Below are 55,281 nucleotides of genomic sequence, written 5' to 3' on the forward strand. Positions count from 1 at the left end.
AGCGGCCACCGGCCGACAGGCTGAGCTGATCGGTCAGGTCGAAGCTCATGTCGCCGAACACGGCATAGGTTTCGGTGTCGACATTGGCCTGGGTGAAGGCGGTCAGCCCGGCCACAGTGGTGAAGATACGGGTATCGAACTGGGTGTCGGCGCTGGCATCGAGATAATAGAAGCCGACCATGCCGTGCAGCCGGCCCTTGTCATAGAGAAGTTGGAATTCCTGGCTGAGCTGTTCGTTCTTGTAATAGGCCGGCACATCGACATCGACGGCGGGCAGCGCGTCGAAGTCGATCGGCGAGGCGCTGTCATCCTTGCGCCAGGCGCTGATCGAGCGCAGCGTCACCGCGTCGCTCAGCTCCGCCGTCAGGTTCATCGACAGGCCGTAGGACTTCACATATTGCTTGGGATCGACCAGGCCGCCACGGGTGTCGAACACATCGTCCAGCACCGGCGCGCCCGAGGCCTGCCCCGGAATCAGGCGATGGCCGCCACGCGGGTTGCTGTTGTCCTTGGTATAGTCGCCGGTGATACGCATCAGCACCGGGGCGCCATAGCCGCCCATTTCGAAGGTGGCGCGGCCGGCCCAGATATCCTTGTTATAATTATCCTGCCCGGTGGTGAGATTCTTGCCGAAGCCGCCGCGCGACAGGCGGGCAAAGGCACCACCGACGCGCATCAGGTCGCCGATCGGCGCCGACACGCTGATGATGCCATCGGCCTGATCATAGCTGCCATAGCTGCCCTTGAGCTTGAGCGAGAAGTCCTGCGGCAGCATCTTCGTGACATATTTGACCGCGCCGCCGATCGTGTTGCGGCCATAGAGCGTGCCCTGCGGCCCGCGCAGCACCTCGATCCGTTCGACGTCATAGATGTCGAGCAGCGCACCCTGCGGCCGGTTGAGATAGACATCGTCGAGATAGATGCCGACGCCCTGTTCGAAGCCGGAAACCGGATCCTGCTGGCCGACGCCGCGGATGAAGGCGGTCAGCGTCGAATTGGTGCCGCGCGACGCCTCCAGCGTGGTGTTGGGGGTGACATTGGCGAGGTCGCTGATGTCGATCGCCCCGCCCCGTTCCAGATCGGCGCCAGAGAAGGCGCTGACCGCGATCGGCACCGACACCAGCGTTTCCTCACGCCGGCGGGCGGTGACGATGATGCCGGCCTCCTCGGCATCGGCGGCGGGCACCGACGCGTCCTGCGCGAAGGCGGGGAATGCCATCGCGCCGGTCCAGGCGGCGGATGCGAGGGCAAGGGCACGAATGCTGTGATGGGCCTTCATCGGCATTTCCTCTCCTGAAGCGGCCCCCGGTCATCCGGGTAGCCAATCTGCTTGCCCTTTGAATAATGAAAGTTGAACCAGCTTTCAACTTCAAATATGAGGGACGGTGAACAAGGCCACCAGACGTCCTCAAATGATTGAAAAGGCACGTATTGGCAGGCAGAGGGAGAGAGCATGACCGATCCGGCTTCCCCACGGGATGAGAGACGCGATGACAAGGCGCCGCGCACCGCGCGGGGCGAACGCACGCTTCGCGCGCTGCTGTCGGCGGCGGCCGAGGAGTTTGGCGAGAAGGGATTTCACGACGGGTCGATCAGCGGCATCACCCGCCGGGCGGGCTGTGCGCTGGGCAGTTTCTACACCTATTTCGACAGCAAGGACGACATTTTCCGCGCGCTGGTCAACGACATGTCGGGCCAGGTGCGCGACTATGTCTCGCCCCGCATCGCCGATGCCCGTAACGGGATCGAGGCGGAGCGGATCGGCCTGCTGAGCTTTCTGGAGTTCGCCCGCGCTCACAAGGAAATCTACCGCATCATCGACGAGGCCGAGTTCGTCGACCAGGCCGCCTATCGCGCCCATTATGAGAATACCGCCACCCGCATGGCCGCGCGCCTGAAGAAAGCCGCGCAGCAGGGCGACGTGCGCGCGGACGTGGAAGAGGTCCACGCCTGGGCGATCATGGGGATGAACGTGTTCCTGGGCCTGCGCTATGGCGTGTGGGACGACAGCCGCCCCGCGCAAGAGATTGCCGACATCGCCAACGCGTTGATCGAGAAGGGGATCGGCAAGCGCGCTTGAGGGTTGGACCGCTGCCGCCTATCGGGACAAGCACCGATGGTCGCGCCCTGCCCCTGCTGATAGGGCCGGGCGTCAGGCCCCAAAGCAAAAGGCGGACAGGCGATGCGCACACTCCATAAACAGACATTCCTTCTGGCATCGATCCTGCTGGTCAGCGGCTGTGCAACCACCGCCACGTCGCCGTCGGCCAGCGCCCCGGTGCCGCCGACCACGATCGAGGCGGTCGGACAGCTGACCAAGGCCATCCCCTTCCCGCGCGGCTATCTCGACCCCGCCGCGCTGCCCAACAGCCTGACCCTGCTGCCGCCCCCGCCCGCCCCCGGCACCGCCGCCAAGGCGGCCGACGAGGAAGCCTATCGCGCCGCGCTCGCCGCGCCGGCCGATCGCCAGGCGCTGGCCGCGTCGGATGCGGACCTGGGCTGGCCGCACATGGTCCAGTCGTTCGAGCCGATCGCCGGCCTGTCGCTGTCGGACGGCACCCACCCGCACCTGACCATGTTGCTGCGCCGCGCGGCGGCCGACGCCGCTTTCTCCACCTCGCGCGCCAAGGGCCATTATCAGCGGGTGCGCCCGTTCGTGGAGCATGACGGCAATACCTGCCGCCCGCAGGACGAGCCCATGCTGCGCAAGGACGGCTCCTATCCATCAGGCCATACCGCGATCGGCTGGATGCTGGCGCTGGTCCTGACCGATGTCATGCCCGACAAGCAGGATGCCCTGCTCAAGCGCGGTTATGAATTTGGCGAGAGCCGGGTCATCTGTCGCGCCCATTGGCTGAGCGACACGCTGGCCGGCCGGGTCGTGGCATCGGCCACCTATGCGCGGTTGCAGTCCGATCCGGTGTTCCGCGCCCAGCGCGAACTGGCTCGGCAGGAATTGGCTGCGCCGCGCTGATCCAGCCGCTTTGCCTTTGGCGCGGAAGCCGCTAAAGCCGCGCTCCATGAGCGACGCTGCAGCAAAACCCGCCCCCAAGGACTGGATTCTCGGCATTCATGCCTATGTGCCGGGCAAGTCCGCCGCCGATGACGGTCGACCGCTGATCAAGCTGTCCGCCAACGAGAACCCGCTCGGCACCGGTGCGGCCGCCCGCGCGGCGCTGGTGGCGGCGACGGCGGACCTGGCCACCTATCCCGATCCCGGCGCGACCAAGCTGCGCGAGGCGATCGGCGCGGTCCATGGCCTCGATCCGGCGCGCATCATCTATGGCACCGGGTCGGACGAATTGCTGCATATCGCCGCCAGCGCCTATGCCGGGCCGGGCGATGAGGTTCTGTACGTCCGCTATGGCTTTTCGGTCTATGACATTGCCGCCCGCCGCGTCGGGGCGACGCCGATCGAGGCGCCCGACGCCGATTACGCGACCGATGTCGACGCCCTGCTGGCGGCGGTGACGGAGAAGACCAAGGTCGTCTTCCTCGCCAATCCCAACAACCCGACCGGCACCATGACCAGCCGGGAGGAGATTGCGCGGCTGCACGCCGGGCTGCGTCCCGATATCCTGTTCGTGCTCGACCAGGCCTATGCCGAATATCTGGACGCGGACGAGGATGATGCGGGGCTGGAACTGGCGAAGACCGCCAGCAACGTGTTCGTCACCCGCACCTTCTCGAAAATCTATGGCCTAGCGGCCGAGCGGATCGGCTGGGGCTATGCCAGTCAGGATGTGATCGACATCCTCCACCGCATCCGCGCGCCGTTCAACGTGACCACCGCCGGCCAGGCCGCCGCCGTCGCCGCGATCCACGACCATGAATGGGTCGAGGCGAGCCGCGCCCATAATGCGCAATGGCGCGAATGGCTGGCGGGCGAGATCGCGTCCCTCTCCAACCATGGCCTGCGCGCGGTGCCGAGCCGCACCAATTTCCTGCTGATCCTGTTCGACGGCAAGCTGACCGCCGAGGCAGCGATGAAGGGGCTGTGGGACGAGGGCTATGCCACCCGCTGGCTGCCCGGCCAGGGCCTGCCCAACGGGTTGCGCATCACCATCGGCACCGAGGAACAGACCCGCGCGGTCGCTGCCAAGCTGCGCGCCATGGCGGAGGCGGCCTGACGCGATGCTGCCCTTTTCCCGTGTCACCATCATCGGCCTTGGCCTGATCGGATCCTCGCTGGCGCGGGCGATCCGCGAATATATGCCGACCGTGCGGGTCACCGGCCATGATGCCGCCCCCGCCGTGCGCGAAACCGCGCGGCGCATCGACCTGTGCGACGACATCACCGATACCGCCGGCGCATCCGTCACCGACGCCGAACTGGTGATATTGTGCGTGCCGGTCCGCGCGATGGGCGCAGCGGCGGCAGAGATTGCCGACGAACTGCCGGCCGACGCGATCATCAGCGATGTCGGATCGTGCAAGGCCGACGTGCTGGCGCAGCTGAACGCCGCTTTGCCCGGCCGCATCATCATTCCGGCGCACCCGGTGGCCGGCACCGAAAATAGCGGGCCGGAAGCGGGCTTTGCCACCCTGTTCAAGGGACGCTGGTCGATCGTCACCCCGCCCGCCGATGCCGATCCGGCGGCGGTCGAGCGGGTGTCGGAACTGTGGCGCCGGGTCGGCGCCGATGTCGAGACGATGGACCCGGCGCATCATGACCTGGTGCTGGCGGTGACCAGCCATTTGCCGCACCTGATCGCCTATACGATCGTCGGCACGGCCAGTGATCTGGAGAATGTCACCCAGAGCGAGGTGATCAAATATTCGGCCGGCGGCTTCCGCGACTTCACCCGCATCGCCGCGTCGGACCCGACCATGTGGCGCGACGTGTTCCTGGCCAACAAGGAGGCGGTGCTGGAGATGCTGCAGCGTTTCTCGGAGGATCTGTCGACGCTGCAGCGGGCGATCCGCTGGAATGACGGCGACACGCTGTTCAACCTGTTCACCCGCACCCGCGCCATCCGCCGGTCGATCATCGAACAGGGCCAGGACGACGCCAAGCCCGACTTCGGCCGGTCGCATTGATAGCAAGCTGCCATGATGCTCACGCATCGGCAGCTTGAAACGCTCAGGCGCCGCGCGGGCTTCGCAAAGCGCCAAGGGCGCTTTGCGAAGCTGTTCAATTGAGCGCGTTGATCGCGGCGTGGACGCGGATCTCGGCCTCCTTGCGGTCGAGGCCGGTGGGGACGATTTCGCCCACCTTGTAGGTGATGGTGCCGGGGCGCTTGAGGAACTTGCCGCGCGGCGAGACGACGCCACTGTCGATCGCGATCGGCACCACCGGCAGGCCGAGCAGGCTGTAGAGGCCGGCAAAGCCCGACTTGAGCGGTGGCGCTTCACCGTGCGGCACGCGCGTGCCTTCGGGGAACAGGCAGACCGCCCGCCCCTGCGCCACGGCGTCCTTGGCGGAGGCACGCAAGGTTCGCAGCGCACTGGCGCCGGCAGTCCGCTCGATCGGGATCAGGCCATAGCGCCGGGCAATGCCGCCCCAGAAGGGAATGTCGAGCAGTTCGCGCTTCGCGCCGATCACCGGCCGATCGAACAGGCAGAGCAGGTCGATCGTCTCGAACATCGATTCATGCTTGATGATGTAGAGATAGGGACCGATGGGCAGGTCGCCATCGACCACGATCCGCTGCCCCAAAATCCAGCGCACGCAGAGACGATGAAAGCGGCTCCAGCCGGTCGCAGCCGACTGGACATGCGCGGGCTTGAACATGCCGCCGATGACGGCCGCCAGCACGAAAAAGGCGGTGCCGACATAAAAGGCCAGCATGAAGACGAGCGAGCGAAAGGCAGTGAACAGGATCATGGATCAGATACCAAAGAGCGCGGCCACGCGGCGCGCGAGATATTTATTATATTCCCGCACCAATATGGTGAGGCTGGGACGGCTGGGCACAGCGTCATAGACGAGGTTGATGCGGCCCGGAAGCGCCTGACGCAGTTCGAGCGCGGAACGGCGCATATGCCAGTCGGTGGTGATGAGGCGGACGCTTTTATAATCGCGCCGCTCCAGCCAGCGCGCCGTCTCGATCGCGTTGGAGCGGGTGTCGATCGCCTCGCGCCCTAGGGTGATGCAGCAGGTGAAGAGCGACAGGCGGGTCTTATATTCGGCCGCCAGTTCGACCGGGCGGACCGACCGATCGACCCCCGAAATCAGCATGCGCTTGGCCGCGCCTTCCTCCAGCAGGGCCAGCCCCCGGTCGATCCGACCGGCGCCGCCGGTCAGCACGACGATCGCGTCGGTCTGTCGCCCGTCGAGCGGCTGGGGCAGGAACATCGCGAACCAGGCAAAGCCCAGCATCCAGCCGAGCAGCGTAACGGCGATCAGGCGGACGATCATAGCGAGCGCCCGAGTGCGCGCAGCACGGTCCAGCGGCCGGTGAGCGTCGACAGGAGAATGCCGGCAATCGGCAGCGCCGCAAGCAGCGCCCAACTGGTCCAGGGCAAGGCGACCGCACCCATCAGCTGCGATCCGGTGGCCGACAGGCGTGCGCCGATCAGCAGGATCACCAGCACGGCGAAGGAAAAGCCCAATGCGCCGCCCATGGTGGCGTCGAGCGCGATCCGGCGCTGGAACAGGCGGGCGATCTGTACATCGGTCGCGCCCATCAGGTGCAGCACCTCGATCGTGGTGCGATGGCTGTCATGGGCGCCGCGCGACGCGAGCACGACGACGGCGCCGGTGGCGAGCCCCATCAGCAGCACCAGCCCGCCCGACAGCCAGCCCAGCGCGGTGAGCAGGCCGGCGAGCGGGGCGAGGAAGGCGGCATGGGGTTCGACCCGCAGGCTGGGCGACAGGGTGGCCAGCGACCGGCGCAACCGGTCGACCTTGGCCGTCGCATCGCCCGGCGTCAGGCTGACGTCGATCAGCGCCGGGATGGGCAGGTCGCCGCTGGTCACATCGGCGCCGAGCCAGGGACGCAGTTGCTGCGCCAGCGTCGCGGCCGGGACCGGCGCGACCTGGCGCACATCGCGATTGCCGCGCAGCGCCTGTTGCACGCGGGCGGAGAGACGGTCGCGCTGCTGTGCATCGGCCTCCACCACCTGAACCGTGGCGCGGCCGGCCAGATCGGCGCTCATCGCGCGAACGGCAGTGCCAAGGCCCAGGCCCGCCGCAGCGGCCAGCACGGTCAGGAACATCATGATCGCGATGATCCAGGGCATCGGCCCCGCCACCCGACCGGCGGGCAGCAGGCGATGGCGCGCGGCGGCCGCGCTGCGACGATTGCCCCCGGCCATCAGACGCCACCCTGCGGTCGGGGCGGATAGCGCAACGCACCGGTGGGATCGGCCAGCCGGCCCTTGTCCAGCCGCATCATCTGCGCACTCGCCACCTGCGCCATCAGCGGCAGGTCATGGGTGGCGACGACGATCGTGGTGCCGAGGCGATTGAGCGCTTCGAACAGGGTCATCAGGCGGCGGGCCATGTCCGCGTCGACGTTACCGGTCGGTTCGTCGGCGACCAGAATCTCCGGCCGGCCGATCACCGCGCGGGCGATGGCGACGCGCTGCTGCTCCCCGCCCGACAGGGTGGCGGGCCGCGCCTGACCGCGATCGCCCAGCCCGACCCAGTTCAGCATTTCGCTGACCGGCGCGTCGATCTCGCTTTCCTCCATGCCCGCGACCCGCAGCGGCAAGGCGATATTGTCATAGGCGGACAGATGCGGGACCAGCCGGAAATCCTGGAACACGACGCCGATGCGGCGGCGAAAGCCGGGCAGGCGCTTGCGGGGGAGCGTCACCACATCCTCGCCGAACAGGCGGATCACGCCGCGACTGGGCCGCTGGGCGAGATAAAGGAGCTTCAGCAGGGATGTCTTGCCCGCGCCCGAGCTGCCGGTGAGGAAATAAAAATCGCCGCTATTGAGCGAGAAGCTGACGTCGGACAGGGTCTCGCTGTCCAGACCATAGCGCAGGCCGACATTTTCGAACTGGACGATGGCCGACATAAGTGACGTGTGGCGCCGATGCGCTCCCTGCTTCCCCGAAGCCCTGCCATGGCACAGGCGGCGGGGACGCGTAAAGGGCAGGCCGACAAACTATCCCGCGCAATGCCGCGAGTCGCGCCATGAGCGGGTCTGTGTTTCAGACTCTTGCCCTAGAGTCCCTGCCATGCCTATGAAGCAGAATGATCCTGGTGTGCCCCAATTGCGCGACGCGCTACATCGTGCCCGACACCGCCGTCGGCCCGGACGGACGCCAGGTGCGGTGCGCCGCCTGCAAGCATAGCTGGTTCCAGGAAGGCCCCGCCCCCGCGCCGCGCGAAGAGGCGCCCGAACCGGCCGCTCCCGCGCCGGTTGCGCCGCCGCCCGCTCCGCCGCCACCGCCACCACCGCCCCCCGTGGAAGCCGCGCCCGCCGAAGCGCCGATGCGATTCACGCCGGCGCCCGAGCCGGAACCGGTCGCACCCGCGCAGCCGGAGGCCGCTGCCCCGCCGCCGATCGAACCTGCGGCCGAGCCGACGCCGGCGATCGCGCCCGATTACCGGTTCGACGACATTTATGCCGGCGTAGCGCAGCCGGCCGAAGAGGTGCCACCGCCGCCGTCGCTGCCGGCCAAGCGTCGGCGCAATGGCGCCAAGCTGCTGACCTGGGCTGCCGTCCTCTTCTTCCTGCTGGTCGCGGCCGCCGGCGCTGCGCTCCATTATTTCGGGCCGCCGGCCTGGGCCGTGAATATGGGCCTGGTCGCCGAAGAGGGCGATCCGGACCTGCTCTTCTATCTCTCCAAGCCTGCCGAGCGACGCAAGCTGCCGACCGGCGAGGAATATTTCGCCTTTGGCGCGCGGATCGTGAACAGCGGCAAGCAGGCGCTGCCGGTGCCGCCGGTGCTGGTGCAGTTGCGCGACCGGCAGAACCGACTGGTGTTCAGCTGGACCACCAAGGCGGACAAGGCCCGGCTGAAGCCCGGCGAGGAAGCGTCGATCAACGAAAGCCGGATCGACATACCCAAGAATGCCGAGAATCTGTCGCTGACCTTCGTCGAATAAGCCTGACCGTCAGGGGTAGCTGACGGTCTTGGGCCGGCCCTGCGGGATCGGGATAAATTCCTGATCGTCGCCCGGTATCAGCGGGAAGCGCATCGCTTCCCAATCCTCGCGCGCCTGCATCAGCCGGTCCTTGGTCGAGGAGACGAAATTCCACCAGACATGGCGCGGGGTCGCGAACGCCTCGCCGCCGCACAGGACCAGATTGGCGCCATGATCGCTGTGCAGGGTCGCGGGCACGCCGGGGCGCAGCACATAGAGGGTCTGGGGCGCCAGTTCGACGCCATCGAGCGTCGCCGATCCCTGCCAGAGATAGAGCGCCCGCTCCTCGGCGATGGCATCGACCGGGATGGCCCCGCCGGGACGCAGCTGGATGTCGGCATAGATGGTGTCGGCATAGGTCGAGACCTGTGCCGTCTCGCCCCAGAGCGTGCCCATGATGACCCGCGCCCAGGAGGCATGATCCTCCAGCACCGGCAGGCCGCCACCCTCGACATGCTCGAAAGCCGGGTCGCATTCCTCGTCGCGGTCCGGCAAGGCGAGCCAGGTCTGGATCGCCAGCAATTTTTTGTCATGGCCGCGATCGGCGGGCGGGGTGCGTTCCGAATGGACGATGCCCTTGCCCGCGGTCATCAGATTGACCGCGCCGGGGCCGATCAACTGCTGCGTGCCGAGCGAGTCGCGGTGGAGGAACGTCCCCTCCAGCATGTAGGTGACGGTGGCGAGGTTGATATGCGGATGGGGGCGGACGTCCACCCCCTGCCCCGTCGGCAACAGCGCCGGCCCTGCCTGGTCGAAGAAGATGAAGGGGCCGACCATGGTCCGCTCCTTCGCCGGGAGCGCGCGATGCACCTTGAAATCGCCCAGATCATGGGTCGTTGGCGTGATCGTCTGCAGCAGCAAATTGTCGCTCGACATGGGACGGCTCCTGTCGTTGGGGTCAGGCTTCTCCGGGTGCGCGGGCCTTGATCGCGAGGGCATGGACCTTGTCGCGCAGCAAGTCGGCGAGCGCGGCATTGACCAGGCGCTGGCGGGCGACGCGGCTCTGGCCGACGAACCGTTCAGCGACGATCTCCACGGTGAAATGGCTTTCGCCCGAGCCGTCATGGCCGGCATGGCCGCGATGCTTTTCGCTGTCGTCGATGACGGCGAGATGGGCAGGAGTCAGGGCGGCGCGCAGCCGCGCCTCGATTTCGGTGGCGACAGGGCCTTTGAGGTCGGTGGTCATGCGCCCTATATAGGCTGCTTTGCCAGCCATTCCATCAGGACAATCTTGAGCAGCGATCCCTTCTCGACCCGTCGTTTCAACCGTTTTCACGGCCGCGTGGAAAGCGACCGCCCCTGCGCCGTGCCCGGTTGCCCGGAACCGGGCGAATTTCGCGCGCCATTGCAGGATGGCCACCGGTCGCATCACGAGGGGCCGCAATGGCGCTGGCTGTGCCTGGACCATGTCCGCGCCTTCAACCAGGGCTATAATTTCTTCACCGGCATGAGCCCGGAGGAGATTGCCGCGGCCCAGCGCCCCTATGCCGGCTGGGAGCGGGAGACCCGTGCCTTTTCCAGCAATGCCGCCAGCCCGCCGCCCAAATGGTCGGACTTCCAGGACCCGCTCGACGCGATCGGCGCCAAGTTCAAGGAGCGCGTCGCCAAGGCGCGGGCCGATGCGCAGGTGCGGCAGGACGGCCAGTTCCTGTCAGCCGAGGACCGCAAGGCGCTGTCGGTGATGGGCCTGCCGATCGATGCCGACCGCAAGGCGCTGCGCACCCGCTATACCGAATTGCTGCGCCGCTATCATCCCGACCATAATGGCGGCGACCGCACCAAGGAGGGGCAGCTGCAGAATGTGATCGAGGCCTATGGCCATCTGCGCAAGGCGCCGGTGTTCGCTTAACTTCGCATATTTCCCGCTTATTTTGACATCAAGTTACAAGAGTTGGAAATCTTGCTGCGCGCGCCTGCCCAGCCTTATCCGGTCTAGCATCAGCCCCCGATGTAGGACAGGATGGCCTTGCCGGGTGGGAATGACGCTGCCATAGCGCCCGGCCCTCGATTTTCCCGGAGAGACCCCATGCAGGATCAGCCCCGCGCGCTGGGCCTTGATTTCGGCACGACCAACAGCGTCGCCGCCATCGCCGATGCCGGCCAGTCGGAGCTGGTCGAATTTGCCGGTGCGCAGGCGACCGGCGCGGTGTTCCGGTCTGCCCTGTGCTTCTGGCATGACAGCCATGTGAAGGGCGGCATGGCGCATGAGGCCGGCCCCTGGGCGATCAGTGAATATCTGGAATTTCCCGAGGACAGCCGGTTCCTGCAATCCTTCAAGTCGGTGGCGGCCAGCCCGATCTTCGAGAGCGCCAGCATCTTCGAGAAACGCTATCGCTTCGAGGAACTGGGGCAGATGTTCCTGGGGAAGATGATCGGCCATGCCGGCGGCACGCTGGACAAGCGCCCCGAGCGGATCGTCGTCGGCCGGCCGGTCGAATATGCCGGCGCGCGGCCCGACGAGGCGCTGGCGCGGCAGCGCTATGACGCGATGTTCGCCGGCTTCGGCAGCGAGATACATTATGTCTATGAGCCGCTGGGCGCGGCGTTCAGCTATGCCAGCCGGCTCGACAGCGCGGCGACCATCCTGGTCGCGGACTTCGGCGGCGGCACCAGCGATTTTTCACTGGTGCGGGTCGAGGCGCCGGGCGCGGCGCGGCGCTGCGTGCCGCTGGGATCGGCGGGCATTGGCCTAGCCGGTGACCGGTTCGACTATCGCATCATGGACCAACTGGTGCTGCCGATGCTGGGCAAGGGCGGCGCCTATACCTCCTTCGGCAAGGAACTGGAGATACCGCGCAGCTATTTCGCCGATTTCGCCGACTGGTCGCGCCTGGCGCTGATGCGCAACCGGCGGACGATGGACGAGCTGGCCAAATTGCAGAAGGCGGCGCGCGATCCCGCCGCGATCGGCCGGATGATCACCGTGATCGAGAAGGAACTGGGCTATCCGCTCTATAATGCGGTCGGCGCGCTGAAGCGGGCCCTGTCGGACGCGGACAGCGCCACCTTCCACTTCGAGGGCGGCGGGATCAGAATCGAGACAGAGGTCGCGCGCGGCGATTTCGAGCGCTGGATCGCGGCCGACATCGCCGCGATCGAGGCGACCGTCGACAAGGCGCTGGCCAAGGCCAATGTCGCCCCGGAAAGCATCGACCGGGTGTTCCTGACCGGCGGATCGTCGCTAATCCCGGCGATCCGCGACATTTTCTTCCGCCGTTTCGGCCATGACCGGATTGCCACCGGCGGCGAGTTGACATCGATCGCCCATGGGCTGGCACTGGTCGGACAGGAGGCCAATCTGACCGAATGGGCCGCTTGATCCCGCGCGATCCAGCCCCCACTGTCTCGACACACCCTTGCCCGATCGTTTAGGGCGAGAGTGACTCGCAGGAAGATGATGACGACATGACCGACATTTCCAACATCCAGCCCGATGCCCGTTCCGAGACGCTGATGGAGGCGCCCGACCGCGAAGTCGATGTGCGCGAGATGTTCGGCATCGACATCGACATGAAGGTCCCGGCCTTTTCCCAGGCCGATGAGCGCGTGCCCGACCTTGACCCCGCCTATGTGTTCGATCCGGACACCACGTTGGCGATCCTGGCCGGTTTCGCCTTCAACCGCCGCGTCATGGTGCAGGGCTATCATGGCACCGGCAAGTCGAGCCATATCGAGCAGATCGCCGCGCGCCTGAAATGGCCGTGCATCCGCATCAATCTGGACGCGCATATCAGCCGCATCGACCTGGTCGGGCGCGACGCGATCGTGCTGAAGGACGGCCAGCAGGTCACCGAATTCAAGGAAGGCCTGCTGCCCTGGTCGCTGCAGCGCCCGGTCGCCTTGGTGTTCGACGAATATGATGCCGGCCGCCCGGACGTGATGTTCGTGATCCAGCGCGTGCTGGAAACCGACGGCAAGATGACACTGCTCGACCAGAATCGCGTGATCCGGCCGAACCCGCATTTCCGCCTGTTCGCGACCGCCAACACGGTCGGCCTGGGCGATACGACCGGCCTCTATCATGGCACGCAGCAGATCAACCAGGGCCAGATGGACCGCTGGAATCTGGTGGTGGCATTGAATTACCTGCCCGCCGCGACCGAGGCGCAGGTGGTGCTGGCGAAGTCGGGCGAGTACGACCATGAGGGCGGCCGCAAGGAGGTCGAGAGCATGATCAAGGTGGCGGAACTGACCCGCCAGGGCTTCATCAACGGCGATATCTCGACCGTGATGTCGCCCCGCACCGTGATCAGCTGGGCGCAGAATGCGCTGATCTTCAAGGATGTCGGCTTCGCTTTCCGCCTCTCTTTCCTCAACAAGTGCGATGAGGCGGAACGGCCGCTGGTGGCGGAATATTATCAGCGCGTCTTTGGCAAGGACCTGCCCGAGAGCGTGGCGAGCCGCGCGAACTGAACCTTCGCACGGCCCCTTGAACGAAAGGGCAGACCCATGATCGTCGTCGAACGGATCGACCCCAATGGCGGCAGTGCGCACCGGATCAGCATCCGGGGCCATGAGATCGTCGCCGACATGTCGGCACCCGACGGCCATGACGCCGGGCCGGACCCGCATGACCTGTATGATTCGGCGCTGGGTGCGTGCAAGGCGATGACCATGCTGTGGTATGCGCAGCGCAACGGCATTCCGGTCGAGAATATCCATGTCGGCGTGGTGCGCGATGCAAGCCAGGAGCGGGCCGGCGTCTACAAGCTGACCACCCGCATCGCCGTGACCGGCCCGATGAGCGACGAGCAGCATGACAAGCTGATCGCGGTCGCGGCCAAATGCCCGGTCCACAAGCTGATGAGCGAGGTCGAGACGCAGATCGAGACCGTCGCCGTGCCGCGCGTGCGCGATCCGGAGGGCCGGTGACCGAACGTTCCCCCCTCGACGCCTTCAAGGATGTGCTGGCCGGTACTGCGCGGGCGATGACGCGCGACATGGAGGTGGAGGTGAGCTTCACCGCCGACACACCGCATATGGTGGGCAAGGCGATCAAGGTGCCGACGCCCAGCCGCGCTTTGCCTGCCGATCAGGTGGCGCTGGCGCGCGGCTTTGCCGACGCCAATGCGCTGAAGCTGCGCCACCATAATGCCAAGCTGCACAATGCGATGGCGCCGGGCGAAGCGGTGGCGCGCGCGGTGTTCGACGCGGTCGAGCAGGCGCGGGTCGAGGCGATCGGATCGCGGGCGCTGGATGGCGTGCGCGCGAACCTCAATGAGGCGCTGGCGATGCGCCTGAAGTCCGACCCGATCCGCCGGGCGCGGGCGGCGGACGAGGTGCCGCTGTCGACCGCGCTGGCGCTCAAGGTGCGCGAGCGGCTGACCGGCCAGGCGGTGCCCGAGGAATTGCAGCCGGCGATGAAGCTGGTCGACCAGTGGATCGAGGACAAGGCGGGCACCGATCTCGACGCGCTGGGGCTGGCGATCGACGATCAGCGCGCCTTCCAGAAGCTGACCCAGGCGATGCTGGAGCATCTGCAGCTGGTCGATGCTGACGTGCCGCCCGAGACCGACGACCCCGAGCCCGAGGATGAGGGCGAGGACAAGGAGGAAGAGCAGGAAGAAGGCGATTCCGGCCAGGAGGAATCGGGCGACAGCGACATGAACGCCGAAGCCCGGTCCGAGGATCAGGGCGGCGAGACCGAAGAGGGCGATACCGACTATAGCGAGGAGTTCGACGCCGACGCGGAAGACGGCGCCGACGACATGGGCGAGGAAGGCATGATGCCGGTGCGGCCCAATCGGCCGACGTCCGACCTGCCCCCCGGCTTCGACTATAAATCCTACACCCAGAAGCATGACGAGGTCGTCACCGCCGACGACCTGTGCGACGAGGATGAGCTGAATCGTCTGCGCGGTTTCCTCGACCAGCAGCTTGTGTCCTTGCAGGGGGCCGTCACCAAGCTTGCCAACCGGTTGCAGCGCCGGTTGATGGCGCAGCAGCTGCGATCGTGGGATTTCGACCAGGAGGAAGGGATTCTGGACGCGGCGCGGCTGGCGCGGATCGTGATCGACCCGACCCGGTCGCTGACCTACAAGATCGAGCGCGACACCGAGTTTCGCGACACCGTCGTCACCCTGTTGATCGACAATAGTGGCTCGATGCGCGGCCGGCCGATCAGCATCGCCGCGATCAGCGCCGACATCATGGCCCGCACGCTGGAACGCTGCGGCGTGAAGACCGAAATCCTCGGCTTCACCACGCGCGCCTGGAAGGGCGGACAGAGCCGCGAGGACTGGCTGGCGGCCGGGCGCCCGCCGATGCCGGGACGGCTCAACGACCTGCGCCACATCATCTACAAGAAGGCCGACGAACCCTGGCGCCGGGCGCGCAGGAATCTGGGCCTGATGATGCGCGAAGGGCTGCTGAAGGAGAATATCGACGGCGAGGCGCTGCTATGGGCGCATGCGCGGTTGATCGCGCGGCCCGAGGAGCGGCGCATATTGATGGTGATTTCCGACGGTGCGCCGGTCGACGACAGCACCCTGTCGGTCAATAGCGGCACCTATCTGGAACGGCATCTGCGCCAGGTGATCGACTGGATCGAGAACAGGTCGCCGGTGCAGCTGGTGGCGATCGGCATCGGCCATGACGTCACCCGCTATTATCGCCGCGCCGTGACCATCATGGACGCCGAACAATTGGGCGGCACGATGGTTGAACAGCTTGCGGGCCTGTTCGACGAGGATTGACCGGCCGTTCCGGCCCGTCGTCCCGCATCATTGGAATTCTGGAGAGGCAAGATGAGTGTCGCCTTTCGTCGCGAGAGCGACGATGAGCATATGGAGCCCAAGTTCGAGCTGCCGATCCCGCCCGGCCCCAATTGGGTCACGGCGCGCGGATTGCGACTGACGCAGGAACAGGTGGCAGCGCTGGAAGCGATCGACACCGCGACGATGGACGAGGAAGCCGCCAAGAAGCACAAGCGGGTGCTGCGCTATTGGCGCACGCGGCTGGCGACGGCAGAACTGCGCCCGGCCCCGGATGGCGAAGCGGTCGCGTTCGGCACGCGGGTGACCTATCGGTTGAACAAACAGGAGAAGACCGTGGCGATCGTGGGCGATGACGAGGCCGATCCGCATGAAGGGCGGATCAGCTTTTCCGCGCCGCTGGCCCGCGCGATGATGGATGCCGAGATGGGCGAGGCGGTCGACTTTGCCGGCAAGGACGGTGCGATCGAGATCGTGGCGATCGGGGTGTTGGACGAGGCGTAGCGCTTTACGCTTCTCGACAGGCTCGAAGCGAACGGACGTCGCATGGAAAAAGGCCTCCCGGTGACTTGCCGGGAGGCCTTTTTCAGAGTCAGGCGCCGCGGGCGGCTTCGAACAGGAACCAGGCGCGCTGTTCGGCCTGGTCGGTCCAGTCGTCGACAATGCCTTCGGTCGCATTGTCGCCCGCTTCGGTGGCGGCGGCCTTCACCGCGCGGAAGGTTTCGACCAGCGCCAGATTGTCGTCGCGCAGTTCCTTGAGCATATCGGCCGGGCTGACGAAATCGGCGTCATTGTCCTTCACGCTCTGGTGACGGGCGACGTCGCCGATCGAGCGCAGCGTGGTGTTGCCGGTCTTGCGCACGCGCTCGGCAATCAGGTCGGTCACGCCCAGAATCTCGGTCGCCTGCTCGTCGAACATCAGATGATAGTCGCGGAAATGCGGGCCGGAGACGTGCCAGTGGAAATTCTTGGTCTTGAGATAGAGGGCAAAGCTGTCGGCCAGGGCACCGTTCAGGGCCTCTGCGACCGACTTGGTGGCGTTGCTCTTGAGGTCGGTGGGCGTCTTGAGATCGGGGGCGGTCATGCACTGTCCTCCTGTTGGGGCGGAATTGATTTCGGACATATAATGATTGTCCGTCAATAAGGTGCCCCCGCAAGTCGGAAATCTTTGGGCAATTTATCGGTCAGGCTGATGAAGGGAATCGATCAGAGCCGACCGATCGCGCTCATCGCCATGCCTGCGCCCGCCAATATGGCGATGCCGCCGCCGACCAGGCGAATCGCGCGCACCGGCAGCACGGAGAGGAACCGGTCGCGCATCAGGATCACCGGCACGCTGGCGGCGATCACGCCGATCGCGCCGCCGATCGCGGCCAGCGCCGGGTCGGCCGTGCGGATGGCGATGCCCAGGATCAGGAATTGCGGGCCGTCGCCAAAGCCCAGGATGAAAACGCCGAGCGCAGTGGTGAGGAACGGCCCGATGCGCCAGTCGTCGAGCGTGTCGGGCATCTTCACCGGCCAGAGCAGGCCGACGCCCAGGAACAGGACCGACAGCGCCATGAACAACAGCCGTGCGTCATGGCCCAGCATCGGCCCGATCCAGGCGCCCGCTGCCGCGGAAAGGGCAGCATTGGCGATGGCGGCAACGGCGACGCCGGCGATGATCGCCCCGTCACGCTGGTAACGATGGGCGAGCGCCAGCACGAGCAACTGCCCCTTGTCGCCGATTTCCCCGAACAGGCAGCCCAGCAGGGCGATCAACAAGGCGTCCATTCCAAATCCCGTCAGGCGTGCAGGCGATGCACCGTAGCGGGCGCGGCGGCCGGCGGCAAAATATTGTCGAGCGGCGGCAGTTCGTCGGCGATCGCGTCCCGCATCCGGTCGAGATAGGAGAGGACGACCGAATCGAGCCCGTCGAGCGAGAGGACCGACTGGAGCGTGGCGGCCAGGTCGCCGACGCTGTCGACGCGGAAGGCGCGTGCGATATGGCGGATCTGGTCGACCTCGTCATGCAGGCGCGGCACCGACACATGGCCGCGCTGGGCGGCGAGTCCGTCGACCCGCCGCAGCAGGTCCGCCAGAATCGCCAGTTTCGGATCATGTCGCATGGAGCCATCTCCCTTCATCCGTGCCCCGCCTGGCAGCATGCGCGCATAGGGTTAAAGGGCCGTAAAGCCTGTTGCGCAGCCTCCATTGGGCGCGCGAGCCTTGACATCGGGGCGAATCTGCCCCAAGGGGCACCGCTGAAACGGGGCGGTCCGACAGGGCCGCTTTTCTTTTTACGCTATTTCAAGACCAGGGACCAAGCCATGGCCAAGCCGGCAACTGTCAAGATCCGCCTCGTCAGCACGGCTGACACTGGCTTCTTCTACGTCACCAAGAAGAACCCGCGCACCACGACCGAAAAGCTGAGCTTCAGCAAGTATGACCCGGTCGTGCGCAAGCATGTCGAGTTCAAGGAAGCCAAGATCAAGTAAGCCGCTGCGGGCTTCGCGCCCGCGCGCCTGATCTTTCGGCACCGAAAAAGGCCCGTCCCTGTTGGGAGCGGGCCTTTTCCTGTTGGCATTCGAGCCGGCTAGGGCCAATCGACATTCAGCCCTGACGGCCTGCAAATGGCGGTTCTCCGCGCTTCCGGTGCTCACGTACTTTAAGTACGCTGCGCTCCGGGTCACGAAAAACCACCATTTTCGTCACGTCATCATCTGAATGTCGATCGCCCCTAGGCCCCCGATCCGAAGATCGGGAGCCCGATGTCGTCAGTTGCCGACCGGCTGGCCGTCGGTACGACGCACCACGATGGTCGAGGAGCGCGGCTGCTGCCCCGCCACCGGCCAGTTGCCGGTCGGATGCTGGATGTTGATGAAGAAGTTCTTGAGGTCCGGCGTATAGGCAATGCCGGTGATCTCGCAGCCCGCAGGGCCGACCAGGAAGCGCTTCGACTGCTTGCTGGTCTGATCGATATAATACATCGAATTATTGCCGAAGGCGCCGGTCATGTTGGTGGCAGCGCCGTTCAGCGTGCCGGCATTGCCGGTCAGATTATGGTCGGTCTGGACCCACAGGCGGCCCTGGGGATCGATGCGGATGCCATCGGGGCTGGAGAAATAGTCGCCGCTGATATTGCCCTTGAGATTATCCTCCGCGAGCGCGGGGTTGCCTGCCAGCAGGAAGATTTCCCAGGTGAAGGCGGTCGCCAGCGGCGAGTCGCCATTTTCGCGGAACTTGAGGATATGGCCATGCAGGTTGGTCACGCGCGGATCGGCAGCGTCGGTGACGCGGCGGCCACTATTGTTGGTCAGCGTGACGAAGATCGCCTGCTTGTTGGGCGCAACCGTGATCCATTCCGGACGGTCCATGATCGTGCCGCCGGCGACGCGGGCGGCCGACTGGGTGTTGACCAGCACATCGGCCTGGTTGGTGAAATTGACCGTCGTCGGGGTCGGCGGCGTGGTCGACTGGCTGACATTGCCCGGATCCTGGGCACCCGCGACCAGACCATTTTGACCCTGGACCAGCGGACGCCATTCGCCCGTGCCGTCGGCATTGAAGCGCGCGACATAGAGGGTGCCATAATCGAGCAGATCGGTGTTGGCGGCACGGTTGCTGCTGCTGAAGGCACGGTCCGGCACGAACTTGTAGACGCATCCCGGCGTCGAATCGTCACCCATGTAGAAGGCGACGCGGTTGTTGGCGTCGGTCATGTGGGCGACATTTTCATGGCTGAAACGGCCGAGCGCGGTGCGCTTGGTCGCGGGTGCCAGTTCCTGGAACGGGTCAATCTCGACCACCCAGCCATAGCTGGTATTGGGCTGGGTCGGATCGAGATAGTTGTTCGTCGTTTCCTCGCAGGTGAGGTAAGTGCCCCAGGGGGTGCGGCCCGACGAGCAGTTGTTGAGCATGCCGCGGATCGTGCCGGGCAGGACGCCCGCAGCAGGGCCGCCGACGCGATAGTCGGTGTTGCCGCTGTAGCGCTTGTTATATTTCGAGCCGGCCTTGACCGCGAACTTGCCGTCCGTGCCCTTGGTCACTTCGACTACGGCGATGCCGACGGCCGAGAGCGCGATCGCCTTCTGATCGGCGGTGGCGGTCGATGCGTTATAGCTGCCGCTGGAGAAGAGGATATTATAGTCGGGCAGTTCGAAGTTGATCGCGAGCAGGCCGCCGCTGTTGGCGTCGGTGCCGGTCAGTTCGAAATATTCCATGCCGTCATGATTGCCGCCGGCCCAAGCCGCGGTCTGGCTGACGCTGGTCGGGAAGGTGCCGTTGGCAAAGGCGGTGCCGGCTTCGACCAGATCGCCGGCCTTGAGCAGCACATCGACGGTATAGCCCGACGGCACGGTCACGGTGTCGTTGGTGTTGATCGCGACCGAGGTGAAGTTGATGCCATAGCTGGGCGTCGGAGTCGGCGTGGGGGTGGGTGTCGGCGTCGGCGTGGGTGCCGGCGTGCTGTCGTCGTCATCATCGTCGCAGGCGGCGAGCGCGCCCAGCATCGGCAGCACGGACAGGCCCAGCAGGCCGTTCTTCAGGACGGAGCGGCGGCCCGGATTGGCCGCGACGATGGCTTCCAGGCTATCTTCGCCCGAAACAATCTTGGGCTGCGCATCGCGGAAGGCCGCGCGCGCCTCGTCGGTCAGATGAGACATGATAAAATACCCCTGTGCATCCGAGCGTCGGCATGACCGCCGCGCCCTTGGCGCGCATGACGTGACAGAGGAGGATGACGCGCAAACTGCGCTATGATGTCAGAGCGGCGACCGAATGATGACGCATAAGTGACGCTGTTGCCGGCCGGTTACAGCAGCGCGTTCACCTGCTCGACGAACCGCAGCACCGAAATCGGCTTGGACACATAGGCGTCGGCGCCGGCGGCGCGGATACGATCCTCATCGCCCTTCCCGGCATAGGCGGTGACCGCCATGATCGGCACCGCCGACAGGCTGTCATCGCCCTTGAGCGAAACGATCAGGTCATAGCCGCTGACATGGGGCAGATGGATGTCGGTAATGACCAGGTCCGGCGCGAATTCGCGCGCCTGCGCCAGCACGTCGCGGCCATCGCGCAGCGGCAGCACGTCATGCCCGTGCGCGCGCAGCAGGTCGCAAAAAAGTTTCAGATTGAGTTCGTTGTCCTCGACAACGAGCACGCGCTTTGCCACGAGTCACCCGCGTTCCAGAGAAGCCCCTTGGTGCGCGCCTATAGCCGCCCATTCCGCGAGAGCCAATCATGCGACCCGAGACCCAGAATGGCAAGCCGGATAGCGCCGCCGATGCCGAAATTTTGGCATTGATGGCAATGGGATGGACGCTGAGCGATGGTCGCCGGGCCGATCGGCTGCTGGCGCTGACCGGACTGGATGCCGATGCGCTGCGCGCCGGGGTGGGCAATCGCGCGATTTTGGGCGCGGTGCTGGCCTTCCTGGCCGACCATGAACCCGATCTGGTTGCCTGTGCCGAGGCGATCGACAGCAGCCCGGCGGCCCTGATCGCCGCGAAGGAGAATCTGAACCGATGAGCCGTCCGCTGATTGTCACCGACTGCGACGAGGTATTGCTGCACATGGTCGTGCCGTTCCGCCACTGGCTGGACGAGACGCATGACGTGCATTTCGACATGCGCGAACAGGGTTTTGCCGAAGCGCTGCGCCACAAGGACAGCGGCATCCCGCTGGAACGCGAACTGGTGTGGGAGTTGCTGATCGCCTTTTTCGATACGGAAATGGCGCGCCAGACCCCGATCAGCGGCGCGGTCGAGGCGCTGCACCGGCTGGCACAGATCGCCGATATCGAAGTGCTGACCAATATCGGCGAGCGCCACCACCAGCTGCGCATCGAACAGCTCGCAAGCCATGGCCTGCACCTGCCGGTCCACTGGAACCATGGCGGCAAGGGGCGCAAGCTGGCCAATATCCTGGCCGAGCGCCAGCCGAGCTGCGCCGTCTTCATCGACGATCTGGGCGAGCATCATGCGTCGGTCGCGCGTCATGCGCCCGGCGTATGGCGGCTGCACATGGTCGGCGAGCCCGAGATCGCCGGCGACATCCCGGTCGCGGACAAGGCCCATGCCCGGATCGACGATTGGGCCAGCGCCGAAAAATGGATCATCGCCCGCCTGGCCGAAGGGCCGGCCCCCGCTATTTCAACGCCCCTGAATGGAGCCATTGCATGAGCATCGACGCCCGCCTTGCCGAACTCGGCATCACCCTGCCCGCCGCCGCTGCGCCGGTCGCCGCCTATGTGCCGGCGGTCGAGGTCAATGGCCTGCTGCATATTTCCGGCCAGATCGCACTGAAGGACGGGCAGCTGATGACCGGCCGCCTGGGCGAGGACCGCGACCTCGATTATGGCGTCGAGGCGGCGCGTGCCTGTGGCCTGAACCTCATCGCCCAGATGAAGGCGGCGCTGGGCGGCGATCTCAACCGGGTCGAGCGGATCGTCAAGCTGGGCGCCTTCATCGCCAGCGCGCCCGGCTTCACCGACCAGCCCAAGGTCGCCAATGGCGCGTCGGAACTGATGGTCGCGGTGTTCGGCGAAGCGGGCAAGCATGCCCGCAGCGCCGTCGGCGTGCCGGTGCTGCCGCTGGGCGCAGCCGTCGAGATCGACGCGATCGTGCAGGTTCGCCCCGCTGCATAAGCGGCCCGACTGGCTGACCGCCCGCCCCTTCGCCCATCGCGGGCTGCATGGGGCGGGCATCAGCGAGAATGGCGTGGCGGCGTTCGATGCCGCCATCGCCAAAGGGCTGGGCATCGAATGCGATGTCCGGCTGAGCCGCGACGCAGTGCCCTTCGTCTTTCATGACGCCAGCCTGATGCGCATGACCGGGCAAGCGGGCGCCGTGGCGGATCGCGATGCGGCAGAACTGGACGCGCTGCGCCTGCCCGATGGCGGCGCAATCCCGCGCCTCGCCGTACTGCTGGATGCCTGTATCGCGACGCCGCTGCTGATCGAGATAAAGGTCGAGGGGCGCGATGTCGCGCCGATCTGCGCTGCGGTGGCAAGGGCACTCGACGGCCGCGACCAGCCGGTGGCGGTGATGTCGTTCAACCCGCTGGCGATGCGCTGGTTTGCGCAACATCGGCCGGACATGGTGCGCGGACTGGTGAGCAGCAGCCAGAACAAGGGGCGGCTGCGCGCGCTTTTCGACCGCACCCTTGCACTTTGGCTGGCCAATCCCGATTTTCTGGCCTGTGATATCCGTGACTTGCCCTTCCGCTTCGCCGATGCCGCCCGTCGCCGGGGGCTGCCGGTGTTGAGCTGGACGGTGCGCAGCGCGGCGCAGCGGGCGATCGCTGCGGCCCATGTCGACCAGATCATCTTCGAGGGACCAGCATGAGCGAATTTGTCGCGCGCATCGCCTGTGGCGTCGCCGACCTGCCCAGGGCGCAGTGGGATGCCTGTGCCGGCAGCGCCAATCCGTTCATCAGCTGGGATTTCCTGACCGCACTGGAGCGGTCCGAAAGCGTCGGGCCGGGCACCGGATGGCAGCCGCTGCCGATCGTCATCGACGGGTCGGACGGGACGATTGCGGCCGCCGCGCCGCTCTATGCCAAGACCCACAGCCAGGGCGAATATGTGTTCGACCATGGCTGGGCCGATGCCTGGGAGCGGGCGGGCGGCCAATATTATCCGAAAATACAGATCGCCGCCCCCTTCTCCCCCGTGCCCGGCCCCCGATTGCTGCTGCGCGATTCGACGCTGGGGCCGGCGCTGATCGCGGGAATCGAGACGTTGGTCGAGCGCAACGACCTGTCATCGGCGCATGCGACCTTCGTCGATCCCGACCAGATCGCGCTGTTCGAGGCAGCCGGCTGGCTGATTCGCGAGGACAGCCAGTTTCACTGGCACAACAGGAGCTATGCCGGGTTCGAGGATTTCCTGGCCGAGCTGTCGAGCGAGAAGCGCAAGAATATCCGCAAGGAAAGGCGGCGCGCGGTCGAGGGGCTGGAGATCGTCCACCTTTCCGGCAGCGACCTGACCGAAGCGCATTGGGACATATTCTGGGATTTCTATCAGGATACCGGCGCGCGCAAATGGGGCAGGCCCTATCTGACCCGGTCCTTCTTCTCGATCCTGAGCGAGACGATGGCGGACAAGATATTGCTGATGCTGGCGCTGCGCGAGGGACAGGCGATTGCAGGCGCACTGAACCTGATCGGCGAAGACACGCTCTATGGCCGCTATTGGGGATGCCGCGAGGACGTGCCCAACCTGCATTTCGAGCTATGCTATTATCAGGCGATCGATGCGGCGATCGCGCGCGGGCTCGACCGGGTCGAGGCGGGCGCGCAGGGCGGCCACAAGCTGGCGCGCGGCTATGCGCCGCAGCCCACCTATTCGGCGCATCATATTCCCAATGCGAGCTTTCGCCGGGCGGTGGCGGGATTCCTCGACGCCGAACGGGAGGAAGTGCAGCGCGACCGTCTGTGGCTCAATGAAAGAACGCCCTTCCGCAAGGAAGGCTGATCAGGCGGCGCGGACTTCGGTCGCGACGATCCAGGCGCGGGCCTGGCGCTGGGCCTCGGCAATCTCGCGCGCGGTCATTTCCTCGGCGATCTCGGCGCGCATGCTCTGGCCGGCTTCGCTGCCGCCACGGGCCGCAAGGTTGAACCATTTATGCGCCTCGACCAGGTCGATCGGCATGCCCCCCGTGCCGCAGCTATAGGCGACGCCCAGTTCGAAACAGGCCTCTGTCGAGCCGTGGGCCGCACCGGCCAGACGACTATCCATCAAGAACTGCGCACTTTTGAGACTATTTGCCATGATCTTCCCCTGTATCCCTAACCCAATGTTCCAACCTTTGGTTTGCGAGTGGGGGCAGAATGCCCGGCAGGCCGTAAAAAATGGTTAACGACAAAATCGGCATATTTGCGCAGTTTGCCCGAAGCTGCTGGATGCGGCAGGGTTAATGCCCGGCGGGCGATGACAGGTGGGCGATGAGGGGCGGAAATAAGCGCGTTGGGGCTGGCGCCGCCGGGCGATTGTCCGCATAGGCCAGTGATGGCCGAAAATTCCCCCATGGGCGCGCAGCCTGCCGCAAAGGATATTCATTTCCGCGAGTTCGTGCTGCTGTGTGCGTGCCTGATGGCGATGAATGCGCTGTCGATCGACCCGATGCTGCCGGCCCTGCCCGATATCGGCCGCGACCTGCATATCGCCAACCCCAATGACCGGCAGCTGATCATCAGCTTCTACTTCATGGGGCTGGGCGTGGGATCGCTGCTGTTCGGCGTGCTGTCGGACCAGTTCGGGCGCAAGAAGGTGCTGGGCGGGGCGATGATATTGTTCATCCTGTCCTCGATCGCCTGTGCCGGGGCGCACAGCTTCACCATGTTGCTGATCGCGCGGACCAGCGCCGGCTTCTTTGCTGGGGCGAGCCGCGTCATCACCGTCGGCATCATCCGCGACCGGTTCAAGGGCGACGCGATGGCACGGGTCATGTCGCTGATCTTCGCGGTGTTCATGCTGATCCCGGTGATGGCGCCCAGTTTCGGCCAGGCGATATTGTGGATCGCGCCGTGGCGCTGGATCTTCTGGGTGCTGGCGATCCTGGCGACCGGAATCCTGGGCTGGATGGCGATACGCCTGCCCGAGACGCTGCATCCCGACAATCGCATCCGCATCAACCCGCGCACCATCCTCCAGACGGTCGGCACGATCTTCCGCACGCGCAGCTCGATCGGTTACATGCTGGCGAGCGGCGTGGTGATGAGCGGCCTGATCGGCTTCATCCTGTCGGTGCAGCAGATCTTCTTCGACGTGTTCCATGCGCAGAAGATCTTCCCGCTCGCCTTTGCGACGATCGCCGGGAGCATGGGGATTGGCAGCCTGGTCAACAGCCGGCTGGTCTCGCGCTTCGGCGCGCGGCGGCTGAGCCAGAGCGCGCTGATCGCCTTCATCCTGATCGCGGCGGTGCATCTGGCGGTGATCCTGGCCGGGCAGGAAACCATCGTCACCTTCATGATCCTGCAGGCGATGACGATGATGACGGTGGCGTTCACCGCGTCCAATTTCAGCGCGATCTCGATGGAGCCCTTTTCCAAGGGGGCGGGCGTCGCCTCCTCCTTCCAGGCCTTCCTGACGACCGCGGTGTCGAGCGCGCTGGGCAGCCTAGTCGGCCGCGCCTTCGACGGCACCACCCTGCCCTTCACCTTGGGGCTGCTGGTGTTCGGATCGGGATCGCTGTTGATCGTCTTCTGGGCGGAGCGCGGCAAGCTGTTCACCCGACCGCACCTCAACGCGCTGCGCGAGGATTATGAGGCGATGCACTGATAGACGGATAAGGGGCCGGGCGCACCGATGGGATGCGCCCGGCCGGTTCGTCAGAAGCGCGTGCTGAGGCCCAGATTGATCGAGCGGCCCATGCCCGGCACCGGGCGCAGCACGCCGGTCGCGCCATAATCGCCCAGTGACATGCCGCCGAGCGGCAGGTCATAGCCGGCGTCGAAGAGATTCTTCGCCTCGACCGTCAGCTTCAGCCCCTTGGCCCAAAGCGGCAGCGTATAGCCGGCGCGCAGGTCGACCAGCGCATAGCCGCGCGTGCGCGGTTCGTTGCGGGTGGCGTCGACGCGATTCTTGTCGGCGACAAATTCGACATCCGCGCCCAGTTCCAGCGCGTCGATGCGATGGGCAAGGCCCATCTTCAGGTCGAGCGGCATCTGGCGATAGAGCGGGCCGCCATCCGACAGATTGCGGCCATGGACATAAGCAGCGCTGGCGGTGAAGCTGGTTTCGACATGGGCGCTGCGCTGGAGCGGCACGCTGGCGCTGACATCGACGCCGTAAAATTCAGCATCCTGATTGGCGAATTGCAGCTGCACGAAGCCGCTGGGCATGCCCATCATGTCGGTCAGATCCTGAAGATGGACCGCGTCGATATAGTCGTTCACGCGGGTATAATAGGGCGAGATCTTCAGCGTCACCCCGCCCTTCGCGGTCAGACGCAGCGCGGCGCTGACCGTGTCCGCCTGTTCCGACTTGAGGTCGAGATTGCCGACATAGCCATTGCCGTCGCCATACCAGCCGATCATCTGGCTGGCCATCGCACCCCGGCCCCAGGCATAGCGTTCGTAGAGATTGGGGGCGCGGCTCTTGTGCGCATAGCCCAGTTCAAAGGCGAGCAGGTCGGACACCTGCCAGCTCGCCAGTGCGGTCGCGCTCCAGTTGTTGTCGGTGCGGCGATGGCTGCGCGCATTGAAGGCTCCGGCCGCCATGGCGTCCGTCATGTTCATCATGCCGGTGCCATAGGGCTGGACGTCGCCCGTATTCATCCGCACCCGATCGAAGCGCGCGCCGATCGAGGTGGAGAGCCGATCGGTCCAGTGCGATTCCCATTCGCCGAACAGGCCCAGCCGGTCGCGCCGGCCATTGTTGATGTTGATATAGGGATTGGGGCCCATCATCATCGATCCGGCGACCGGCGGCCACCAGTCGTCCATGCCCTGATGCTGATAATCGCCGCCCACACGCAGCGTATCGTGCGGACCGACCGGCAGGCTCAGCTTCACCGCCGAGGTGAAGCTGTGAATTTGCGTGTTCATCGGCATGGAGCCGGGCTGCTTGTCGGCGAGGAAGTCCATCCGATGGGCGGTGTCGCGATAGCCGACGCTGGCATCGACGTCGCCCCAGGCGAAGGTGCCGCGATAGCGGCCGTTGAGGAACCAGGACTTGTTCGAGGTCATGTCCATATATTGGTTCGCAAAGCCCTCATAGGGCGAGAAATGATAGCCGCCCTTCAGTTCGAACAGGCCAAGGCGGGTCTGGGCGGCGAGCGCCAGTTGATGGTCGGTCTTGGCATATTCGGTCGAGCGCACCACCCCCCGATTGCCGCCGCCGTCATAATTGTCGGACTGGGTGTAGGAGCCGCTATAGGTAGCGCTGATCCGCTTGCCCGCGACCGTCAGCGTGACGCCGCCGCCAAAGGCGTCGCCATTGCTGCGATAGAAGCTGGACGCCTCCCCCGTCACCAGGGTGCCGCCATCGACGGCGAAGCGCGGCATCGCGCTTTCGACGGCGATGATGCCGGCGATATTGTCGCCGCCCATGCTGACCGGCGAGACGCCCGGCACCACCGCGATGCTGCCGACCGTCTGCGGATCGGTATAGGAAAGCGGCGTGTTCATGTCGTTGGGGCAGGCGATGTCGACCGGGATGCCGTCAAGAGTGATGCGAATCCGCTGTTCGGTCAGGCCACGCAGCGCCGGCATGGAGGAAAAGCCGCCGCCGCCATTGGCCGCGACGCCGGGCAGGCTGGCGAGGATGGCTGCGGTATCGCTGCTCGACAGGGCGCGGCGGCGCAATGTGCCGCTGCCAAGCCGGGCGCCGTTGAGCGGCGCGCTGCCGATATCGAGCGCCGCCCCGTCGAAGCGGGTCTGGAGCGGCGGGGCCGCGTCATCGGCGATGGGGGCATCGGCCGGCAGGCTGTCCTGCGCGGCGACATGGGTGGGGAGCAATGCCAGCGATGCGGCGATTGCGACGAGAGATGTCTTCATCGGAAACCCTGTTTGCGCGCGCCTGCCTTCGCGGCAGGGGCGCTTGATCTGAAAGAAAGGCCGTGCGGCTGCACGGCGATGGTCAGATCAGGCGGGTGGTCCGCGCAAAGGGGGGCGCAGATGACCCGCGCACACGAGCGCCGGCGGCCGCACCGGCGCGAAGCCGAGCAGCAGCGCGAAGGCGATCGCCAGCGCCAGGATCAGCGGATCGGCGCCGCCAAGCGAGGCCATCGACAGCGCGCCATAGGGACATGTGCGCTTGGCCGCATCAGCCGGCTGATGATCGGGATCGGCCTGCAACGGCACGATCACCTGCGAGGCGGTGCTGCCGATCGCAGCGTCATGGCAGAACTGGATCACCAAATGGCGCTGCTGCTGCGCCAGCATGAAGCCGCCGGGCAGCAAGGCCTTCATGCACAGCGCCAGCAGGACAAGCGCCAGCGCTTGCCCCCGATGCTGCTGAAGATAGGCGCGCAGGCTCCCCATGAGGAGGGCCTAGCCCGGCCCCTGCCCCCTGTCACCAAGACAAAAGGTCGCAGGGGTCGGGCCGGCAGCGGCACCCAAGAAAAAAGGGGCGGTTTCCCGCCCCTTCCTTCCATCGATCGTCAGGCCAATCAGGCGTCCTGGCCGCCCGGCGTGTGCGCGCCCGGCAGCGGCGGCACCGGCTGGGGCGGGATGCCCGCGCCAGCCTCCGCCACATCGACAATCCCGCGGCCGACATGGCTGCGGCTGCGGCTATAGGCGAAATAGACGATCAGGCCGAGCGTCGCCCAGCCGACGAACATCAGCTTGGTTTCGACGCCCAGGCTCCAGAAGAGATAGGCGCAGCCGGCGATGGCGATCGGCGCGGTGATATAGATGGCCGGGGTGCGGAACGGACGCTTGCGGTCCGCATCGGTCTTGCGCAAGCGCATCACCGCGATCGACACGGCGGCGAAGGCGAAGAGCGTACCCGAGTTGGAGATGTCCGCCAGAATGCCGACCGGGAAGAAGGCGGCGAACAGCGCCACGAAGATGCCGGTCAGGATGGTGATGACGTGTGGCGTCTTGTAGGTCGGATGCACCTTCGAGAAGAGTTCCGGCAGCAGACCGTCGCGGCTCATGACGAAGAAGATGCGGGTCTGGCCGAACATCATCATCAGGATGACCGAAGGTAGGGCCAGGCCGGCGGCGAGGCCGAGCAGGTTGCCGATCTGCGGCCAGCCGATTTCACGCAGGGTCCAGGCCAGCGCTTCCTTCGAGCAGGTGACGGCTTCGGTGCCGGCAGCGGCCAACGCGGCGCACTGCTGCGACAAAGCGGTCGAACCGGGGGCGAGCACTTCGCCGGCCGGGCCATAGACCGGCTGTGCGCCGACGGTGCCGATCACGCCGGCGGCCACCAGCATGTAGAAGATGGTGCAGATGGCGAGCGAGCCAATGAGGCCGATCGGCATGTTGCGCTGCGGATTCTTGGTTTCCTCCGCTGCGGTCGAAACCGCGTCGAAGCCGACATAGGCGAAGAAGATCGAGGCGGCAGCGGCCGACACGCCCGAGAAGCCGAGCGGCATGAACGGGGTGAAGCCCTTCATGTTCATGACCGGCACCGACAGGACGATGAACAGGGTCAGCGCCGACACCTTGATCGCGACCAGCACCGCGTTGACGGTGGCGCTTTCCTTGGTGCCGATGACCAGCAGCCAGGTGACGAGCGACGCGATCAGCATCGCCGGCAGGTTGACCATGCCGCCATCGAACGGCCCGCGCGTCAGCAGATCGGGTATGTCGAGATGGAATGTATGTTCGATCAGGCCGACCACATAGCCGGACCAGCCCACCGACACGGCGCCGGCGGCGACCGCATATTCGAGGATCAGCGCCCAGCCGACCATCCAGGCGATCAGTTCGCCCATCACCGCATAGCTGTAGGTATAGGCCGAACCCGAGACCGGGACCATGGCGGCCATTTCGGCATAGCAAAGCGCGGCGACCGCGCAGACGAAGCCGGCAATGACGAAGGAGAGCATCATGCCCGGCCCCGCCTTTTGCGCGGCCTCGGCCGTCAGCACGAAAATGCCGGTGCCGATGACGGCGCCGATGCCCAGCATGGTGAGTTGGAATGCGCCCAGTGAGCGATGCAGTGATTTTTTCTCTGCCGTCGCCAATATGGCGTCGAGAGGCTTAACGCGCCCGAAAATCATCAATGAAACCCTTTATTGGAGTCTTCTGCCCGGGCGACGCGTTAGCCGCCCCCCCTTTTCTGTGGGACGGGAGACTATCGCCTAATCCGCCATGCGCAAGTATGTTGCGCTTCTGAGACATGCTTCTTCACTGAACGCGCGAAGGAAATTTTATGATCGAGTTGCTGCGGGCGCCCGCGCTGGGCGATGTCCCGCATGGCTTTGCCGGACGACAGGGAGGCGTATCGACCGGGGTGTGCGCCGGTTTGAATGTCGGGCTGGGGTCTGAGGATGACCGGCTGGCGATCCTGCGCAACCGCGATCTGGCGCGTGACGCGCTGCTGCCCGGCGCGACGCTGGTGACGGTGCGACAGGTCCATTCGCCCGATGTGGTGACCGTGACAGCGCCGATCGCCGAGGATGAACGGCCCGAGGCGGATGCGATGGTGACCCGCACGCCGGGGCTGATCCTGGGCATATTGACCGCCGACTGCGTGCCGGTGCTGTTCGCCGACAAGGAAGCCGGCGTGATCGGCGCGGCCCATGCCGGCTGGAAGGGCGCGATCAGCGGCGTCACCGACCGGACGATCGCGGCGATGGAGACGCTGGGCGCGACGCGCGCGGGCATTGCCTGCGCCATCGGCCCCTGCATCGGGCGTGCTTCCTACGAGGTGACGCTGGACTTTGCCGAGCGGTTCGAGCGGGACGACGCGGACAATGCGCGATTCTTCAGCGCCGGACGGGCAGGCCACTGCCAGTTCGACATTGCCGCCTATGTCGCGTCGCGGCTGCAGGCGGCGGGGATCGGGCGGATCAGCCTGCTGGACGAGGATACCTATAGCCAGGCCGATCGCTTCTTCAGCTATCGCCGGTCCTGCCATGCACAGGAAGGTGATTATGGCCGGCAGATATCGATGATCGCCTTACCCAGCTGAACCCGGCTGAGGGGCTTCAAAAGCGGGACGGAGTAGCGCATGAGAGGGGCTGACATGACCAGTTCTTCCCAGACCCTGCCGGACGTCGGCGATGGCAGCCGCCTTTATCAGCAACTGGCCCGGCGGTTGCTCGCGGACCTGGCGGGTGGCCGCTATGCCGTGGGCGACCGGCTGCCGCCCGAGCGCGAGCTGGCGATCGAGCATGATGTCAGCCGCCCGACCGTGCGCGAGGCGATCATCGCGCTGGAAGTGCAGGGGCTGGTCGAGGTGCGGGTCGGATCGGGCGCCTATGTGGTGCGCATTCCCGGCGCCGATCGCCAGGCGGCCGAGGCGCCCCGGTTCAGCATCACCGCCTTCGAACTGATGGAGGCGCGACTGGCGATCGAGGGCGAGGCGGCGGCGCTGGCGGCGCTCCATGCCCGACCGGACGAACTGGACGAACTGGACCGGCTGGTCGAACAGATCGCCAGCGAGAATCTGCGCGATGGCGATGCCTATGCCGTCGACCAGCAATTCCACATGCTGATCGCGCAGGCGACGCGCAACGCGGCACTGGTCGACAGTGTCGCTCGACTGTGGGAAATGCGGGCGAGCGCACCGGAATCCCGGCTGCTGCTCGCCAAGGCCCGTGCCGCCAAGGTGACGCCGGTGGTCGAGGAGCATCGCGTCATCGCCCAGGCGATCCGGGCGCACGATCCGGCGGCGGCGCGCGCGGCGATGCGCGGCCATCTGGCGGCGGTGATCGACCATCTGCTGTTCGCGACCGAGGAGGCTGCGGTCGAGGAAGCGCGCAAGGCGGCGCAATCGACCCGCGCCCGCTTCGCCCCCGGCGCGGACTGATCCCGACAGGGCAAAATTGACAGCGATGATGACAGCACCGGGGCGATGCCCGCGGGCGATGGCCCGCGCCTGCTTGACCGGCCGAGCGACAAAAACTAAACACCTGTTCAGTCAAACAGGCATCGCGGCAAGCGGGCAGGACAGGAGAGAGCGGATGCGGGGGACGCGCGGGCTGTTTCTGGTGCGATCGATGGCGGGACTGGCGCTGGCGGCGTCTGCCGCGGGGCTGGTGGCGCAGCAGGCGGTGCAGACCGGCACGGGGGCGGACTGGCCGGGCGTGGGCGGCAGCGCCGACGAGAGCGGCTATAGCCAGCTGAGCGCGATCAACACCGCCAATATCCGCAAGCTGGGCCTGGCCTGGTCGCTCGACCTGGAGGGCGAGGTATCGCTGGAGGCGACCCCGCTGGCGGTGAACGGCATCCTCTATTTCAGTGGCAGCTATGGCGCGGTCTATGCCGTCGACGGCGCGAGCGGCAGGCTGATCTGGAAATATGATCCGGAAATCTGGAAGGTCAATCCGACCCGGCAGGCGATGGGCATGGGCGTCAATCGAGGTGTCGCTTACGACAATGGCCGCATCTTCATCGGCGTGCTCGACGGCCGGCTGATCGCGCTGGATGCCAGGACCGGCGCGGTCGCCTGGAGCGTCAACACGCTGCCGCCCGGCACCATGCACAGCCTGACCGGCGCGCCGCGCACCTTCAACGGCAAGGTCATCATCGGCAATGGCGGCGCCGACATCGGCCAGCGCGGCTTCGTCACCGCCTATGACCAGAAGACCGGGGCGCAGGTCTGGCGCTTCTGGACGGTGCCGGGCAGCCCGGAGCAGAATGCCGGCGACCCGGTGATGGAAATGGCGGCCAGGAGCTGGAACGGTTCCTATTGGAAGACCGGCACCGGCGGCACGGTGTGGAACGGCATGACCTTCGACCCGGAGCTCAACCGCATCTATCTGGGCGTCGGCAATGCCGGCCCCTATGACCCGGAAAAGCGCAGTCCGGGCGGCGGCGACAATCTGTTCATCGCCTCGATCGTCGCGCTGGATGCCGATAGCGGCCAATATATCTGGCATTATCAGCAGAACCCCCGCGAAAGCTGGGATTACAAGGCAACGGCCAACATGATCGCCGCGACCGTGACGATCGACGGCCGGCCGCGCAAAGTGCTGATGCAGCAGCCGACCAACGGCTTCTTCTATGTGCTGGATCGCGAGACCGGAAAACTCATCTCGGCCGAGAAGGTCGGCAAGGTGAGTTGGGCCAGCCATATCGACATGGCCACGGGACGCCCGGTGGAAACCGCCAACGTCCATTATCAGGAGGGGCCGGTCGACATCTATCCCAGCACATTGGGCAGCCATAACTGGCAGGCGATGAGCTACAGCCCGCAGACGGGGCTGGCCTATATCCCCTATATGCAGGCCGGCGCCCGCTACGCGAAGGCGGACAAGGGGTTCCTGGCCAGCATCACCGGGGCCAGCGCCAGCTTCATCACGCAAAAGCGCGACAAGGACGACCTGACCGGCGCGCTGCTGGCGTGGGATCCGGTGGCGCAGAAGGCACGTTGGCGCATGGCGCGGCCCCATCTGTGGAATGGCGGCACGCTGGCGACGGCGGGCGGGCTGGTGTTCCAGGGGACGGCCGACGGCTATGTCCGCGCGCATGACGCGGCGAGCGGCAAGGAAATGTGGCGCTTCAATGCCGGCCTGGGGATTATCGGCGCCCCGATGAGCTATGCCATCGGCGACACCCAATATGTGTCGCTGCTGGTCGGCTGGGGCGGCACCACCGCGGCGGCGAGCGAGATATTGAATGTCGGTTGGAAATATGGCGCCCAGCCCCGCCGCCTGCTGAGCTTCGCGATCGGCGGCAAGGCGCGGCTGGCGTCATCGCCCCCGCGCGACATGGCGGTCCATGCGCTCGACGATCCCAGCATCGTGCTGGACGAAAAGGCCGTGGCGGCCGGCAAGGAGATGGGCTTCATCTGCGGCGCCTGCCACGGCATGGCGTTCAAGGGGGCCGGCGCACCGGGGCCGGACCTGCGCGAATCCGCCCTGTCGCTGTCGGAGGAGAATTTCTACCGGGTGGTGCAGGAAGGCGCGCTGGCCGAACGGGGCATGCCACGCTTCCCGCTGGGCAAGGCGCAGATCCACAATATCTGGTCCTATCTGCGCGCCACCGCGCGCGAGGCGCTGGGCACGCGCAAGCCCGACACCGACACGCCCACGGCGGCGCGCTTCTGATGCAGATGACCGGCGAGGAGCGGATCGCCGCGCCGCGCGACGCGGTATGGCAGGCGCTCAATGATCCGGCGGTGCTGCGCCAGTGCATTCCCGGCTGCCAGTCGCTGGAGCGTGACGGCGAGGACCGGTTGCGGGCCGAGATCGCGGTGAAGATCGGGCCGATCGGCGCGCGCTTTGCCGGCACCGTCACCCTGTCGGAGATCGACGCCCCCAATGGCTATCGCATCAGCGGTGAGGGCCAGGGCGGCACGGTGGGCCATGCCCGTGGCGGCGCGAAGGTGACGCTGGCCGACGACGGCCTGGCCACGCGCCTGTCCTATGCGGTCGAGGCCGAGGTCGGCGGCCGGCTGGCGCAGCTGGGTGGACCGATCATCGACGCGACAGCAAAGCAGCTTGCGGGGCAATTCTTCCGCAACTTCAACGCGGTGGTCAGCGGCGGCGGCGCGCCGGCGGAGGATGGGCCGGTCGCGGCAGTGGCGGCGCCGGTGCAGGCTCCGCCATCGGCGGGCGGCCATCCCTGGGTCTGGATCATCGCGCTTTTGCTGGCGCTGGCGACCGGGGTGCTGCTGGAGCGCAGCAGCGTGGCGGGCACCGGTATCGTGGCGATCGGCCTGTTGCTGGCGGTGACGGCGCTGGCCGGGTTCGAGGCCGGGCGCAGGGGGCGGCGATGAAGCCCGCGCCGTTCGACTATGTCCGCGCCACCAGCATCGACCATGGCTGCGCGCTGCTGGCGGAAGCGGGCGGCGGCGCGCAATTGCTGGCGGGCGGCCAGACGCTGATGCCGTTGCTGGCGCTGCGCATGAGCCAGCCCTTCATCCTGATCGACATCGGCCATCTGCCCGAATTGCAGGGCGTCGCCTCCCATGCCGGCGGCCTGCGGATCGGCGCGGCGACGCGGCAGGCCGACGCGCTGGCCAATCCCCTGCTGGCGCGGACCTTGCCCGTCTTCGTCACGGCGCTCGCCCATGTCGGCCATCACCAGACCCGCAATCGCGGGACGATCGGCGGATCGATCGCGCTGGGTGAACCGGCGGCCGAGATGCCGGCGACGGCGGTGGCGCTGGGGGCCTCCATGACCCTGCGATCGGTGCGCGGCGCGCGGACCATGGCCGCCGACGCCCTCTATCTTGGTCCCTATGCGACCGCGATCGCGCCGGACGAGATGCTGGTGGCGATCGATTATCCGGCCTGGCCGGCGGATGCGGTGCCGCTGTTCCGCGAAGTAGCGCGGCGGCCCGGCGATTTCGCGCTGGTCGGGCTGGTCGGCGCGCTGGCGATCGCGGAAGGCCGGATCGAGCGGGCCGGCATCGCCTGGTTCGGCATGGGAGCAACGCCGATGCGCGCGCGGCAGGCGGAGCAGGGGCTGGTCGGCCAGGCGATCGACCGGATCGATGTGCAGGCCATTGCCGATCTGGCGATCGCCGACAGCGCGCCGTTTGACGACGGCCATGCCAGCGCAGCCTATCGGCGCAGCGTCGGCCGGCGCATCTTTGTCAGCAGCCTGACGCAGGCGCTCGATCGGAGGCTGGCCGCATGAGCGAGCATCGCATTTCGATGACGGTAAACGGCCAGCAGCATCGCGGGCTGGTGGACGGGCGGCTGACGCTGAGCGACTGGCTGCGCGAGGCGGCGGGCTATACCGGCGTGCATGTCGGCTGCGAACAGGGGGTGTGCGGCGCCTGCACCATCATCGTCGACGGGCGCGCGGTGCGATCCTGCCTGATGCTGGCGGTGCAGGCCGATGGATGCAGCCTGACCACGGTCGAGGGGCTGGCCGCGGCCGACGGCACGCTCCACCCGGTGCAGCAGGCGCTCAAGGATAACCACGGCCTGCAATGCGGCTTCTGCACGCCCGGCATCGTCATGACCCTGGCCGCGCTCCGTGCGGATGACTCTCGCCCTGGCGAAGCGGCGATGACCGAGGCCATGTCCGGTCATCTGTGCCGCTGCACCGGCTATCAGGGGATACGCCGCGCGATCCGGCAACTGGCGGCGGAGGATGGCACGCCATGCACGCGCCGCCGATTTCTGCGCAGCGCTTCATCGGCCAGCGCGTGCCGCGCAAGGAAGATGGCCGGCTGCTGACCGGGCGCGGCAGCTTCGTCGACGATATCATCCTGCCCGGCATGTTGCACGCCGCCTTCGTCCGCAGCCCGATCGCGCGCGGCACGATCCGGTCGATCGACACCGATGTCGCGCGTGCCCAGCCCGGCGTTCATGCGGTGCTGACCCAGGCGGATCTGGCGCCGTTCGGCGTCACCATGCTGAGCTTCTTCCTTGGCCCGGTGGAGGTGGCGATGACACCGCTGGCGGACGGACGGGTCGCCTATGTCGGCCATCCGGTCGCGCTGGTGATCGCCGACGACCGTTATCTGGCCGAAGATGCCGCCAGCCTGGTGGCGGTCGATTATGCCGAGGAAGCGGCCGTCGTCACGCTGGACGATGCGCGCCTTGGCCCAAGGGTGCATCCCGACACCGACGACAATGTCGCCGCGCTGATGGGCGAGGAGGACGCCGATGCCGCGCTGGAGGCGCTGCTGGCGGGCGCGCCGCATCTGGTGAGCCAGTCGATCCGCCATCAGCGCATCGCCCAGTCGCCGATGGAGACGCGCGGCGTGGTGGCGAGCCTGCAGGGCGAGAGCGAATTGCTGATCCATATCACCTGCGCCGGGCCGCAACTGGTGGCGCGCTGGCTGACCCTGGCGCTCGACCGGCCGGGGCTGAGCGTGCGGGTGATTGCCAAGGATGTCGGCGGCTCCTTCGGCCTCAAGAATCATCCCTGGATGGAGGAGGTGTCCGCCATCCTTGCCGCCATGCTGCTGCGCCGGCCAGTCAAGTGGATCGAGGACCGGATCGAGAATCTGACCGCTGCCAACCAGGCGCGCGAGCAGGAGATGACATTGCGCGCCGCCTTCGACACGGACGGGCGGCTGATCGCCAGCCATGCCGATTATGCGCTCAATAATGGCGCCTATCCGATGGGGGCGGACGCCAATATCGCGGTCCATATGTTCCTGTGGGCGGCCTATAATATCCCCGCCTACAGCTTCGTATCGCGCGGCTGGTACAGCAACACGCCGGGGCTGGCCGCCTATCGTGGCCCCTGGGCGATCGAGACGCTGGCGCGCGAGACCTTGCTCGACCGGGCAGCGCGCCAGATCGGCATCGATCCGGTGGAGATTCGCCGCCGCAACCTCTGCACCGCCGCCGACCAACCCTCGGTCACGCCGCTCGGCATCCCGCGCGAGGATATCACGCCGGCGCAATGTCTGGAAAAGCTGCTGGCGGTGGTGGACGTGCCTGCCTTCCGCGCGGAACAGGCGGCGGCGCGGGCGCGGGGGCGCTATCTGGGCCTGGGCCTCGCCGCCTATATCGAGCCGACCGGCGCGGCCGGCAGCATCGCGGTGATGACCGGCGAACTGGCGCAGCTGCGGATCGAACCGACCGGACGGGTGGTCGCGGTGATGAGCGTCCATTCGCAGGGCCATGGCACCCAGACGACGATGGCGCAGTGCATCGCCGATCAGTTGGGCGTGCCAATCGAGGATGTCACCATCTTCGACGGCGACAGTTCGCGCGGCGGCTTCGGCCCCGGCGCGGGCGGCAGCCGGCAGGGGGTGATCGGCGGCGGCGCGGCGATCCGGGCCGGGCGCCTGCTGGCAGACAAGGTGAAGGTGGTGGCCGCCCATCTGCTCAACGCCAGTCCGGAGGCGATCAGCCTGTCCGACGGGATGGTCCATGTCGCCGGCGCGCCGGAGATGCGGCGAACGCTGCGCGAGATTGCCGAGATCGCCTATGGCGAACCGGGACGGATGCCGCCGGGCATGGAGACGGGGCTGGAAGCGCAATATCGCTATGATCCGCCGCCCATGACCTTCACCAGCGCAGCCCATGCCTGCATCGTCGAGGTCGATGCCGACACCGGGTTCGTGACGATCCAGCGCTGGGTCAGCAGCGAGGATTGCGGGGTGATGATAAATCCCGCCGTGGTCGAGGGGCAGATTGCCGGCGGCCTGGCCCAGGCGATCGGCAGCGTGCTGCTGGAGGATGCCGCCCGTGATGCGCAGGGCAATCCGACGGCGGCGACCTTCAAGGATTATGCGCTGCCGACCATCTTCGACGTGCCCGATTTCGAATATGTCCATGCCGATACGCCGTCGCAGGCCGAAGGCGGCTTCCGCGGCGTTGGCGAGGGCGGCTGCATCATCGGCCCGCCGACCCTGGTCAACGCGATTGCGGATGCGCTGGCGCCGTTCGGCGAGGTTCCGGTGGACCTGCCGCTGACGCCGGACAAGCTGATGACCGTGATCGAAGGGCAGCCCTGGCCCGAACGTCCGGTCAGCCGCTTCCATCCCGACCATCGGGCGCCGGAGGTCGATGTCCCTGCCCCGGCAGCCCCCTCTCCCCCGCCTGTCGTGCCGGCCGCCCCGGTGGGCATCGACGGCGCATGGAAGCTGGTGCTGGCGACGCCGATGGGGCCGCAGCCGATGGTGGCGCATTTCGAAGTTTCGGGCGACCGGGTGACCGGGCGGCTGGAGGCGGATCAGGGCTCGCAGGATTTTGCCGGGACGGTGAGCGGCGATCAGGTCCGCTGGGAGATGAAGGTGACCAGGCCGATGGCGATCACGCTTAAATATGCGCTGGTCTTTGCCGGCGACAGCGTGAGCGGCAAGTGCAGGATGGGGCTGTTCGGCACGGCGAAGGTGCGGGGCGAGCGGGTGCGATGATTTCCGGACACAGAAAAGCCGCCTTGGGGAGATCCGAGGCGGCGTGTGTGTGTGATTTGGTTGCGGGAGTAGGATCTCACAGGGGTCTCAGGGCAAGCCCAATGCAATGATTTTGCGATACATTTTACTCAATTTTGTTGAATGATCCCCCTGTAGTACCCCCATGAAGATCAATATGTGATGAGACGTGCGGTTGTTTCGCTTAACCGAAATTTCTGCACCTCAGCACGACAGCCAATGCAAGCCGATATCTCATTTGGGTCGGTTCCAGATTGGTGGCTCTTTCTTCGGCCAAAATGCATTAGCTGACGGCACAATCAGCGAGCAGCTCAGCATCTCAGAGCGGGGGGTAGCGAAATATCTGACCGACGTGCATAGCAAGTTATGCCCCGGCGCAAAGACATATGGAGATGCGGGATCGTCCATCAACCGATGGCGGCAATTCTTGCATTGGGTCGGGTCGACGGCGAGCTGACATGGCTCCCGGAGGAACCGGAATTCCAGTTTCTCGCAGATCCGTTCGGATGGAGAGGCGCGGACGGAACGCTTCACATCTTTGCCGAGCATTATGATTATCGCCATCGTCATGGCACGATCATGCGCCTGTCGCTCGATGAGCATATGTCGGTTGTCGAACGGCGTCTTTGCCTGAGTGAGCCCTGGCACCTGTCCTACCCCCAGATTTTCGCCGGCGAAGGTGCGACCTGGATGCTGCCCGAGGCGCATCGATCGGGCGCGCTGACGCTCTATCGTGACCATGGCAGCTTGGCTGACTGGAGGCCGGAACTGCACATCGCACTGGACTGCGTTCCGGTCGATGCAACGATCCTCCATCATCAAGACCGCTGGTGGCTTTTCTATTCGCCGGCCACCTCAAAGCAGACAAAGATATCGCAGCTTCATATCGCCTGGGCCGAGCGCCTTGACGGGCCCTGGATCGTGCATCCGCGCAATCCCGTTCGCGTCGATGTGACGTCATCACGCCCTGGCGGTTCGCCCCAGATCCTGTCCGGACATGTCGTTCTGCCGGTCCAGGACTGCAGCAGCACCTATGGCGGAGCCATCCGTCCTCTCTGGATCGACAGGCTGGATGAGACGGATTTCAGCGCGAGAGCAGGAGACGTCATACCAGTCCCATTGTCCGCCGGCGCCTATCGGGACGGCATGCACAGCCTGACCGCATGCGGGGAGTTCAGCTTGGTCGACGTGAAGCGGATCGATCGATCCGCGCGCGGGCTGGCGCTGGAAATCAGGCGTGCGCTTGGCGGATATGGGTGAGAATGGCGGTACCTGTTCTTTCGAAGCGCTCTTTTGAGTAGCGCTGGTTCACCAGGTTTCGTGCGGCCTGCCCCATCTCTTCAAGCCTTGAAGGCGTAGCAAGCAGGGTCTCCAGCACATCCGCCAGCGCATCAGGGTCGGCGGGCGGGCAGGTCAGTCCACTGACGCCCGGCAGGATCGAATAGGACATTTCCCCGACCGCTGAAGCGATCACCGGCAGCCCGGCCGCCATCGCCTCATGCGCGGCGATGCAGAAGCCTTCGGATCGTGACGGCTGAACATAGAGATGCAGTCCGGCGAGGAAGCTCTTGGGGTCATCGGTAAATCCGGCGAATTCGACATCGATCCCTGCGTTGCGAGCCAGCATCTCCAGGCGACCGCTCTCCCCCCCTTCACCCGCGATCGCTAGCGACAATGGAGGCGTGGCAAGGCCTCGAGCCTTGATCTGCGCCAAGGCCGCGATCAAGATGTCGTAGCCCTTGACCCGGTGAAGTCGGCCGAGCGACCCGATGCGGATCGGCTCGCCAGCCTGCCAGGGGGACGCTTGCGGCATGGCAGGATCGACGGCGTAAATGGGCCAGCATCGCAGCCGTTCGTCCGGAACCTGGAGACGATGCTTCGTCAGATCGGTGACGGACTGCGAGTCCCCCACCCACAAGGCCGCCCTGGGCGCCAGGAGGCGCATCAGCCTTTCATTCCAGGGCTTGAGGAAGGCCGCATGCTGCCAGCAGACGACCGGGAACCCGAGGGAAGGTCCGATGATGAGTCCCAGGATCGTGGCACGGCTGAGCGACGTCCAGATATGGGTTGCCCCCCAGGCCATCAGTTCCCGCCGCAGCCACAATGCGGCCGCAAGATGATCACCTGTCCCGCCTTCCCGAACGCGCGGCAATAGTCCCGCCTCGATAATCGCAGGCAAGCCGCGCCTGTCGCTTGGCCGAAGCGCGAACAGCCGCACCTGCGCGCCGCCGGCGCGCAGCACATCGGCTATGGCGGGGACGGGCTGCGCCGCGCCGCCGCCTTCGACCGAATTGATGACATAGGCGATGCGCATGCCGTTCACTGCGACAGGCTCCGGTGCCAGACCAGGCCGCCCAGCAGGATACTGGCAATCAGGGCCTGACCAACGGCCTGAATCCCTGCGCCCATCAGCCCGAACGACCCAAGCAACCAGGGCAGCGCCGGCAGGAAAATGAGGCTGGCAAAGAGGTTCGCGCTCATCGACAGGGCCGGATATCCCATAGCGGAAAGCGCAGAACTGCAGGGCGGTCCGACCAGCGCGATCACCCGCGCCATGATCAGAACGACCATGACCGTTCCGGCGGCCTGGAACGCGCTGCCCGCCAGCAGGGTAACCATCATGGTCGGGAAAAGTGCGGCAAGGATGGCCACGGGCAAGGCCGCGGCGATGGCGATCAGAATGACGCGCACAAGCGTGCGGCGGAGCGGTGCGCCGCCTTGGCCGGAGGCAACCATCACTGCCAGTTCGGCATAGGCGGTGTTCCCCAATATCTGAGCAGGCTGCGAGATGATCACGGTCGCGCGCTGGGCAACCGCGAAGAGCCCGGCGACGGCCGGCCCCATGACCCAGCCGACGATTAGCGGTGCGAGCCGCCCAGCCAGTTCCGCCAGAGTGACATCGGCATTGCTGGCCACCAGGAACCGCCAGATGCCGGCATTTTCGCTTGCCACATTGCCCGTCTGTGGACGGATCAGGACCGCGCCCAGCCTTACATAGGCACAGATAAGCCCCATGCCCCAGAGTACCGCGAACTCGGCGATGGCGGCCAGCAGCCAAGCGGCGAGGAAGCCCTTGAGCCCCCAGCCGAACAGCAGCGCCAGCGAGGCTCCGCACAGGCGCACCAGCGGCTGGACCATATTGTGCAGGCCGATAAGGTCGAAGCGGTCGATCAGTTGCAGATAGCCCGCCGGCGTGGATCGCACCGATCCCAGCACGGCGAAGCTGTAAGGAATGGCGAAAGCCATGGTTTCGGGCGGCCAGCCCAAATGTGGCCCGACCCAGGGCGCCAGCAGCATGGCTGCGATGATCGCCGCGACGCCGCCCGCCAGTTCGACCTTGGCACCGAAACGAAGCAGGCGCGCCAAACGGTGCGATGCCCCTTCCTGTCGCGCCTCCGCGCCATAGCGCACGATCGCCTGCCAGGCCGGAAATTCGACGATGCCGCATATCGCCGTCACATAGGCATGGACGAGAACCAATATGCCATAGTCATGCGGCCCCAGGGCGCGCGCGGCGATGACAAGATAGACGAGACTGATGAGCCCGGCGCCGGCCTTGCCGCCGAGCACAAGTCCCAAACCCCTGAAAATACGCCCTGTAACGGTTGCTCGTTCGATCATGGGCGTTGGGCAGGCCAGTCTTTCATGCGCAGGGCATCGCCCGTGCCGTTGCGTGCCGCAAGACGCCGGCCGAGGAAAGTGTAGAAATACCAGTCCAGGGCGAATCGCGGCGTGTAGCGGTAGATCAGCCGTTCGGCCCGTGTCCAGCTTACGGCCTTTCGGCATGATCGCCGCTCTGAGGGAAAACAGACATGATCCCGGTCGTAGATGGCGCGGCCATGCGCCATCACGCGATGCACGATTTCATGATCCTCAAGGACATAGGGCCATCGCTTGACGTCGAAGCCGCCTGCTGCCCGCAAGGCATCCGTGCGATAGGCCTGCGCATAGCCACCGGCATGACATTTCGCCGAGAAGCGTCGGCTCTTGCGCAGGATGAAATCGGTCCGTTTTCGTGACTCAGCGCTCTCCAGCGGCGCATAAAGGTCGATGGCCATCACCGAGGCCGCTTCCGGATTGCCCGCAAACAGGTCGAGGATGCGCTTTACATAGTCGATCGGATATTCCGTGTCCGCATCACAGATCCCCACAAAGGCGGTCTCAACCCTCGACAGGCCAAGCGCCATGGCGTGAATTTTCCCGGGGGTCGGGCACGACAATATCTCTGCCCTGGATCCGAGAGGTCGGGCTGCCTCGCGCGCTTGTTCGGTGCCGTTGTCAGTCGAGCCATTGTCGATAAGAAGCAGTCGGAAACGAATATCACTTTGAATCGCAAGGGTCTGAACCGTCTTGTCGATCCAGCCTTCCTCATTGAAGAAAGGCAGAATGATGGTCAGCGAGGACATCAGGCCGCACGAAAATTGCTGAAGCCAACGACGTTGCCTCGGCGCTTGTCTGCAAGCTGCGTGATGACCGCCGCTGCCCGGTCTGACGACGGTCGGCCGTCCAGATCGAAGCTGTCGGCGAACAGATTCTCCTGAATGGCTTGGTAGTGATCGCGATGCAGACCATTTGCGCGGGCGAGAGCCGGACCAAGATCCTTGGGATCCGAGATTACCTCGCCGGCGCGCCAGTGCGCAAAATTCGGATCCCCCCGCCAGTCGATGCCATGGCTGTTGAGGAACACACAGGGGCGAGGGCGCAGCAGAAACTCATAGACCTGGCTACTCGCGTCACCCAGATAGAGATCCGCGATCAGCGTGTAGCTCATATCGGTCGATGCCCGGCTGCCGAGGTCGATATGGATATTGTTCCCATGCAGAAAGCGCTTCGCGATGGTCCCGGGGCGATTGACGCTCAACTTGTCGATCGTGACAACGAACGGCCTTTCGAAGAGCATGACATGGGGTGCAAAAATAAGCTCTTGCGCATCCCGCTCGACGAAATGATCGAGGACCTGTCTGCCATGCTTGTACCAGGAAGAAAGATGCGGCGAGCAGTGCGGATTATATAGGATGATCGGCCGCTCGCGGGAAAAATGCTGGGTTCTGCCGGCCTGCCGAACCAGATCGAATTTGGGATAGCCCACGATGCTGATGGTAGAGGGATCAATCCCGGCTTCAGCGATCAGCCGGCGACGGATCTTCTCGCCCGAACACAGAACATGGTCGAACCCGGCACTGGCCTTGTCAAAGCCGATCGCACGGTCTCCCGCGCCATGGCGCGTATGGATCATGAAGAGCTTGACGAGGCCATAGCGCTTCTTGAGCAGCAGCGATGTCTTCTCCGCCACGACAAGCATGTCGAGGCTCCGGAAGAAATCGAGATTGTCCCGATAGAGCAGCAATTTCCTGGCCGGGATCATGCTGCCCAGCACCCCGACGAGCCGTTCCGACCGCTTCGTCAGCCCAAGCTCGACATGCTGGATCCTTGATCCCAGCAGGGGACCCGCCAGGCGCCGTACCTCATGGGCAAGGCGCTCATTTGTCGTGGCGATGATGATCTCGCCGGCAAAACCACCCGCAGCGAGTGAAATCGCTATTGGGAGGCTGTGGGCCAGTTGGTGGATCTGATCATGATTGAACAGGAAGCCGATGCGCATGGGCCCCTGACGCCGTGGCGCGGGAGCCACCTCAGCTCACGAACGAAAAATATTTGCGGAAGGCGCCATCCGATGAGTTTTGCAATCTGGAGCTTCGTTCTCTCCATATTCTGTACGATCGGCCCGTTGATAGCACGGCGCTTTCAGACCTGTGGCTTGAAGGTCAGTTGCTGCGGGCAATTACCTTCAATGCCATTCCGGCGTTGCTGCTTTCCGCCATTTGCGCCGTTCGTTCCGTCCTGCAGAATATTCGGCAGGCCGTTGCGCAGACCCGACCTCATCCCATCGGCGGGCAATGCCATATCATCCCTGAGACTGAAGCGTCGGAAAGATGACTTGCACACACATGCCGGCACCATCCCCACAGATTGTACAATGCGCTTGATGCAAATTCGCTATTGCGGCCACGAGTGCCAGCCCCAATCCGGAGCCCTCGGTGTTGCGACTGGCATCCAGACGATAGAAGCGACCGAACACCTTTTCACGCTCGTCTGCTGGTATGCCCGGGCCATCATCGCAGATCTCGATGACAGGCGACGTACCCTGATAGCGGAGTCGTGAGGTGATCCGCGTGCCGGCAGGCGTATGAACGAGAGCGTTTTCGATGAGGTTGATCACCAACTGGGTGAGCAACTCGCCATCGCCATGGACCAGAATATTTCCGGCATGGTCGGCAAGGAGATGATGGTCACCATCTTCCGCGACTGGCTCATAGAGTTGCTGGATCCGATCCATCAGCTCGCTCAAATCCACGGCCTTGAACCGCCTGCGCCCGATGCCTCCCTCCACAGTGCCGATGCGCAGAAGGGCGTTGAATGTCGCCAGCAGGCCCGATGTCTGTGCCAGCGCTGCTTCTGCCGTCGACGGTTCGATCGGATCAGCATCCTGCATCTGCTCCAGTTGCTGGTGCAGCCTTGTGAGGGGGGTACGCAGGTCGTGGGCGATGTCGGTGGAAACCTGGCGCAGGGCCTCCATAGCCGCTTCGTTGCGATCGAGCATGATGTTGAGATTGCGGGCGAGCCCATCAAATTCCGGGCCAAAGCCGATCATCGGCAAACGCTCCTTCCGCTCGCCTTCGACAATCCGGCTTACCGCCAGATTCACCCGTTCGAGGCGACGCAGGAATATGAGGGCCGCCAGGAAACCGCCCACCAGAACGAACAGGGTAATACCCACCCCGCTGAGCAAGGTGTAGGCGAGGAGGCGACTGCGCAGATCCAGCACATCGAAATTGTCGGTGGCAACGACCAGCGTCAGGCCATCCGGCAAACTCGTCCCCAGCGCCGTCAGTTTCTCCAGCCGACCGCTGATCGGGCCACTGTCATGTTCGACCATTTCGAGCGCATATGTACCGACCCGGGCCGCGCTGACCGGCAGGTCGCCGGCAAGGCGCCGCCGCTGTGCATCAACCAGCAGATAGTGAAATTGTGCATCATCGCCCACACTCTGGTGTCGCGCGATGGCATCGGTCAGACCGGATTGTCCTAGCTGCGCATATTCGCCACCAAGTATGGCAATTTCCGCCTTCAATCGGCCGCTAGTCGCCTCGGCCGCATAATTCCCAATCTGGCTCCGAACGGTGAACAGCAGCGCCCCGGCCCCGATCGCAAAGATCAGCGCCAGCAGCACGGCAAATCGAAACGCCGCGCTACGTAATGGCGCACGGAGCACGGCTTCAAACGTCATCGATACGATATCCTGCCCCGCGCACGGTCTGGATCAGCTCCCTGCCGAAGCCGCGATCGACCTTGGCGCGCAACCGACTGACATGGCTTTCGATGATGTTGGTCCGCGGATCGAAATGGAATGACCAGACATTTTCGAGGAGCATCGTCCTTGTGACGATCTCCCCGGCATGCAGCATCAGATATTCGAGCAGCTTGAATTCCTGCGCCTGCAGGTCGATCCGGTTACCGCCTCGGAGCACCGTTCGCTTGATCCTGTCCAGACTGAGATCGGAGACCTCAAGAACGGAAACTGTTTCGGCGATGGGCGGACGGCGCGCCAGCGCATTGACGCGGGCGAGCAGTTCGGTCGCGGCGAAAGGTTTGGCGAGATAGTCATCTGCGCCCGCCTCAAGCCCCTCGACGCGGTCTTCGACACCATTCATGGCGGTGAGGAACAGGGCTGGCGCTCTCACGCCAGCTGCGCGCAACGCTTTCAAGGCCGCCAGTCCGTCAAGGCCCGGTACCATGCGATCGAGAATGAGGACGGCATGGTCGCCGCTTGATCCCAGGAAGATCGCATCGCGGCCATTGTCACACACATCCAGAACATGACCGGCAGCAGTCAGCACGCGCTCGAGGTGGACGCGCGTCGTTTCATCATCCTCGAGCAGCAGCAGCTTCATCGCCCGTCCTCATCGCACGATCCTGATCTTCAACAGAAGGATTTTGCGCCATCTCCCTTCGTTCCCGCAAGTTGGGGATTATCAATGTTCGCGTCACGCTGCGCGAAACTGGCCGCCGCTAGAGCGGGTAATGCGCAGATTCGCGCAGGAGGATATCGCCATGAAAATAATGCCAACCGCCCTGGCGGCGGCCCTGATTGGCAGCATTGCCACGATGCTGCCTGCCGCGCCCGCTGCAAAACTGAAGGGCAGCCAATATGCTGCTCAATCCAAACTCTCGCTCGCTGCTGCGCGGATGGCGGCGCTCAAGCTGCGCCCCGGCACGATCACCGATCAGGAACTGGAAAAGGAAAAGGGCGGAAGCGGACTGCGCTATTCCTTCGACATCATGAGCAAGGGGCGGGCCTATGAAGTGGGCATCGACGCCGTGACGGGCAAGCTGCTCGAAAATGTGCCTGAAGGCCATAAACCGGATTGAACGCCTGGTGCCGGGCCGGTCCAACCGGCCCGGTCGCTCCATGAACAGGGGTCAGCCTTCTCATGCCACGTCGCCTTCCCATGTCCGCAAGCCTTAGCCTCCTGGCACTGTCGCTTGCCGGCTGCGCGCATTATACGCCCTTGCCGCTCGCAACCCAGGCGCCGCTTGCGCCTGATCTTCGCGCGCTGGATCCGTCGATCCCCAGCGGACCACTTGGCGTGGAGCAGGTGGTCACCCTTGCCCTTGCGAACAATCCCGATCTCAGGGCGATCAGGCTCAAACGAGGCATCGCCACCGGGCAGACATTGCAAGCGGGCCTTCTGCCCAATCCATCGCTGAGCGGCGCGCTGCTGCCGCTGCTTTCCGGGGCTGGCAGCGTACCGGCATGGAATCTGGGCATTGCACAGGATATCAAGAGCCTGGTCACCTATCGTTCCAGGCACCGTGCCGCCGCCGATAGCGAACAGCAGGTCGCAGCCGACATCATCTGGCAGGAATGGCAGGTTGCAGGCCAGGCGCGCCAACTCGCCTGCGACCTCATCATGGGGAACCGCGCCCGCCCGAGCTATGCTGGAGCCTACACGCTTCTGGCCGAGCGCAATGCCAAACTCGAAAAGGCGTTGGCAGCGCATAGCGTGACACTGGTGACGATCGCGCCCGATAGACTGGCTTTGCAGTCTGCCCGCACCGCGCTCGATGCCCTGGATCAGCGTCAACTTGGCCTGAGGCATCAGCTCAACGCATTGCTGGGCCTCACGCCCGACGTGCAGCTTCCATTGGCAGAGCAGGTCGATCTCCCACCATTCGACATGGCAGCGATCAGGGCCGATCTCCCCAACTTGCCGGCTCGCCGCCCCGATCTCATAGCCCTGCGCATGGGCTATGCCTTGTCAGACGAGCAGGTGCGCCAGGCGATCCTTTCCCAGTTTCCCGACATGATTCTTGGCGGAAGCGTTGCGAGCGACAATGCCAAGGTCATCAATGGCGGGCCGAATATTCAGATCGGCCTGCCGATATTCGATCGCAACCAGGGCAATATCGCTATCGCCCGGGCTACCCGCGAACAGCTTCATGCCGATTATTCCGCGCGGCTCGCGGCCACGATGGGCACGGTCGAAGCCATGTTGAGCGAGGCAGAGCAGCTTTCAGCCCAGCTCATGACGGCCCGGCATGATCTTCCCGCCGCACGCCTTGCTGCCGAGCGGGCACAGGCCGCCTTTGGCGCGTCCAATCTCGACGAGCGCGGCTATGTCGACCTCGTTTCCAATCGCTTCACCAAGGAGCAGGAAATCATGACACTGGAACTTGCGCTCCTCGATCGCCAGATCGCCATACAGACCCTCATCGGATCGGGCCTGCCCAAGGCAGATGCGCTGACTGCGGCGGATGCGGCACGATGAAGGGCGCAGCTTTCCTCACGCCCATCGTCCTGGTTCTTGCAGGATGCGGAAATACGCCCGTGGCGTCGAACGATGCGCCGACGACATTGGTCAGCACAGTGGCAGCGCGGCGTGGCGCATTGCCGGCAACGCTCGACTGCTATGGCACCGTGGCACCTGCCATCAATGGAACACAGAGCCTGAGCGTTGCGCAACCCGGACAGGTTACCGCGCTGCTGGTGACGCCCGGCACGGCCGTGAAAGCGGGCCAATCCCTGGCAAACTTCATGGTCGCGCCCTCGGCCCGCAGCGCTTATGAGCAGGCCTCGAGCGGACTTGCTGCCGCGCGCAAACAGGCTGCGACGACAGCGCAACTCCTCTCGCAGCAACTCGCGACCCAGGATCAGCTCACCCAGGCGAACAAGGTGGTTTCCGACGCGCAACATGCACTCGCAGCCCTTCAGGCGGAAGGGGCGGGGCAGGCAGCCCGCACGCTTGTCGCGCCTTTTGACGGGATCGTGACCAGCATATCTGTCGCACAGGGCGATCGCCTGCAGGCTGGCGTCCCGATTGTCACTGTTGCCAGGGCGGGGGGGATTGTCGTCACCGTTGGGGTCGATCCAGCCGTCCGTGGTCGCGTGGCGGTGGGCATGCCTGCATCGCTCAATCGGCTTTCGGGCGGGCAAAGCCTGGCAGGACAAGTCGTGCGGGCAGACAGCGCTCTAAACCCGCTCACCCGACTGATCGATGTGGATGTCAGCTTCCCGGCTGGCGCGCTGCTCCCTGGCGAAGCCATGCAGGTAGCCATCGAGACAGGCCAGGTTTCCGGCTGGATCGTTCCACATCAGTCGGTGGTGACGGCTGGCGGCCCGGCCCGCCTGTTTCAGGTGGCCAATCGCAAGGCCAGGGCGATCCCGATCCGCATCCTGCTTGCCTCCGACCGGGGCGATGTCGTCGAGGGCGCACTTGATCCAGCCAAACCATTGATCGTCTCGGGCGCCTATCAGGTCAGCGACGGCGACGCCGTGCGGTGGAGCAACTGATGCTGGAATATCTGCTCCGCACACAAGCGCGCACGCTGGTTCTCATCGCCATGGCGCTTGCCCTGGCAGGTGTCGTTGCATCGCTATCGCTGCCCGCGGGACTGTTTCCCCAGGTGTCCTTCCCTCGGGTGGTGGTCGATCTCAACGCCGGAAGCCGTCCGGCCGACCAGACGGCGCTCACAATTACCCGACCGGCAGAAGAAGCCATCCGCGCCATACCCGGCGTCCAGAATGTCCGCTCGGAAACGAGCCGCGGATCGGCACAGATCTCGGTCGATTTTGGCTGGGGGCGCGACATGGTCGCCAGCACTTTGCTGGTCGACACGGCTTTGGGGCGGATATTGCCGTCGCTGCCCGCCGGTACCCAATATGACGTCCGGCGCATGGATCCTACGGTCTTTCCGATCATCTCCTATGCACTGGTATCCGAGCATGGCGACCCGGTGGTCCTGCAGGATTTGGCCACCTATCAGATCACGCCCCTGCTTTCATCGATCAATGGCCTGGCGCGGGTCGGTGTCCAAGGCGGTGATACCGCCGAGGTCCAGGTGCTCGCCGACCCATATCGATTAGCCGATCACGGCCTCTCGATGACCGACCTGGCCAGCGCAATCCGCAATGGCAATGTGTTGAGTGCGGTTGGCCAGGTGCAGGATCGCGGCCGTCTGTCGTTGGTCATCGCCGACCGCAGCATCATCAGTGCGGGCGACGTCGGCAATATCGTCATCAAGGCTGCAAATGCCGGGATTGTTCACGTCCGCGATGTCGCGACCGTCCAGGACGGCGCGGTTCCGGTTTGGCAGCGCATCGTCGAGGACGGCAAGCCCGCGGTGCTGTTCAATATCTACGAGCAGCCCGATGGCAATGCGGTCCAGATCGCCCGTGAAGTCGAGGCAAAGCTTGCTGGCGTGAAACTGCCAGCCGGCGTCAAGCTGGTGAACTGGTATGATCAAAGCGAACTGGTCACCCAATCTGCAGCGAGCGTGCGTGATGCCGTTTTGATCGGCCTCGTCCTGGCCGGCCTCGTCCTGTTGTGGTTCCTGCGCAGTTGGCGCGTAACGCTGATTGCGGTGATCGTCGTACCCGCGACATTGGCTGCGACAATATTGCTGCTTTCGCTGCTAGGCATGAGCTTCAACATCATGACCCTTGGCGGTATTGCAGCCGCCGTCGGCCTGCTCATCGACGATGTAATCGTGATGGTCGAGCATATTGCGCGGCGGGCTGGCGCTCTTGGCAGCGATGGGAAGCCGCTCGGCGACGCCGCCGTCCTGCCCGCAGCGCGAGAGTTCATGGTACCACTCACCGGCTCCAGCCTTGCCACGTTGATCGTGTTTCTGCCGCTGTCCTTCCTGACCGGCGTGACAGGTGCCTTTTCCAAGGCTCTTTCCATCACCATGGCCGGAGCACTGGCCCTGTCCTGGGCGATGACGGCCTTCGTCGTTCCGATACTCGCGCGCTGGCTGATCGATTTCAATCAGTGGCATGATCCTGGACTGGCCGGTGACGGACGTATTGGGCGTCTCCATGAGCGTACGCTCGATCGCCTTTCGGCTCGTCCCTGGCTCCTTGCCATGATCGCAGGCCCGCTGCTGCTGATCGGCTTTGTCGGCTATTCCAATGTTCCCACCGGGTTCATGCCGAAGGTCGATGAAGGCGGCTTCATCATGGATTATTTCACGGCGCCCGGCACATCGCTCGAGGAGACCGGCCGACAGGTCGGGCAGATCGATGCGATGCTGCGTGCCAATCCCCAGGTGCTGACCTTCTCGCGTCGCCTCGGCACCGGGCTCGGAGGCGATCTCGGACAAAGCTATCATGGCGACTATTTTGTGCGACTGAAGACGGATCACAGCACGCCAACCGAAGAACTCGGAGCATCGGTCGCAAGCGAGATCGCCATCAAGGTTCCCGGTGTCGAAGTGGAGGTCGCGCAGTTGATGGAGGATCTCATCGGCGATCTGACGGCTGTTCCTCAACCGATCGAGGTAAAGCTCTATGCCGCTGATCCTGGCATTCTCCAGAGCGAGGCACGCAAAGTTGCAGCCTTGATCGGGCGAATCCCAGGCGTCATCGAGGTGAAGGACGGCGTGCAACTCGCCGGCGACGCGCTCAACGTCCATGTCGATCCTGTTCGCGCCGGTATCGAAGGCGTCGCCCCCGCAGATGTCGCGGCGCAGCTTTCCACCGCTCTTACCGGGGCGATCGCGACGACATTGGCGCAGCCCAGCAAGGCGGTCGATGTGCGTGTCCGCTTGGCCGAGGCAATGACGCTCAGCCATGATGGCCTGTCTCAACTACCGATCCGGGCTGGCGACGGTCATGTATTTCCGCTCTCGCGGGTCGCCACGATCGAGGCCGTCACCGGCCAACCGCAGATTGCGCGCGAGAATCTCGAGCCGATGGTGGCTGTGACGGGGCGTATCCAGGGGCGCGGTATCGGCGCAGCCGTCGGTGACGTAACCAGGGCGCTCGACAAGCCGGGGGCACTTGGCACCGGCGTGCGCTATGAAATGGGCGGCCTCTATCAACAGCAGCAGATCGCCTTTGCAGGACTGATCAAGGTGTTCGCCATGGCCCTGGTCGCCGAACTCATACTCCTGCTGATCCTGTATCGGCGCTTCTGGCTGCCGGTCATCATCATCGGCTGTTCCCTGCTTTCGACCACCGCCGTCTTTACGGCGCTCTGGCTCGCGGGCGTGGACCTCAACATCACCGCTCTCATGGGCATGACGATGATCATCGGGATCGGCACCGAAATGGCAATCTTCTATGTGTCCGAGTTCGAGGAACTCTGCCACATAATGCCCGCCGCACAAGCGACCCGGGAAGCCAGCCGGAATCGCCTGCGACCGATCCTGATGACGACCCTGGCCGCAATGTTGACGCTCCTGCCGCTGGCGCTGGCCATCGGGCAAGGATCGGGCATCCAGCAGCCGCTGGCGATAGCGATCATCGCTGGCCTGCTGCTCCAGTTCCCGCTCGTGCTGCTGGCGATGCCGGTGCTGGTGCGGCTTACATTGCCGCGCGGCGAGACGGCGCAAGCCGGGATGGGAGCCCTACCGGCTACATGACCACATCAAGAAGGCCAGCGCCCCAGCATCCATCTGCCCATCTGAAGGAACAGCCCATGAAACATGCCCTCCTCCTTCTCGCCGCCCTGGCAGGAAGCGGCAGCGCGCTCGCCGCAGCGAGCCCCCCTCCTTACCGGATCACCGATAAAATTGCCGGCCCTGATGGGGGATGGGACTACGCCCGTGTCGATAGCCAAGCGCATCGGCTCTATGTCGCCCGTGCCCGCGAGGTGACGGTAATCGACACCCGCACCCGCAAGATGATCGGCTCGGTAGGCGTCATCGCTCACGGTCACTCTGCAGTGCCGGTCTCGGACGATCGACTTCTGGTGACCAGCGGCGACGATGCAAGCGTAAGATTCCTTCAGCGTGCCGATGGCAAGCAACTGGCACGCTTGCCCGTCGGATTGAAGCCGGATGCGGCAATACTCTCCCACGATGGAAAACGCGCTTTCATCATGAATGCGACGAGCGGCACGATATCGGTCGTCGATATCCAGGGCATGAAAATCGAAAGGACAATCAAGGCCAAACCGGGGCTGGAATATGCGGCACTCGACCGGGCCGGCACCATGTTCGTCAATGACGAGGATCTAAGCGAGATCGAACTGCTCGACACCATCACGGGAAAGCTGGGGCAGCCGATCCCGCTTCCTGGATGCGAAAGCCCCAGCGGGCTTGCTCTCGACGGGAAGTCCGCCCGACTGATTGCCGCCTGCGCCAATGGCAAGGCGGCGATCGTGGATGCGCGAAGCCGCCGGCTGGTCAAGCTTGTCGACATTGGGCGAGGACCTGACGCAGTCCTGATCGACGAGCCCCACAGACTGGCCTTCATCCCTTGCGGCAAGGATGGGGTACTCGATATCCTTTCGCTCGATGGCCCTGATGTCCGCAGGATTGGCCGCGTGGAAACCGAAATTGGCGCGCGCACCGGCGCGATAGATCCGGCCACGGGGACAATCTATCTTCCGGTCGCCAGCATGGTATCGCCGCCGAGCGGCAGCGGACCTCTGCAGCCCATGCCAGGCAGTTTCCATGTGCTTGTGATATCGCGCCGCCACATCGCGGGTTGATCGTCAAAGACCTCAGCGAGGAACCTCATGCCCTCTGTCCTGCAGAAATTATCCGCCAGGCATCGCATCGACAGCTATATCCTGGTCATGTTCCTTGCGGCAGCAGCGGGCATATTGCTCTTCCTGAAGCTTGGATCCGAAATCTTGGAGGGCGACAGCTTCGCGATAGACCGATATCTCCTCCAGAGCCTGCGTCGCAGTTCGGATAGCGCAATTCCGATCGGCCCCGCCTGGCTTCGATCGGCGATGGTGGATATTTCCGCACCGGGTGGCATCAATCTTCTGACGCTCATCACCCTGTTGGCGTCGGGCTATCTTCTTGCTGCGCGAAAGCAGGTGACCGCCCTCTTTCTCCCGATCTCCATTGCGGCTGGCGCCGCGATGAGCGCGCTTTTCAAGATCGAATATGCAAGGCCGAGACCGGATATCGTCAAGCATCTGGTGGAGGTCAGCTCTGCCAGCTTTCCCAGCGGGCACGCGATGAACTCCGCTATCGTCTATCTTACTGTCGGTGCCTTGCTGGCCAGAGCCGAGCAGGATGCTTGGGTGCGGATCTACATCATCTCCGTGGCAATCTGCCTCACCCTGGCGATCGGCAGCTCCCGCATCTACCTGGGCGTTCACTGGCCGAGCGATGTGGTAGCGGGATGGTGCGTAGGAGCAAGCTGGGCGGCCATGGCGTTGCTGATCGCACATCGGCTGCCGGGCGCCAGAGCAGGCGTTGGGCCAGAATCTCTTTCCGGTTCGTCCGTTTATCTGTCAAATCGCGATCATGAGTCTTAGCGACGATAGCGATCTTGAGCTCATGTATGGCGTTCATCGTGCTGATTTACGTCGCTTTCTGATCGCGCGCGTCGGAGATGCTGCCGAAGCAGATGATCTGCTTCAGGAATTGTGGGTGCGCGCCAGGAATGTGGCGGCAGGGCCGATCGGCAATGGTCGCGCCTATCTTTACAAGATGGCCCAGAATCTCGTTCTCGATCGACTTCGCGAGCAGCAGCGGCGCATGGCCCGGGAGCGGCGCTGGAACGATCAGGAAACCGATTTCACGGCACCGGGCATCGACCCGGTCGACCGGTCGCAAACCGCCGAGGACCAGATCATCGCGCGCGAGGAAGTGCA

General features: G+C 65.1%; 56 protein-coding genes (2 of these 56 only partly in view). 33 read left to right on the top strand and 23 right to left on the bottom strand.

Going from position 1 to position 55,281, the window contains the following annotated elements:
* Positions 1-1,279 carry the 5' portion of a TonB-dependent receptor gene (locus E5554_RS01410; RefSeq protein ID WP_136188213.1) on the bottom strand. The gene continues 1,079 nt to the left of window position 1, outside the view, so only the first 1,279 of its 2,358 coding nucleotides appear in the window; the start codon lies at positions 1,277-1,279; its stop codon lies off the left edge, out of view.
* Between the two features lie 174 nt (positions 1,280-1,453).
* Here E5554_RS01410 and E5554_RS01415 point away from each other — a divergent pair, with 174 nt between their 5' ends.
* From E5554_RS01415 to E5554_RS01430, 4 genes are all read left to right on the top strand, one after another.
* Positions 1,454-2,080: a TetR/AcrR family transcriptional regulator gene (locus E5554_RS01415; protein WP_125988648.1), complete on the top strand. Its 627-nt coding sequence runs from the start codon at positions 1,454-1,456 to the stop codon at positions 2,078-2,080.
* A gap of 102 nt (positions 2,081-2,182) precedes the next feature.
* Positions 2,183-2,974 (top strand): phosphatase PAP2 family protein, encoded by a 792-nt coding sequence (locus E5554_RS01420; RefSeq protein WP_136185738.1) that lies wholly within the window; start codon positions 2,183-2,185, stop codon positions 2,972-2,974.
* Between the two features lie 46 nt (positions 2,975-3,020).
* Complete coding sequence (gene hisC / locus E5554_RS01425) at positions 3,021-4,130, top strand: histidinol-phosphate transaminase (protein WP_136185739.1); 1,110 nt, start codon at positions 3,021-3,023, stop codon at positions 4,128-4,130.
* 4 nt (positions 4,131-4,134) lie between these two features.
* Positions 4,135-5,040, top strand: a complete 906-nt coding sequence (locus E5554_RS01430; RefSeq protein ID WP_136185740.1) for a prephenate/arogenate dehydrogenase family protein — start codon at positions 4,135-4,137, stop codon at positions 5,038-5,040.
* A 94-nt stretch (positions 5,041-5,134) separates the two neighbouring features.
* On the opposite strand, the gene E5554_RS01435 is transcribed toward E5554_RS01430, so the two are convergent.
* Genes E5554_RS01435 through ftsE form a run of 4 tightly spaced genes read right to left on the bottom strand, consistent with a single transcriptional unit; the run spans position 5,135 to position 7,970 of the window.
* Positions 5,135-5,827 (bottom strand): lysophospholipid acyltransferase family protein, encoded by a 693-nt coding sequence (locus E5554_RS01435; protein WP_210729790.1) that lies wholly within the window; start codon positions 5,825-5,827, stop codon positions 5,135-5,137.
* Positions 5,828-5,830: 3 nt separating this feature from the next.
* Positions 5,831-6,361: a YdcF family protein gene (locus tag E5554_RS01440; RefSeq protein WP_010338644.1), complete on the bottom strand. Its 531-nt coding sequence runs from the start codon at positions 6,359-6,361 to the stop codon at positions 5,831-5,833.
* Entirely contained in the window at positions 6,358-7,260 is a 903-nt protein-coding gene (locus E5554_RS01445) for an FtsX-like permease family protein (RefSeq protein WP_136185741.1), read from the bottom strand. The genes E5554_RS01440 and E5554_RS01445 overlap by 4 nt, the downstream gene beginning before the upstream one ends.
* Complete coding sequence (gene ftsE, locus E5554_RS01450) at positions 7,260-7,970, bottom strand: cell division ATP-binding protein FtsE (protein WP_010338642.1); 711 nt, start codon at positions 7,968-7,970, stop codon at positions 7,260-7,262. The genes E5554_RS01445 and ftsE overlap by 1 nt, the downstream gene beginning before the upstream one ends.
* Before the next feature lie 179 nt (positions 7,971-8,149).
* Between ftsE and E5554_RS01455 the strand changes: the two genes are divergently transcribed.
* Positions 8,150-9,007, top strand: coding sequence for an MJ0042-type zinc finger domain-containing protein (locus E5554_RS01455; RefSeq protein WP_136185742.1), 858 nt, complete (start codon positions 8,150-8,152; stop codon positions 9,005-9,007).
* A gap of 9 nt (positions 9,008-9,016) precedes the next feature.
* Here E5554_RS01455 and E5554_RS01460 read toward each other — a convergent pair whose 3' ends face one another.
* Together E5554_RS01460 and E5554_RS01465 are read right to left on the bottom strand one after the other, a co-directional pair.
* Complete coding sequence (locus E5554_RS01460) at positions 9,017-9,922, bottom strand: pirin family protein (RefSeq protein WP_136185743.1); 906 nt, start codon at positions 9,920-9,922, stop codon at positions 9,017-9,019.
* Positions 9,923-9,944: 22 nt separating this feature from the next.
* Positions 9,945-10,232 (bottom strand): BolA family protein, encoded by a 288-nt coding sequence (locus tag E5554_RS01465; protein ID WP_004208941.1) that lies wholly within the window; start codon positions 10,230-10,232, stop codon positions 9,945-9,947.
* A 45-nt stretch (positions 10,233-10,277) separates the two neighbouring features.
* On the opposite strand from E5554_RS01465, the gene E5554_RS01470 reads away from it, so the two are divergent.
* The 6 genes from E5554_RS01470 (at position 10,278) to E5554_RS01495 (ending at position 16,263) form a co-directional block, all read left to right on the top strand.
* Complete coding sequence (locus tag E5554_RS01470; protein WP_136185744.1) at positions 10,278-10,895, top strand: J domain-containing protein; 618 nt, start codon at positions 10,278-10,280, stop codon at positions 10,893-10,895.
* Positions 10,896-11,072: 177 nt separating this feature from the next.
* Positions 11,073-12,365 carry an Hsp70 family protein gene (locus E5554_RS01475; RefSeq protein WP_136185745.1) on the top strand — a complete coding sequence of 431 codons (1,293 nt, stop codon included), beginning with the start codon at positions 11,073-11,075 and terminating at the stop codon, positions 12,363-12,365.
* A gap of 86 nt (positions 12,366-12,451) precedes the next feature.
* Positions 12,452-13,459, top strand: a complete 1,008-nt coding sequence (gene cobS, locus E5554_RS01480; RefSeq protein ID WP_004208944.1) for a cobaltochelatase subunit CobS — start codon at positions 12,452-12,454, stop codon at positions 13,457-13,459.
* Between the two features lie 36 nt (positions 13,460-13,495).
* Positions 13,496-13,918, top strand: coding sequence for an OsmC family protein (locus E5554_RS01485; RefSeq protein ID WP_097384775.1), 423 nt, complete (start codon positions 13,496-13,498; stop codon positions 13,916-13,918).
* The gene (gene cobT, locus E5554_RS01490; protein WP_004208948.1) at positions 13,915-15,741 is read left to right on the top strand and encodes a cobaltochelatase subunit CobT; all 1,827 of its coding nucleotides are present in this window, start codon (positions 13,915-13,917) and stop codon (positions 15,739-15,741) included. Before E5554_RS01485 ends, cobT begins: the two co-directional genes overlap by 4 nt.
* A 51-nt stretch (positions 15,742-15,792) precedes the next feature.
* The gene (locus E5554_RS01495) at positions 15,793-16,263 is read left to right on the top strand and encodes a GreA/GreB family elongation factor (RefSeq protein ID WP_136185746.1); all 471 of its coding nucleotides are present in this window, start codon (positions 15,793-15,795) and stop codon (positions 16,261-16,263) included.
* Between the two features lie 88 nt (positions 16,264-16,351).
* On the opposite strand, the gene E5554_RS01500 is transcribed toward E5554_RS01495, so the two are convergent.
* From E5554_RS01500 to E5554_RS01510, 3 genes are all read right to left on the bottom strand, one after another.
* The gene (locus E5554_RS01500; protein WP_004208950.1) at positions 16,352-16,843 is read right to left on the bottom strand and encodes a DNA starvation/stationary phase protection protein; all 492 of its coding nucleotides are present in this window, start codon (positions 16,841-16,843) and stop codon (positions 16,352-16,354) included.
* Positions 16,844-16,965: 122 nt separating this feature from the next.
* Entirely contained in the window at positions 16,966-17,532 is a 567-nt protein-coding gene (locus tag E5554_RS01505; RefSeq protein WP_136185747.1) for a TMEM165/GDT1 family protein, read from the bottom strand.
* 11 nt (positions 17,533-17,543) lie between these two features.
* Positions 17,544-17,867 carry a hypothetical protein gene (locus E5554_RS01510; protein WP_004208952.1) on the bottom strand — a complete coding sequence of 108 codons (324 nt, stop codon included), beginning with the start codon at positions 17,865-17,867 and terminating at the stop codon, positions 17,544-17,546.
* Positions 17,868-18,068: 201 nt separating this feature from the next.
* Here E5554_RS01510 and rpmG point away from each other — a divergent pair, with 201 nt between their 5' ends.
* Positions 18,069-18,236: a 50S ribosomal protein L33 gene (gene rpmG, locus E5554_RS01515; RefSeq protein ID WP_004208953.1), complete on the top strand. Its 168-nt coding sequence runs from the start codon at positions 18,069-18,071 to the stop codon at positions 18,234-18,236.
* A gap of 279 nt (positions 18,237-18,515) precedes the next feature.
* Here rpmG and E5554_RS01520 read toward each other — a convergent pair whose 3' ends face one another.
* Both E5554_RS01520 and E5554_RS01525 read right to left on the bottom strand, forming a co-directional pair.
* Positions 18,516-20,402, bottom strand: coding sequence for an alkaline phosphatase PhoX (locus E5554_RS01520; RefSeq protein ID WP_010338632.1), 1,887 nt, complete (start codon positions 20,400-20,402; stop codon positions 18,516-18,518).
* Between the two features lie 149 nt (positions 20,403-20,551).
* The gene (locus E5554_RS01525; RefSeq protein WP_004208955.1) at positions 20,552-20,914 is read right to left on the bottom strand and encodes a response regulator; all 363 of its coding nucleotides are present in this window, start codon (positions 20,912-20,914) and stop codon (positions 20,552-20,554) included.
* 68 nt (positions 20,915-20,982) lie between these two features.
* On the opposite strand from E5554_RS01525, the gene E5554_RS01530 reads away from it, so the two are divergent.
* The 5 genes from E5554_RS01530 (at position 20,983) to E5554_RS01550 (ending at position 24,217) form a co-directional block, all read left to right on the top strand.
* Positions 20,983-21,270 carry a DUF3572 domain-containing protein gene (locus E5554_RS01530; protein WP_136185748.1) on the top strand — a complete coding sequence of 96 codons (288 nt, stop codon included), beginning with the start codon at positions 20,983-20,985 and terminating at the stop codon, positions 21,268-21,270.
* Positions 21,267-21,923, top strand: a complete 657-nt coding sequence (locus E5554_RS01535) for an HAD family hydrolase (protein WP_136185749.1) — start codon at positions 21,267-21,269, stop codon at positions 21,921-21,923. The genes E5554_RS01530 and E5554_RS01535 overlap by 4 nt, the downstream gene beginning before the upstream one ends.
* Positions 21,920-22,387 (top strand): RidA family protein, encoded by a 468-nt coding sequence (locus tag E5554_RS01540; RefSeq protein ID WP_136185750.1) that lies wholly within the window; start codon positions 21,920-21,922, stop codon positions 22,385-22,387. Before E5554_RS01535 ends, E5554_RS01540 begins: the two co-directional genes overlap by 4 nt.
* A 73-nt stretch (positions 22,388-22,460) precedes the next feature.
* Positions 22,461-23,087, top strand: coding sequence for a glycerophosphodiester phosphodiesterase family protein (locus E5554_RS01545; protein WP_247594345.1), 627 nt, complete (start codon positions 22,461-22,463; stop codon positions 23,085-23,087).
* Positions 23,084-24,217 (top strand): GNAT family N-acetyltransferase, encoded by a 1,134-nt coding sequence (locus tag E5554_RS01550; RefSeq protein ID WP_136185751.1) that lies wholly within the window; start codon positions 23,084-23,086, stop codon positions 24,215-24,217. The genes E5554_RS01545 and E5554_RS01550 overlap by 4 nt, the downstream gene beginning before the upstream one ends.
* Here E5554_RS01550 and E5554_RS01555 read toward each other — a convergent pair whose 3' ends face one another.
* A complete protein-coding gene (locus E5554_RS01555) occupies positions 24,218-24,514 on the bottom strand; it encodes a sel1 repeat family protein (RefSeq protein WP_136185752.1) in 297 nt (98 codons plus the stop codon).
* Positions 24,515-24,751: 237 nt separating this feature from the next.
* On the opposite strand from E5554_RS01555, the gene E5554_RS01560 reads away from it, so the two are divergent.
* Positions 24,752-26,023, top strand: coding sequence for a multidrug effflux MFS transporter (locus tag E5554_RS01560; protein ID WP_136185753.1), 1,272 nt, complete (start codon positions 24,752-24,754; stop codon positions 26,021-26,023).
* 50 nt (positions 26,024-26,073) lie between these two features.
* On the opposite strand, the gene E5554_RS01565 is transcribed toward E5554_RS01560, so the two are convergent.
* From E5554_RS01565 to E5554_RS01575, 3 genes are all read right to left on the bottom strand, one after another.
* The gene (locus tag E5554_RS01565; RefSeq protein WP_136185754.1) at positions 26,074-28,242 is read right to left on the bottom strand and encodes a TonB-dependent receptor; all 2,169 of its coding nucleotides are present in this window, start codon (positions 28,240-28,242) and stop codon (positions 26,074-26,076) included.
* Positions 28,243-28,329: 87 nt separating this feature from the next.
* Entirely contained in the window at positions 28,330-28,728 is a 399-nt protein-coding gene (locus E5554_RS01570; RefSeq protein WP_136185755.1) for a hypothetical protein, read from the bottom strand.
* 128 nt (positions 28,729-28,856) lie between these two features.
* Positions 28,857-30,419 carry an amino acid permease gene (locus tag E5554_RS01575; protein ID WP_069336445.1) on the bottom strand — a complete coding sequence of 521 codons (1,563 nt, stop codon included), beginning with the start codon at positions 30,417-30,419 and terminating at the stop codon, positions 28,857-28,859.
* 152 nt (positions 30,420-30,571) lie between these two features.
* On the opposite strand from E5554_RS01575, the gene pgeF reads away from it, so the two are divergent.
* The 8 genes from pgeF to E5554_RS01615 all read left to right on the top strand — a co-directional run bounded on the left by pgeF (position 30,572) and on the right by E5554_RS01615 (position 40,420).
* The gene (gene pgeF / locus E5554_RS01580; protein ID WP_136185756.1) at positions 30,572-31,333 is read left to right on the top strand and encodes a peptidoglycan editing factor PgeF; all 762 of its coding nucleotides are present in this window, start codon (positions 30,572-30,574) and stop codon (positions 31,331-31,333) included.
* A gap of 54 nt (positions 31,334-31,387) precedes the next feature.
* Positions 31,388-32,173, top strand: a complete 786-nt coding sequence (locus E5554_RS01585) for an FCD domain-containing protein (protein WP_125989193.1) — start codon at positions 31,388-31,390, stop codon at positions 32,171-32,173.
* A gap of 154 nt (positions 32,174-32,327) precedes the next feature.
* The gene (locus tag E5554_RS01590) at positions 32,328-34,415 is read left to right on the top strand and encodes a PQQ-dependent dehydrogenase, methanol/ethanol family (RefSeq protein WP_136185757.1); all 2,088 of its coding nucleotides are present in this window, start codon (positions 32,328-32,330) and stop codon (positions 34,413-34,415) included.
* The gene (locus E5554_RS01595) at positions 34,415-35,086 is read left to right on the top strand and encodes a carbon monoxide dehydrogenase subunit G (RefSeq protein WP_136185758.1); all 672 of its coding nucleotides are present in this window, start codon (positions 34,415-34,417) and stop codon (positions 35,084-35,086) included. The genes E5554_RS01590 and E5554_RS01595 overlap by 1 nt, the downstream gene beginning before the upstream one ends.
* Positions 35,083-35,952: an FAD binding domain-containing protein gene (locus tag E5554_RS01600; protein ID WP_136185759.1), complete on the top strand. Its 870-nt coding sequence runs from the start codon at positions 35,083-35,085 to the stop codon at positions 35,950-35,952. Before E5554_RS01595 ends, E5554_RS01600 begins: the two co-directional genes overlap by 4 nt.
* Positions 35,949-36,500 (top strand): (2Fe-2S)-binding protein, encoded by a 552-nt coding sequence (locus E5554_RS01605; protein ID WP_247594346.1) that lies wholly within the window; start codon positions 35,949-35,951, stop codon positions 36,498-36,500. Before E5554_RS01600 ends, E5554_RS01605 begins: the two co-directional genes overlap by 4 nt.
* Entirely contained in the window at positions 36,425-39,142 is a 2,718-nt protein-coding gene (locus tag E5554_RS01610; RefSeq protein WP_136185760.1) for a xanthine dehydrogenase family protein molybdopterin-binding subunit, read from the top strand. Before E5554_RS01605 ends, E5554_RS01610 begins: the two co-directional genes overlap by 76 nt.
* A 432-nt stretch (positions 39,143-39,574) precedes the next feature.
* Entirely contained in the window at positions 39,575-40,420 is an 846-nt protein-coding gene (locus E5554_RS01615; protein ID WP_136185761.1) for a family 43 glycosylhydrolase, read from the top strand.
* Here the strand turns inward: E5554_RS01615 and E5554_RS01620 are convergent.
* From E5554_RS01620 to E5554_RS01645, 7 genes are all read right to left on the bottom strand, one after another.
* The gene (locus tag E5554_RS01620) at positions 40,392-41,474 is read right to left on the bottom strand and encodes a glycosyltransferase family 4 protein (protein WP_136185762.1); all 1,083 of its coding nucleotides are present in this window, start codon (positions 41,472-41,474) and stop codon (positions 40,392-40,394) included. The genes E5554_RS01615 and E5554_RS01620 overlap by 29 nt on opposite strands.
* A 5-nt stretch (positions 41,475-41,479) precedes the next feature.
* Complete coding sequence (locus E5554_RS01625; RefSeq protein WP_247594461.1) at positions 41,480-42,730, bottom strand: lipopolysaccharide biosynthesis protein; 1,251 nt, start codon at positions 42,728-42,730, stop codon at positions 41,480-41,482.
* Between the two features lie 47 nt (positions 42,731-42,777).
* Positions 42,778-43,566: a glycosyltransferase family A protein gene (locus tag E5554_RS01630; RefSeq protein ID WP_136185764.1), complete on the bottom strand. Its 789-nt coding sequence runs from the start codon at positions 43,564-43,566 to the stop codon at positions 42,778-42,780.
* Positions 43,566-44,762, bottom strand: coding sequence for a hypothetical protein (locus tag E5554_RS01635; protein ID WP_136185765.1), 1,197 nt, complete (start codon positions 44,760-44,762; stop codon positions 43,566-43,568). Before E5554_RS01635 ends, E5554_RS01630 begins: the two co-directional genes overlap by 1 nt.
* Positions 44,763-44,905: 143 nt before the next feature.
* Complete coding sequence (locus E5554_RS22910) at positions 44,906-45,064, bottom strand: hypothetical protein (protein WP_168708660.1); 159 nt, start codon at positions 45,062-45,064, stop codon at positions 44,906-44,908.
* Between the two features lies 1 nt (position 45,065).
* Positions 45,066-46,448 (bottom strand): ATP-binding protein, encoded by a 1,383-nt coding sequence (locus E5554_RS01640; RefSeq protein WP_136185766.1) that lies wholly within the window; start codon positions 46,446-46,448, stop codon positions 45,066-45,068.
* Positions 46,438-47,112 (bottom strand): response regulator transcription factor, encoded by a 675-nt coding sequence (locus E5554_RS01645; protein ID WP_136185767.1) that lies wholly within the window; start codon positions 47,110-47,112, stop codon positions 46,438-46,440. The genes E5554_RS01640 and E5554_RS01645 overlap by 11 nt, the downstream gene beginning before the upstream one ends.
* A gap of 43 nt (positions 47,113-47,155) precedes the next feature.
* On the opposite strand from E5554_RS01645, the gene E5554_RS01650 reads away from it, so the two are divergent.
* The 7 genes from E5554_RS01650 to E5554_RS01680 form a co-directional block, all read left to right on the top strand.
* Complete coding sequence (locus E5554_RS01650) at positions 47,156-47,590, top strand: PepSY domain-containing protein (protein WP_247594347.1); 435 nt, start codon at positions 47,156-47,158, stop codon at positions 47,588-47,590.
* An 80-nt stretch (positions 47,591-47,670) separates the two neighbouring features.
* Positions 47,671-48,990, top strand: coding sequence for a TolC family protein (locus tag E5554_RS01655; RefSeq protein ID WP_136185768.1), 1,320 nt, complete (start codon positions 47,671-47,673; stop codon positions 48,988-48,990).
* Positions 48,987-50,012, top strand: coding sequence for an efflux RND transporter periplasmic adaptor subunit (locus E5554_RS01660; protein ID WP_136185769.1), 1,026 nt, complete (start codon positions 48,987-48,989; stop codon positions 50,010-50,012). Before E5554_RS01655 ends, E5554_RS01660 begins: the two co-directional genes overlap by 4 nt.
* Positions 50,012-53,086 carry an efflux RND transporter permease subunit gene (locus tag E5554_RS01665; protein ID WP_136185770.1) on the top strand — a complete coding sequence of 1,025 codons (3,075 nt, stop codon included), beginning with the start codon at positions 50,012-50,014 and terminating at the stop codon, positions 53,084-53,086. Before E5554_RS01660 ends, E5554_RS01665 begins: the two co-directional genes overlap by 1 nt.
* Before the next feature lie 56 nt (positions 53,087-53,142).
* Positions 53,143-54,159 (top strand): YncE family protein, encoded by a 1,017-nt coding sequence (locus E5554_RS01670; protein ID WP_136185771.1) that lies wholly within the window; start codon positions 53,143-53,145, stop codon positions 54,157-54,159.
* 27 nt (positions 54,160-54,186) lie between these two features.
* The gene (locus E5554_RS01675) at positions 54,187-54,942 is read left to right on the top strand and encodes a phosphatase PAP2 family protein (protein WP_136185772.1); all 756 of its coding nucleotides are present in this window, start codon (positions 54,187-54,189) and stop codon (positions 54,940-54,942) included.
* Positions 54,932-55,281: the 5' portion of a sigma-70 family RNA polymerase sigma factor gene (locus tag E5554_RS01680; RefSeq protein ID WP_136185773.1), read on the top strand. It continues 178 nt past the right edge of the window; 350 of the gene's 528 nt are visible here — the first part of the coding sequence; its start codon is at positions 54,932-54,934; the stop codon falls past the right edge of the window. The genes E5554_RS01675 and E5554_RS01680 overlap by 11 nt, the downstream gene beginning before the upstream one ends.

This window comes from Sphingobium sp. PAMC28499 (assembly GCF_004795815.1).
Classification (GTDB): domain Bacteria; phylum Pseudomonadota; class Alphaproteobacteria; order Sphingomonadales; family Sphingomonadaceae; genus Sphingobium; species Sphingobium yanoikuyae.

Excerpts from the sequence above, each read along its gene's own strand:
- E5554_RS01415 (WP_125988648.1), top strand. The coding sequence starts at position 1,454 with ATGACCGATCCGGCTTCCCCACGGGATGAGAGACGCGATGACAAGGCG.
- E5554_RS01420 (WP_136185738.1), top strand. The coding sequence starts at position 2,183 with ATGCGCACACTCCATAAACAGACATTCCTTCTGGCATCGATCCTGCTG.
- hisC (WP_136185739.1), top strand. The coding sequence starts at position 3,021 with ATGAGCGACGCTGCAGCAAAACCCGCCCCCAAGGACTGGATTCTCGGC.
- E5554_RS01430 (WP_136185740.1), top strand. The coding sequence starts at position 4,135 with ATGCTGCCCTTTTCCCGTGTCACCATCATCGGCCTTGGCCTGATCGGA.
- E5554_RS01435 (WP_210729790.1), bottom strand. The coding sequence starts at position 5,827 with ATGATCCTGTTCACTGCCTTTCGCTCGCTCGTCTTCATGCTGGCCTTT.
- E5554_RS01440 (WP_010338644.1), bottom strand. The coding sequence starts at position 6,361 with ATGATCGTCCGCCTGATCGCCGTTACGCTGCTCGGCTGGATGCTGGGC.
- E5554_RS01445 (WP_136185741.1), bottom strand. The coding sequence starts at position 7,260 with ATGGCCGGGGGCAATCGTCGCAGCGCGGCCGCCGCGCGCCATCGCCTG.
- ftsE (WP_010338642.1), bottom strand. The coding sequence starts at position 7,970 with ATGTCGGCCATCGTCCAGTTCGAAAATGTCGGCCTGCGCTATGGTCTG.
- E5554_RS01455 (WP_136185742.1), top strand. The coding sequence starts at position 8,150 with ATGATCCTGGTGTGCCCCAATTGCGCGACGCGCTACATCGTGCCCGAC.
- E5554_RS01460 (WP_136185743.1), bottom strand. The coding sequence starts at position 9,922 with ATGTCGAGCGACAATTTGCTGCTGCAGACGATCACGCCAACGACCCAT.
- E5554_RS01465 (WP_004208941.1), bottom strand. The coding sequence starts at position 10,232 with ATGACCACCGACCTCAAAGGCCCTGTCGCCACCGAAATCGAGGCGCGG.
- E5554_RS01475 (WP_136185745.1), top strand. The coding sequence starts at position 11,073 with ATGCAGGATCAGCCCCGCGCGCTGGGCCTTGATTTCGGCACGACCAAC.
- cobS (WP_004208944.1), top strand. The coding sequence starts at position 12,452 with ATGACCGACATTTCCAACATCCAGCCCGATGCCCGTTCCGAGACGCTG.
- E5554_RS01485 (WP_097384775.1), top strand. The coding sequence starts at position 13,496 with ATGATCGTCGTCGAACGGATCGACCCCAATGGCGGCAGTGCGCACCGG.
- E5554_RS01495 (WP_136185746.1), top strand. The coding sequence starts at position 15,793 with ATGAGTGTCGCCTTTCGTCGCGAGAGCGACGATGAGCATATGGAGCCC.
- E5554_RS01500 (WP_004208950.1), bottom strand. The coding sequence starts at position 16,843 with ATGACCGCCCCCGATCTCAAGACGCCCACCGACCTCAAGAGCAACGCC.
- E5554_RS01505 (WP_136185747.1), bottom strand. The coding sequence starts at position 17,532 with ATGGACGCCTTGTTGATCGCCCTGCTGGGCTGCCTGTTCGGGGAAATC.
- E5554_RS01510 (WP_004208952.1), bottom strand. The coding sequence starts at position 17,867 with ATGCGACATGATCCGAAACTGGCGATTCTGGCGGACCTGCTGCGGCGG.
- rpmG (WP_004208953.1), top strand. The coding sequence starts at position 18,069 with ATGGCCAAGCCGGCAACTGTCAAGATCCGCCTCGTCAGCACGGCTGAC.
- E5554_RS01520 (WP_010338632.1), bottom strand. The coding sequence starts at position 20,402 with ATGTCTCATCTGACCGACGAGGCGCGCGCGGCCTTCCGCGATGCGCAG.
- E5554_RS01530 (WP_136185748.1), top strand. The coding sequence starts at position 20,983 with ATGCGACCCGAGACCCAGAATGGCAAGCCGGATAGCGCCGCCGATGCC.
- E5554_RS01535 (WP_136185749.1), top strand. The coding sequence starts at position 21,267 with ATGAGCCGTCCGCTGATTGTCACCGACTGCGACGAGGTATTGCTGCAC.
- E5554_RS01540 (WP_136185750.1), top strand. The coding sequence starts at position 21,920 with ATGAGCATCGACGCCCGCCTTGCCGAACTCGGCATCACCCTGCCCGCC.
- E5554_RS01550 (WP_136185751.1), top strand. The coding sequence starts at position 23,084 with ATGAGCGAATTTGTCGCGCGCATCGCCTGTGGCGTCGCCGACCTGCCC.
- E5554_RS01555 (WP_136185752.1), bottom strand. The coding sequence starts at position 24,514 with ATGGCAAATAGTCTCAAAAGTGCGCAGTTCTTGATGGATAGTCGTCTG.
- E5554_RS01560 (WP_136185753.1), top strand. The coding sequence starts at position 24,752 with ATGGCCGAAAATTCCCCCATGGGCGCGCAGCCTGCCGCAAAGGATATT.
- E5554_RS01565 (WP_136185754.1), bottom strand. The coding sequence starts at position 28,242 with ATGAAGACATCTCTCGTCGCAATCGCCGCATCGCTGGCATTGCTCCCC.
- E5554_RS01570 (WP_136185755.1), bottom strand. The coding sequence starts at position 28,728 with ATGGGGAGCCTGCGCGCCTATCTTCAGCAGCATCGGGGGCAAGCGCTG.
- E5554_RS01575 (WP_069336445.1), bottom strand. The coding sequence starts at position 30,419 with ATGATTTTCGGGCGCGTTAAGCCTCTCGACGCCATATTGGCGACGGCA.
- pgeF (WP_136185756.1), top strand. The coding sequence starts at position 30,572 with ATGATCGAGTTGCTGCGGGCGCCCGCGCTGGGCGATGTCCCGCATGGC.
- E5554_RS01585 (WP_125989193.1), top strand. The coding sequence starts at position 31,388 with ATGACCAGTTCTTCCCAGACCCTGCCGGACGTCGGCGATGGCAGCCGC.
- E5554_RS01590 (WP_136185757.1), top strand. The coding sequence starts at position 32,328 with ATGCGGGGGACGCGCGGGCTGTTTCTGGTGCGATCGATGGCGGGACTG.
- E5554_RS01595 (WP_136185758.1), top strand. The coding sequence starts at position 34,415 with ATGCAGATGACCGGCGAGGAGCGGATCGCCGCGCCGCGCGACGCGGTA.
- E5554_RS01600 (WP_136185759.1), top strand. The coding sequence starts at position 35,083 with ATGAAGCCCGCGCCGTTCGACTATGTCCGCGCCACCAGCATCGACCAT.
- E5554_RS01605 (WP_247594346.1), top strand. The coding sequence starts at position 35,949 with ATGAGCGAGCATCGCATTTCGATGACGGTAAACGGCCAGCAGCATCGC.
- E5554_RS01610 (WP_136185760.1), top strand. The coding sequence starts at position 36,425 with ATGCACGCGCCGCCGATTTCTGCGCAGCGCTTCATCGGCCAGCGCGTG.
- E5554_RS01615 (WP_136185761.1), top strand. The coding sequence starts at position 39,575 with ATGGCGGCAATTCTTGCATTGGGTCGGGTCGACGGCGAGCTGACATGG.
- E5554_RS01620 (WP_136185762.1), bottom strand. The coding sequence starts at position 41,474 with ATGCGCATCGCCTATGTCATCAATTCGGTCGAAGGCGGCGGCGCGGCG.
- E5554_RS01630 (WP_136185764.1), bottom strand. The coding sequence starts at position 43,566 with ATGTCCTCGCTGACCATCATTCTGCCTTTCTTCAATGAGGAAGGCTGG.
- E5554_RS01635 (WP_136185765.1), bottom strand. The coding sequence starts at position 44,762 with ATGCGCATCGGCTTCCTGTTCAATCATGATCAGATCCACCAACTGGCC.
- E5554_RS22910 (WP_168708660.1), bottom strand. The coding sequence starts at position 45,064 with ATGGCATTGCCCGCCGATGGGATGAGGTCGGGTCTGCGCAACGGCCTG.
- E5554_RS01640 (WP_136185766.1), bottom strand. The coding sequence starts at position 46,448 with ATGACGTTTGAAGCCGTGCTCCGTGCGCCATTACGTAGCGCGGCGTTT.
- E5554_RS01645 (WP_136185767.1), bottom strand. The coding sequence starts at position 47,112 with ATGAAGCTGCTGCTGCTCGAGGATGATGAAACGACGCGCGTCCACCTC.
- E5554_RS01655 (WP_136185768.1), top strand. The coding sequence starts at position 47,671 with ATGTCCGCAAGCCTTAGCCTCCTGGCACTGTCGCTTGCCGGCTGCGCG.
- E5554_RS01660 (WP_136185769.1), top strand. The coding sequence starts at position 48,987 with ATGAAGGGCGCAGCTTTCCTCACGCCCATCGTCCTGGTTCTTGCAGGA.
- E5554_RS01665 (WP_136185770.1), top strand. The coding sequence starts at position 50,012 with ATGCTGGAATATCTGCTCCGCACACAAGCGCGCACGCTGGTTCTCATC.
- E5554_RS01670 (WP_136185771.1), top strand. The coding sequence starts at position 53,143 with ATGAAACATGCCCTCCTCCTTCTCGCCGCCCTGGCAGGAAGCGGCAGC.
- E5554_RS01675 (WP_136185772.1), top strand. The coding sequence starts at position 54,187 with ATGCCCTCTGTCCTGCAGAAATTATCCGCCAGGCATCGCATCGACAGC.